This is a genomic window from Pseudomonas aegrilactucae (genome assembly GCF_019168305.1).
In the GTDB taxonomy this organism is placed as follows: domain Bacteria; phylum Pseudomonadota; class Gammaproteobacteria; order Pseudomonadales; family Pseudomonadaceae; genus Aquipseudomonas; species Aquipseudomonas aegrilactucae.
Genome location: NZ_JAHTBI010000030.1, coordinates 1 through 56,343 on the forward strand (window position 1 = coordinate 1; position 56,343 = coordinate 56,343).

Genomic DNA, 56,343 nt, shown 5'->3' on the forward strand with positions numbered 1-56,343 from the left:
TGGCTTGCCAGCGAAAGGCTGCATGGCAGCCCCGCTTTTTACAGTTCGGTATGCCGCGTCTCTTTCAGGCACAGCACTGCAATCACGCTCAGCACCGCCGCCGCCGACACATACCCGCCAACCCAGCTCAGGCCGCCCATGGCCACCAGCTTCTGGGCAAAGAACGGCGCCGCCGACGCCCCCACGATCCCGCCCAGGTTATACGCCGCCGACGCCCCGGTATAACGCACATGCGTGGGGAACAGCTCTGGCAGCAACGCGCCCATCGGCGCAAACGTCACCCCCATCAGAAACAGCTCGATGGCCAGGAACAGCGCCACCCCCGTGGTCGACCCCGAGGTCAGCAGCGGCTCCATCAGAAAGCCCGAACCGATCGCCAGCACGCCACCGACGAGCAGTACCGGCTTGCGCCCGTACTTGTCGCTGAGCCAGGCCGACAGCGGTGTGGCCAGGGCCATGAAGACCACCGCAAAGCACAGCAGCGCCAGGAAGGTTTCACGGCTGTAGCCCAGGGTCGATACGCCGTAGCTCAGCGAGAACACCGTCGAGATGTAGAACAGCGCATAGCACACCACCATCGCGGCCGCGCCCAGCAAGGTCGGCAGCCAGTACTGCGAGAACAGCTCGACCACCGGCATCTTCACCCGCTCGTGGCGCGCCACGGCCTTGGCAAACACCGGCGACTCTTCGAGCTTGAGGCGTACATACAGGCCCACGATCACCAGTGCGGCGCTGAGCAGGAACGGAATGCGCCAGCCCCAGTTGCGGAACTGTTCGTCGGTCAGGGTCATGGCCAGCGTCAGGAACAGCCCGTTGGCCGCCAGAAAGCCGATCGAAGGGCCCAGTTGCGGGAACATACCGAACCAGGCACGTTTGCCCTTGGGCGCGTTTTCGGTGGCCAGCAATGCCGCGCCACCCCATTCGCCGCCCAGCCCCAGGCCCTGGCCGAAGCGCAACAGGCACAGCAGTATCGGCGCCCAGGCACCAATGCTGTCATAACCGGGCAGTACGCCAATCAGCGTGGTACACACGCCCATCAGCAGCAACGAGGCCACCAGCGTCGACTTGCGCCCGATGCGGTCGCCAAAGTGGCCGAACAGCGCCGAGCCCAATGGCCGTGCAAGGAAGGCGATACCGAAGGTGAGGAAGGCCGAGAGCATCTGCGCGGTGCCCGAGGTCTGCGGGAAGAACACCGGGCCGATCACCAGGGCGGCTGCCGTGGCGTAGACGTAGAAGTCGTAGAACTCGATAGCGGTGCCGATGAAGCTGGCGGTGGCTACCTTGGCGGGTGAGTTGATGGGGGGCGCTGCAGTTTCATCATTGTTGTTATAGGTGCTGCTGGTCGTCATGAGCGTTTCCCTGTCGAGTGCTCCGAAGGCTCTGGCACCTGCCTCAGGCGGGTGCCAGCGGGCTCGAGTATAGCTAGCGGGCGACGGTCCAGACCAGTATGCGACTGGCACAATTGTCCTCGGTTTCGAGGATTTCCATGCGATATCGACCCATTTTCAGGCACACCGCGCTGGCCGGGATGCTTTCCAGCGCTTCGGTCACCAGGCCGTTCAGGGTCTTGGGCCCGTCGCTGGGCAGGTGCCAGCCCAGGCTGCGGTTCAGTTCACGGATCGAGGCGTTGCCTTCGATCACGTAGCGCCCGTCGGCCTGCGGGTGGATATGCGGGTTGTCGAGGCTGTGTTCGTCTTCGAATTCGCCGACGATCTCCTCGAGAATGTCCTCAAGGGTGACGATGCCCTGCACCTCGCCATATTCGTCGACTACCACGCCCAGGCGTCGCTGCTGCTTGTGGAAGTTGAGCAGTTGCAGTTGCAGCGGGGTGCTCTCGGGCACGAAATAAGGCTCGTAGCAGGCCGCCAGCAGGCTGGCCAGGGTCAGTTCGGCCTTGGGCAGCAGGTGGCTGATCTGGCGTGTGTTGAGGATCGCCTCGACCTGGTTTATGTCGCTGTGGAACACCGGCAGGCGCGTATGCCGGCTGATGATCAGTTGCTCGATGATGTGCTCGATCGGCTCGTCGAGGTTGATCCCGTCGACGTCGTTGCGCGGCACCAGGATGTCGTTGACCGTCACCTTGTCCAGGGCCTGCAGGCTGCCGAGCAGTTGGGTCTTGTGCTGGTTGTGCTCTTCTTCGAGCGGGTCCTGTGCGGCGCTGCCTTCGTGGCGGCTGTCGTGCTGGCTGACCGCGCTGGCCTTGCTGGCGAAGGGGCGCAGCAACAGGCGGGCGACGCCATCGAGCAGCCAGGCCAAGGGCTGCAGCAGGGTCAGTGGCACCTTGAGCAGGCTGCTGCCCAGCCCCACCAGGGCGTCTGGGTAGCGGCGTGCCAGGCGGCGCGGGATGAAGTCGGTCAGCACCAGCACGGCCACCGCCGCAGCGGCGCAGGCCAGCCAGAAGCCGCGTTCGCCGTCGTAGGCAAAACCCAGCAGCGAGGCCAGGGCGAATACCAGCAGCTTGCCCAGGGTGGCGCCCAGCACCAGCGCGCGCGGTGAAACCTGCGCAGTCGGGTGCTCGCCATTGTGGCCGTTGCGCCGCGCACCGGTCTGTTGCTGTTGAGCGGCATCCACTGCGCTGAACAGCGCCGACCACACCAGGGTCAACGCCAGTACCGCGACCTGTGGGCCTAACGGCAGAGTGTCCATAAACCGCCTGTCAGATATGCAGAATGAATTCGCGCACCAGCTTGCTGCCGAAGTACGCCAGCATCAGCAGGCAGAAACCGGCCAGGGTCCAGCGGATCGCCTTGTGTCCGCGCCACCCCAGGCGGGTGCGGCCCCACAACAGCACGCTGAACACCACCCAGGCCACGCAGGCGAGCAGGGTCTTGTGCACCAGGTGCTGGGCAAACAGGTTGTCCAGGAACAGCCAGCCGGAAATCAGCGACAGCGACAGCAGCACCCAGCCGGCCCAGAGAAAGCCGAACAGCAGGCTTTCCATGGTTTGCAGCGGCGGAAAGTTGCGGATCATGCCCGACGGGTGCTTGTGCTTGAGCTGGTGATCCTGCACCAGCAGCAGCAAGGACTGGAACACCGCGATGGTGAACAGCCCATAGGCCAGGATCGACAGCAGGATATGCGCCAGGATGCCCGGCTCTTCGTTGATCAGCGGCACCGTGCCCGAGGGCGCGAACTGCGCGATCAGCGCTGTCAGCAGGCCCAGCGGGAACAGCAGCAGCAACAGGTTCTCCACCGGAATGCGCAAGGTGGCAAGCAGGGTCAGGGCTATCACTGCCGTGGCGATCAGGCTGGCGGCGCTGAAGAAGTCCAGGCTCAGGCCCAGAGGCGTGAGCAACTGCCAGAACAGTGCGGTGCCCTGGGCAATCACGGCGAATGCACCGAGTACGCCGAGCAGCCGTTTGTCGGCCTTGGTGCCTCGGGCCAGGCGTGTGCCTTGATAGAAAATCGCGGCGGCGTACAGGCAGGCGGCGATCAGATTGGGTAGCAAGCTGGGTGACAAGGGGAGCATAAGTCCTGTTAGGCAAGCCCGAAAGGTCCTGAGTTTGGCATAGAACGCGCCTGCCAAGGAAGACTGCCGGCCGACGCCATGGTGTGCGCGTGCGCGAGTCTTCGCTATAATCGCCGGCCTGCCCTTGCCCAAGGCTGGCCGAATGCGCCAGGGGCAGCTGATAAACCTCGGTTCTACAGAGCCTGAAAGGATCCCCATGTTTGAAAACCTGACCGACCGTCTGTCACAGACGCTGCGCCATGTCACCGGTAAAGCCAAGCTCACCGAGGACAATATTAAAGACACCCTGCGCGAAGTGCGCATGGCGTTGCTCGAGGCCGACGTCGCCCTGCCGGTGGTCAAGGATTTCGTCAACAAGGTCAAGGACCGCGCGGTCGGCACCGAGGTGTCGCGCAGCCTGACGCCGGGCCAGGCGTTCGTGAAGATCGTCCAGGCCGAGCTCGAAGAGCTGATGGGCGCAGCCAACGAAGACCTCGCGCTCACTACCACGCCGCCTGCGGTGGTGCTGATGGCTGGCCTGCAGGGTGCGGGCAAGACCACCACGGTCGGCAAGCTGGCGCGCTTCCTCAAGGAGCGCAAGAAGAAGAGCGTGATGGTGGTGTCGGCCGACGTGTACCGTCCGGCGGCGATCAAGCAGCTCGAAACCCTGGCCAATGACATCGGCGTGACCTTCTTCCCGTCGGACATCAGCCAGAAGCCGGTGGCCATCGCCGAAGCGGCGATCCGCGAGGCCAGGCTCAAGTTCATCGATGTGGTCATCGTCGACACCGCCGGTCGCTTGCACATCGACGCCGAGATGATGGGCGAGATCAAGCAGCTGCACGCTGCGGTCAAGCCGATCGAAACCCTGTTCGTGGTCGATGCCATGACCGGCCAGGACGCGGCCAACACCGCCAAGGCGTTCGGTGAAGCGCTGCCGCTGACCGGCGTGATCCTGACCAAGGTCGACGGCGACGCCCGCGGCGGTGCCGCGCTGTCGGTGCGCGCCATCACCGGCAAGCCGATCAAGTTCATCGGCATGGGCGAGAAGAGCGAAGCGCTCGAGCCGTTCCACCCCGACCGTATCGCCTCGCGGATCCTGGGCATGGGTGACGTGCTCAGCCTGATCGAGCAGGCCGAGCAGACCCTGGACAAGGAAAAGGCCGACAAACTGGCCAAGAAGCTGAAGAAGGGCAAGGGTTTCGACCTGGAAGACTTCCGCGATCAGCTGCAACAGATGAAGAACATGGGCGGCCTGAGCGGCCTGATGGACAAGATGCCGAGCATCGGCGGCGTCAACCTGTCGCAGATGGGCAGCGCCCAGGGCGCGGCAGAGAAGCAGTTCAAGCAGATGGAGGCGATCATCAATTCGATGACCCCGGCCGAGCGCCGCGACCCCGAGCTGATCAGCGGTTCGCGCAAGCGCCGCATCGCCATGGGGTCGGGCACCCAGGTGCAGGACATCGGCCGCTTGATTAAGCAGCACAAGCAGATGCAGAAGATGATGAAGAAGTTTTCCACCAAGGGCGGCATGTCGAAAATGATGCGCGGCCTTGGCGGCATGATGCCTGGCGGCGGCATGCCGAAGCTGTAACGCTATTCAGGTGGGCGCCCCCGTGGGGCGTCGGCCGGAACCCCGCCACTGGCGGGACCCGTGCTGCTCGCTATACAGGCAGGCAGCTCATTCGCAAATCAGCAGGGCGGCTTGTCGCTCGCCGTGAAAAGGCATTTGCAAAAGTCCGTGTATTCCTTGAGAATATGCGGCCTTTCGGGCACCCGTGTGCCCGCTGTGCATTATGATTTGCAGCACCGACTACAGGAACGATGTTCTATGCTAACCATCCGTCTTGCCCGTGGCGGCTCCAAAAAGCGCCCATTTTACACCCTGACCGTGACCGACTCGCGTAACCCGGTTACCGGTTCGCACATCGAGCAGGTTGGTTTCTTCAACCCTATCGCTCGTGGCCAGGAAGTTCGCCTGTCCGTCAAGGAAGATCGCGTTGCTCACTGGCTGAGCGTTGGCGCACAGCCGTCTGAGCGCGTTGCTCAGCTGCTGAAGGAAGCTGCCAAGGCTGCCGCCTGAACAGTATGAACGCGACGCCAGAAAATGCAGATGACCTGATCGTCATCGGCAAGATTTTTTCGGTTCACGGCGTTCGCGGCGAGGTGAAGGTGTACTCCTTTACCGATCCGATTGAAAACCTGTTGGATTACCGCAACTGGACGCTCAAGCGCGAAGGTGTGGTCAAGCAGGTCGAGCTGGTCAGCGGCCGTTCCAACAAAAAGGAACTGGTTGCCAAGCTCAAAGGCCTCGACGATCGCGATGAAGCCCGTCTTCTGAGCGGTTACGAGATTTGCATCTCGCGAAGCCTTTTGCCCGACCTGACCGAAGACGAGTACTACTGGTACCAGTTGGTAGGTCTGAACGTCATCAACCAGGACGAACAGCTGTTCGGCACGGTTGATCACCTGTTGGAGACCGGCGCGAACGATGTAATGGTGGTCAAGCCCTGCGCGGGCAGTCTGGATGATCGTGAACGCCTGTTGCCCTATACCGGGCAATGCGTGTTGAAGGTCGACCTGGCTGCAGGCGAGATGCGGGTCGAATGGGACGCGGACTTCTAAGCGATGGCGAGCCTTCGTGTCGAAGTCATCACGCTGTTCCCCGAGATGTTCTCGGCCATCAGTGAGTACGGCATTACCAGCCGCGCGGTAAAGCAGGGGTTGTTGCAACTGACCTGCCATAACCCGCGGGACTACACCACAGATCGCCACCATACCGTGGATGATCGGCCGTTTGGCGGTGGTCCGGGCATGGTGATGAAGATCAAGCCCCTCGAGGATGCTCTGGTTCAGGCCAGGCAGGCAGCAGGGGAAGCGGCGAAGGTGATCTACCTGTCGCCACAAGGCCGTCAGCTGAATCAGTCGGCGGTACGCGAGCTGGCGAATGCAGAGTCGTTGATTCTCATCGCAGGTCGTTATGAAGGCATTGACGAGCGGTTCATTCAGGCTCATGTCGATGAAGAGTGGTCGATTGGCGACTATGTATTGTCTGGCGGTGAGCTGCCGGCAATGGTGCTGATCGATGCGGTTACACGGCTGCTGCCCGGAGCTTTAGGGCATGCAGACTCGGCGCAGGAAGATTCCTTCACCGATGGTCTGCTTGATTGCCCGCACTACACCCGACCGGAGGTGTATGCGGATCAGCGTGTTCCCGACGTGTTGCTCAGTGGCAACCATGCACACATCCGGCGCTGGCGTTTACAGCAGTCCCTTGGGCGGACCTATGAACGACGCGTCGATCTTCTGGAAAGTCGCTCACTTTCTGGAGAAGAGAAGAAGCTGCTCGAGGAGTATCTCCGAGAGCGGGACGATAGTTAACGTATCGATGGTAGGTCCGACGATCTACCTTAGGAGCACAGCATGACCAACAAAATCATTCTGCAACTCGAAGCCGAGCAGATGACCAAAGAGATCCCGACCTTTGCCCCAGGCGACACCGTTGTCGTTCAGGTGAAAGTGAAGGAAGGCGACCGTTCGCGTCTGCAGGCGTTCGAAGGTGTTGTTATCGCCAAGCGTAACCGTGGTGTGAACAGTGCTTTCACTGTTCGTAAAATCTCCAACGGTGTTGGCGTAGAGCGTACTTTCCAGACCTACAGCCCGCAGATCGACAGCCTGGCCGTGAAACGTCGTGGTGACGTGCGCAAAGCCAAGCTGTACTACCTGCGCGACCTGTCCGGCAAAGCCGCTCGCATCAAGGAAAAACTGGCCTGAGGCTGGTTTGACCGGCGGGCACGGGACCGCCATGCGAAATGAAAGCAGCCTTCGGGCTGCTTTTTTGTTGTCCGCTATTTGTGTTGCAGAGATCTCATGAGCCCTAGAGAGCAAGAAATCCAGCGCCGCACCGAGCTGTCGGTGACCCGCGTGACCAAGGCGGTGTTTCCGTCGACCACCAACCACCACAACACCCTGTTCGGCGGCACGGCGCTGGCATGGATGGATGAAGTGTCGTTCATTGCCGCCACACGGTTCTGCCGCTTGCCGCTGGTGACGGTGTCGACCGACCGTATCGACTTCAAGCACCCGATCGCGGCGGGCTCGATCGTCGAGCTGGTGGGCACCGTGGTGAAGGTGGGCACTACCAGCCTCAAGGTCGAGGTGGAGGTGTTTGTCGAAAGCATGAGCTGTGACAGCCGCGAGAAGGCTATTCACGGGTTGTTCAGCTTCGTTGCGATCGACGAGGACAAGCGGCCGGTGCCGGTGTTGCCCGGCTTCTGAGCGGTGTCGCAGCGTTCGCCGGCAAGGCCGGCTTCTACAGGATCTGGGAGCACCACAGATGCTTGTGGGAGCTGGCTTGCCAGCGAAGGGGGCGACGCGGTTAACTCGGATGCGGCTCAATCAACGCCACCAGCGTCCACCCTGGGCCAGGCTTCAACGTCGAATCCGGCCCCATCACATACACCCAGCCACCGGCATCGCGGGCAAACAGCAAGCTCGCCCGCTCACCATGCAGTGCCTGGTAGTCCGCCCAGCCAAAGCCCTCGGTCAAGTGCGTGGTGTACAGCTCGGCCCCTTGGTTGAACAGGTTGGCCAGTTGCCCGTACGTCAGCGCCTGGCTGCCCAGCATGTGCCCTCGGTGCCGGTCACTGGCGCGGTGCTTGTCACTGCGCTCGACCTCCAGTCCGCTGGCCAGCACGAACAGCCGCTTATGCCCGAAGTCGTGCAGAAACCGCCCGCAGGCCAGGGTGTTCAGTTCACCCGAGGGCGACAGCCCCAGCAGATGCCCCAGCCCGACCAGGTCCAGGTGCGCATCGGCATGTTGCGAGGCCGGGTGCCCGAAGTAGGTGGGCAGCCCCTCCATGCGCGCCGCGCGGATGTTCTCCCAGCTTGAGTCGGCCAGCAGCACGCGACAATCCAGTTGCTGCAAGGCCTTGCCCAAGGCCCTGGCCGGCCCGTTGGCGCCCACGATCAGAAACCCGCTGGGCGCAGGCTCGGCTACCTTGAGCAGGCGCGCCAGAGGGCGTGCGGTGGCGCTTTGCAGCACTACGGTGCCGATGATCACGGCGAACGTCAGCGGCACCAGCAGCAAGGCGCCGGCGTGCCCGGCTGCATCCAGGCGAATGGCGAAGATCGCCGACACCGCCGCCGCCACGATGCCGCGCGGCGCGATCCAGGCCAGCAGTGCACGCTCGCGCCAGTTCAGTTGCGAGCCCCAGGTCGACAGCGCCACGTTCAGGGGCCGTGCGATCAACTGGATCACCAGCAGCAAGGCCAGTACCGCCGGGCCCAGGCCGAGCAGGGCGTTGAGGTCCAGGCGTGCCGCCAGCAGGATGAACAGCCCGGAGATCAGCAGCACGCTGAGGTTCTCCTTGAAGTGCAGGATCTGCCGTACATCCACGCCTTTCATGTTGGCCAGCCACATGCCCATCAGGGTCACCGCCAGCAGCCCGGACTCGTGCATCACCTGGTTGGCGGCGATGAAGATACCGAGTACCGCTGCCAGTGAGGCCAGGTTATGCAGGTACTCGGGCAGCCACTGATGGCGAATCACCTGGCCCAGCAGCCAGCCGCCGGCCACGCCGAAGGCGCTGCCGCACAGGATCACCCCGGCAAAGGTCAGCAGGCTCTGGCTCAGGCCGTCGCCGGCCGCGCCGGCAATGATGAAGCTGTACACCACCACCGCCAGCAGCGCGCCGATCGGATCGATGACGATGCCCTCCCAGCGCAGGATGTTGGCGATGGTCGCCTTGGGCCGCACGACGCGCAGCATCGGCACGATCACTGTGGGCCCTGTCACCAGTGTCAGGGTGCCGAACAGGATCGCCAGCAGCCAGTCGAAGCCCAGCAGCCAGTGGGTGGCGACGCTGATCACTATCCAGGTCGAGAGTGCGCCCAGGGTCACCATGCGCCGTACCACCGTGCCGATCTCGCGCCACTGCGACAGGTGCAGGGTCAGGCTGCCCTCGAACAGGATCAGGGCCACGGCCAGCGATACCAGCGGCATCAGCAGCGGGCCGAACATTTCCTGCGGGTCGAGCCAGCCCAGCAGCGGGCCTGCGAGTATGCCGCTGAGCAGCAGAAACAGGATTGCTGGCAGTTTCAGCCGCCACGCCAGCCATTGGCAGCCGAGCGCGGCGGCGCCAATCCCTCCGAACGCCAGTAGGATCTGTTGTTCGTTCACTCGGTATCTCCCTATGCCGGCGCAGTTATGGAAGACTAGCGGTATTTCCCTGCCTCACCACCGAGCCTTCATGCCAGCCATCGAACACCCGCTGATCGACCAGTTCCTCGACGCCCTGTGGCTGGAAAAGGGCTTGTCCGATAACACCCGTGCCTCTTATCGCAGTGACCTGGCGCTGTTCAACGGCTGGCTGCAGGAGCAGGGCGTCGAACTGCCGTCTGCCGGTCGAGAGCTGATCCTGGATCACCTGGCCTGGCGCCTCGATCAGGGCTACAAGCCGCGCTCCACGGCGCGCTTCCTGTCCGGGGTGCGGGGCTTCTACCGCTACCTGCTGCGCGAGAAACTCATCGCTGTCGACCCGACCCTGCAGGTGGACATGCCGCAACTGGGCCGGCCGTTGCCCAAGTCGCTGTCCGAAGCCGATGTGGAGGCGCTGTTGCAGGCGCCGGACCTGAGCGAGGCGATCGGCCAGCGCGACCGCGCCATGCTCGAGGTGCTGTACGCCTGCGGGCTGCGGGTGACCGAGCTGGTAAGCCTGACGCTCGACCAGGTCAACCTGCGTCAGGGCGTGCTGCGGGTGATGGGCAAGGGCAGCAAGGAACGCCTGGTGCCGATGGGCGAGGAGGCGGTGGTGTGGATCGAGCGCTACCTGCGTGACGGGCGCAACGACCTGCTCAATGGGCGCCCCAGCGACGTGCTGTTCCCCAGCCAGCGCGGCGAGCAGATGACCCGACAGACCTTCTGGCACCGTATCAAGCACCAGGCCCAGGTGGCCGGTATCAGCAAGGCACTGTCCCCGCACACCTTGCGCCATGCGTTTGCCACCCACTTGCTCAACCATGGCGCGGACCTGCGCGTGGTGCAGATGCTGCTGGGCCACAGTGACCTGTCGACCACCCAGATCTATACCCACGTCGCCCGCGCACGCTTGCAGGAGCTGCATGCACGGCATCACCCGCGCGGTTGAGTGAAGATGCGCGCTGCATGCGTCGCTGGCAGTCAAAGCAGGGCGGTGAATGTGGTACGCTTCTGCGGTTTACACCCGGGCCCTGGATGACGACCGTTTTTCGGTACGCCTGTTCCGTTTTCGGCCCCCTGTCCGCCTTCAGGAGTTTTCATGCGCGTGACCCAGATTTTAGCCGCCGCCGCCTTGGCGCTGGTCAGCACCGTTGCCGCCGCCGCGGCCACCGACGCCGAGCAGGCGATCCGCAAGTCGTTGCAGTCGCTGGAGTCCGAGGTGCCGGTGGACAGCATCGCTGCCAGCCCGGTCAACGGCCTGTACGAGGTCAAGCTCAAGGGTGGTCGCGTGCTGTATGCAAGCGCCGACGGCCAGTTCCTGGTGCAGGGCTACCTGTTCCAGATCCAGGACGGCAAGCCGGTCAACCTGACCGAGAAAGCCGAGCGCGTGGCCATCGCCAAGACCATCAATGGCATCCCGGCCGGCGAAATGGTGGTTTACCCTGCCAAGGGCGAAACCAAGTCGCACATCACCGTGTTCACCGACACCACCTGCCCGTACTGCCACAAGCTGCACGCCGAAGTGCCCGAGCTGAACAAGCGCGGTATCGAAGTGCGCTATGTCGCCTTCCCGCGCCAGGGCCTGGGTTCGCCGGGTGACGAGCAGTTGCAGGCGGTATGGTGTTCGAGCGACCGCAAGGCGGCCATGGACAAGATGGTCGATGGCAAGGAAATCAAGGCCGCCAAGTGCCAGAACCCGGTCGGCAAGCAGTTCCAGATCGGCCAGTCGATCGGCGTCAACGGCACGCCAGCCATCGTACTGGAAGACGGCCAGGTGATTCCGGGCTACCAGCCGGCCCCGCAAGTGGCCAAGCTGGCACTGACCGCCGCTAAATAATTCAATCAGTGAGCCGTACCCCTGGGTACGGCTGTTTTTTCGACCGGCGCCAGGCCGGTCGTACAATGGGGAGTTCACAGTGAAACCGGTCAAAGTAGGCATCTGTGGGTTGGGGACCGTCGGTGGCGGTACCTTCAATGTACTTCAGCGTAACGCCGAGGAGATTGCCCGCCGCGCCGGGCGTGGAATCGAAGTGGCGCAAATCGCCATGCGTACGCCAAACCCGAACTGCCAGATTACCGGTACCCCCATTACCGCTGATGTGTTCGAGGTGGCGAGCAATCCCGAGATCGATATCGTCATCGAGTTGATCGGCGGCTACACGATTGCCCGCGAGCTGGTGCTCAAGGCCATCGACAACGGCAAGCACGTGGTCACCGCCAACAAGGCGCTGATCGCCGTGCACGGCAACGAAATCTTCGCCAAGGCGCGCGAGAAGGGCGTGATCGTGGCGTTCGAAGCTGCCGTGGCCGGGGGTATCCCGGTGATCAAGGCCATCCGCGAAGGCCTGTCGGCCAACCGCATCAACTGGGTGGCCGGGATCATCAATGGCACCGGCAACTTCATCCTCACCGAGATGCGCGAGAAGGGCCGCACCTTCCCTGACGTGCTGGCCGAAGCGCAGGCGCTGGGCTACGCCGAAGCCGACCCGACCTTCGACGTCGAGGGTATCGACGCCGCGCACAAGCTGACCATTCTGGCCTCCATCGCCTTTGGTATTCCGCTGCAGTTCGACAAGGCCTACACCGAAGGCATCACCCAGCTGACCACCGCCGATGTGAACTACGCCGAAGCACTGGGCTACCGCATCAAGCACCTGGGCGTGGCCCGCAGCACGGCCAACGGCATCGAGCTGCGCGTGCACCCGACGCTGATCCCGGCCGACCGCCTGATCGCCAACGTCAACGGTGTGATGAACGCGGTGATGGTCAATGGCGATGCCGCCGGCTCAACCCTGTTCTACGGCGCCGGTGCCGGCATGGAGCCGACCGCCTCCTCGGTGATCGCCGACCTGGTGGATGTGGTGCGTGCCATGACCAGCGACCCTGAGAACCGCGTGCCGCACCTGGCGTTCCAGCCGGACTCGCTGTCGGCCCACCCGATCCTGCCGATCGAAGCCTGCGAAAGCGCCTACTACCTGCGCATCCAGGCCAAGGACCGCCCGGGCGTACTGGCCCAGGTGGCCAGCATCCTGTCGGAGCGCGGCATCAACATCGAATCGATCATGCAGAAGGAAGTCGAGGAACACGACGGCCTGGTGCCGATGATCCTGCTCACCCACAGCGTGCTCGAGCAGCGCATGGATGATGCGATCACCGCCCTTGAAGCCCTGCAGGATGTGGTAGGCAGCGTCGTGCGCATCCGCGTCGAACAACTGAATTGAGCCGTCTTTGAGTTAGAGGAATAGGTCATGCGTTACATCAGTACCCGCGGCAAGGCACCGGCCCTGAATTTTGAAGACGTGCTGCTGGCTGGTCTTGCCAGCGACGGCGGCCTGTACGTGCCGGAAAACCTGCCGCGCTTCACCCAGGAAGAAATTGCCTCGTGGGCCGGCCTGCCGTACCACGAGCTGGCCTTCCGGGTGATGCGTCCGTTCGTCACCGGCTCGATTGCCGATGCCGACTTCAAGAAGATCCTCGAAGAAACCTACGGCGAGTTCGCCCACGCCGCGGTCGCCCCGCTGCGCCAGCTGGGCAGCAACGAATGGGTGCTGGAGCTGTTCCACGGCCCGACCCTGGCGTTCAAGGACTTTGCCTTGCAACTGCTCGGTCGCCTGCTCGACCACGTACTGGTCAAGCGCGGCGAGCGTGTGGTGATCATCGGTGCCACCAGTGGCGACACCGGTTCTGCGGCCATCGAAGGCTGTCGCCGTTGCGACAACGTCGACATCTTCATCCTGCACCCGCACCAGCGCGTATCGGAAGTTCAGCGCCGCCAGATGACCACCATCTTCGGCGAGAACATCCACAACATCGCAATCGAAGGCAACTTCGACGACTGCCAGGAAATGGTCAAGGCCAGCTTCGCCGACCAGGGGTTCCTGAAAGGCACGCGCCTGGTGGCGGTGAACTCGATCAACTGGGCGCGGATCATGGCCCAGATCGTCTACTACTTCCATGCAGCCCTGCAGTTGGGCGGGCCGGCGCGTTCGGTGGCGTTCTCGGTGCCTACCGGCAACTTCGGCGACATCTTCGCCGGTTACCTGGCCCGCAACATGGGCCTGCCGATCAGCCAACTGATCGTGGCCACCAACCGCAACGACATCCTGCACCGCTTCATGAGCGGCAACGGTTATGTCAAGGACACCCTGCACGCGACCCTGTCGCCGTCGATGGACATCATGGTGTCGTCGAACTTCGAACGCCTGCTGTTCGACCTGCACGGTCGCAACGGCGCGGCGATCGCCGAGCTGATGGACACCTTCAGGCAGGGTGGCGGCTTCAGCGTCGAGCAAGACCGCTGGAGCGAGGCGCGCAAGCTGTTCGATTCGCTGGCGGTGGACGACGCGCAGACCTGCGAGACGATCGCCGAAGTGTTCGCACAGACCGGCGAAGTGCTTGACCCGCACACCGCGATTGGCGTCAAGGCCGCCCGCGAGTGCCGTCGCAGCCTGGACACGCCGATGGTGGTGCTGGGCACGGCGCACCCGGTCAAGTTCCCCGAGGCGGTGGAGAAGGCCGGCGTTGGCAAGGCACTGGAGCTGCCGGCGCACCTGACCGACCTGTTCTCGCGCGAAGAGAAGTGCACGGTGCTGGCCAATGACCTGAAGGCGGTGCAGGCGTTTGTCAGCCAGCACGGCAATCGCGGCAAGCCGCTCTGAGGGCAAGCCGCTTCAGCGTCAGCCAAAAGCCCCGGTGCGCAAGCACCGGGGCTTTTGCCATTTATGGGCGTTGTCACCGGTGCTTTCGGATTTTTCCTATGGGGCGAACGAGCAGGCTTTTCTAGAGTGGGCACCGTGCCATCGGGCACCCTGGCCACTGCGGAGAAGCCCCATGCACTCACTCAAGGTTCTGCTCCTGGAACCCCATCCCTATCGACTCATGGCCCTGCACCAGACACTCAACGCCCACGGTGTATTCGATGTGCGCATCGCCGAGAGCGACGAGCAGGCACATGGCGTGCTGGCACGCCGCGGCCCGGTGGACATCGCCATCTGCGATGTGCTGGCCGGCGAATACGATGGCGTGGCGCTGGTGCGCCACCTGGCCCGGCACGCATTGGCGGCCAGCCTGATCATCCTCAGCGGCGCCCGGCGCAGCGTGCTGGACGGCGCCAGCGACCTGGTCGAGCAGTCCGGCCTGCGGGTGCTGGGCGCGCTGCCTACGCCCGCCTGCCCGCTTGCCCTGCGCCAGCTTCTGCTCGCCTATCGCAGCGCGCCGGATGCGTGATTCTGTCATCTTCGCCGGGCATGCTGGTGGTGCGTGCAGCGAGCAGCGCCCGAACTTTTGATGATCGGCAAGGGTCAGTGAAAGACCCCTTCTATGACAAATGTGAATGGTGAACGGATGGACACTATCAGCTTGTTGCTAAGCCAGGCACTGACGCCCTATCAGGTCACGCTGACCTCCCGGCCTGCCAGCGCCGATTGCGATCTGCTATTGACCGACCCGGCCGGCGGCAGCGTGTTGCGGCGCCGGGTCAAGGCCAGCCAGTTGCACGACCAGCGCCTGCTGGTCGACCTGGTCGATGGCCTTCAACGTGACCTCGGTATCTATGAGGGACGCCTGCAGCCTTGTGTGATCGCGGCCTTGCAGCATGCTCGCCAGTCACGCGCACAAATCGTCGCGCTGTGATGGGAACCTTTCTCGGGAAAGCCACTCTGACAGCGTAAGGACAAGTGAACGGCGTTTTGCTCCGATGCCGCGAAGTTGTCCGTGCGAGGCGCCAAGTCGTCCTCGTTTAACCCCGTCGGCCTCCCCACCGTTCGGGGTTTCTTTTTGCCTGCACAACCGTGCACGGCGGCCTCAATGGGAACGCATCAGCGCGCGTATGTCGTTCAGGTAGGCCTCGCGCTCTTCCGGTTCCAGCCATTGTGCGTACAGCGGCGCCAGGGTCTGGATGCGCAGGGTGCGCAGCAACTGATTGATGTGGGTGATGGCGGCCCGGCCCTGTGGGGTGTCGGAGCAGCCCACATACGTCAGTTGATAGCGCGACAGCCCTTTGATCGGGAAGTGGCTCAGGGCGTGTTGCTGCGTCAGCTTCTCGCGTATGTAGCGCACCTCCGGCCAGTAGGCCAGCAGCAGGTCCAGGCGCCCCAGTTGCTGCATCTGCAGCAGGCTGCCCACCGCGTCATTGCCGAAATGGCGGCTGATGGCCTCGGGCGGCGCAGCCCTGATGATCTCGTCGGCACGTGTGCTGTAGCTGCGCTGCCCGACAATGCCCAGCTTGAGTGTCTTGCTGGACAGCAGTGCCTCGAGGTCGACCTCGCCATTGCTGATGAAGGGCGCCAGGCTGGCCTGGTCTTGGGTGCGCGCCACCACCACGTTGCTATGGGCGGCCAGTGCCGGGATGGAGAAGCGCACGAAGCGGTCACGCTCCGGTGTCCAGAGCAGGGTCGGATCACAGGTGAAACTTGGCTCCTGCAGCATCTGCGTGCCGCGTGCGCGGTTCACGCGCACGATGCTGTGGTCATACTCGGGCATGTGCTCGATCAGCATCGGCAGCAACTGATCGACCGCACCCTGGCCTTTCTTCGGGCCTTCGAAAATGGTCAGCGGCGGCAGGTCGCGCAGCAGCCAGATGAGCGTTTCCTTGGCCCATGCCGACGCCGGCAACAGGCCCAGCAGCACGCCCAGCAGGGCGCAGCGTACCCGGCTCAGACCGCACCCTGTTCGCGCAGGCGCGCAATGCCTGCGGCGTCGTAGCCAAGGCCGGCCAGCAACTGGGCGGTGTGCTCCCCAAGCTGCGGCCCGACCCACTCCGTGGAGCCCGGCGTTTCGGACAGCTTGGGCACGATGCCCGGCATCTTGAACGGTGTGCCATCGGGCAGCTTGGCCTGCAGGAACATTTCCCGCGCCAGGAACTGCGGGTCGCTGAACATGTCTTCGGCCGAATAGATGCGGCTGGCGGGCACCTGCGCATCGTTGAGCGTCTGCAGCAGAGCGTCCAGCGGCACGCTGCGAGCCCAGCGGTCGATCACCGCGTACAGCTCGTCACGGCGCAGGTCACGGCCGTCGTTGCTGGCCAGCGCCGGGTCATCGGCCAGGTCGTCGCGGCCGATCGCCTGCATGAAACGCTTGAAGATCGCATCGCCATTGGCGCCGATCTGCACGTGCCGGCCGTCGGCGCTGGTATGAATGGAGGAGGGCGTGATGCCGGGCATGATGTTGCCGGTGCGCTCGCGGATGAAACCGAACACGTCGAACTCCGGCACCATGCTTTCCATCATGGCGAAGATCGCTTCGTACAGCGCCACGTCCACCACCTGGCCCTGGCCGCCATTCACCTCACGGTGACGCAGCGCCATCAGCGCACCGATCACGCCCCACAGCGCAGCGATCGAATCGCCGATGGAGATGCCGGTGCGCACCGGTGGCCGGTCGTCGAAACCGGTGATGTAGCGCAGCCCGCCCATGGACTCGCCGACCGCACCGAAACCGGGCTGGTCTTTCATCGGGCCGGTCTGGCCGAAGCCGGACAGGCGTACCATCACCAGTTTGGGGTTCAGGGCGTGCAGCACGTCCCAGCCCAGGCCGAGCTTTTCCAGCACGCCGGGGCGGAAGTTTTCGATCAGGATGTCGGCATCGGCCAGCAACTGCTTGAGGATGGCCAGGCCCTCGGGGTGCTTGAGGTTGAGCGTCAGCGATTGCTTGTTGCGCGCCTGCACGAACCACCACAGCGAAGTGCCTTCGTACAGCTTGCGCCACTTGCGCAGCGGGTCGCCGCCATCGGGCGACTCGACCTTGATCACCTGGGCCCCGAATTCGGCGCAGATGCGCGACGCGAACGGGCCGGCGATCAGGGTGCCGAGTTCGATGACGTTGAGGCCGGCGAGCGGTTTACTGGGCAAGGGCATGGGGCATCCGTGGCAGCAGGGCAGAGCGCTAGTTTTTATCACAGGGCGGCAGCGGCAGATACTGCCTGGGCCCGGAGATTGTACGGTTCGGTTCGTTGATTGCCAGTGCATCGGTTAGACTGGGCGACTTTTCCTGTTACCAGAAGTCCGTCCATGGCCCAGCCGTCCACCACCTACAAGTTTGAACTGAACCTCACCGACCTTGACCGCGGCGTGTACGAAAGCGTCAAGCAGACCATCGCCCGTCACCCGTCGGAAACCGAGGAGCGCATGGCCGTGCGCCTGCTGGCGTACGCCTTCTGGTACAACGAGCAGCTGGCATTCGGTCGCGGCCTGTCGGATGTCGATGAGCCGGCGCTGTGGGAAAAGAGCCTGGACGACCGTGTACTGCACTGGATCGAGGTCGGCCAGCCCGACGCCGATCGCCTGACCTGGTGTTCGCGCCGCACCGAGCGCACCAGCCTGCTGGCCTACGGCAGCCTGCGGGTGTGGGAGACCAAGGTGGTGCCGGCGGTCAAGGGCCTGAAAAACGTCAACATCGCCGCCGTGCCGCAAGAGGTGCTGGAAACCCTGGCCAAGGACATGCCGCGTGCGATCAAGTGGGACGTGATGATCAGCGAAGGCACGATCTTCGTCACCGACGACCGTGGCCAGCACGAAGTCCAGCTGCAGTGGCTGCTGGGCGAGCGCGGCTGAGCCGTGCCTCGATCCTTTTGATTCCAGAGAAGCCTTGACTGCCCCATGCGTATCGAACCGCGTTCACTGCCGTCCACCCTGCCGTTCCTTGGCGACCTGCCGCCCCTGCTGACCCGCCTGTACGCCGCCCGCGGCGTGCAGTCCGAGGCCGAGCTGGACAAAAGCCTGGCGCGCCTGCTGCCGTATCAGCAGCTCAAGGGCATCGACGCGGCGGTCGACCTGCTGGTGACGGCGCTCGAGCAGCGCCAGCGCATCCTGATCGTGGGTGACTTCGACGCCGATGGCGCCACCGCCAGTACGGTGGGCGTGCTGGGGCTGCGTCTGCTGGGCGCGGCGCACGTCGACTACCTGGTGCCCAACCGCTTCGAATACGGCTACGGCCTGACCCCGGAGATCGTCGAGGTGGCGTTGCAGCGCACGCCGCAGTTGCTGGTGACGGTGGACAACGGCATTTCCAGTGTCGAGGGTGTGGCGGCGGCCAAGGCGGCCGGCTTGCAGGTGCTGGTCACCGACCACCACTTGCCGGGGCACGCGTTGCCGGCGGCCGACGCGATCGTCAACCCCAACCAGCCGGGCTGTGAGTTCCCCAGCAAGGCCCTGGCCGGGGTTGGGGTGATCTTCTATGTGCTGATGGCGCTGCGCGCACGCTTGCGCAGCCTGGGCCATTACGACAGCCGCCCGCAGCCGAACATCGGCGAACTGCTCGACCTGGTGGCGCTGGGCAGTGTGGCCGACGTGGTACCGCTGGATGCCAACAACCGCATCCTGGTGCACCAGGGCCTGGAGCGTATTCGCGCCGGGCGCGCGCGGCCGGGGCTCAAGGCGATTCTGGAGGTGGCGCGGCGCGAACCGGCACGCATCACGTCCACCGACCTGGGCTTCATTCTGGGCCCGCGCCTGAATGCGGCCGGGCGTTTGGATGACATGAGCCTGGGCATCGAATGCCTGCTCAGCGACGACCCGGCATTGGCGCGGGAAATGGCGGCGCAGCTGGACGAATTGAACCAGGACCGCAAATCCATCGAGCAGGGCATGCAGCGCGAGGCGCTGGCCCAGCTCAAGGACCTGCCGCTGGAGTCGATGCCATTCGGCCTGTGCCTGTTCGAGGCTGACTGGCACCAGGGCGTGATCGGCATCCTCGCCTCGCGCCTCAAAGAGCGTTATCACCGGCCGACCATCGCCTTTGCCGATGCCGGCGAGGGCATGCTCAAGGGCTCGGCGCGTTCGGTGCCGGGCTTTCACATCCGCGATGCGCTGGACGCCGTGGCGGCCGCGCACCCCGACCTGATCAGCAAGTTCGGCGGGCACGCCATGGCGGCGGGGCTGTCGCTGCCAGCCGAGCATTTTGCGACATTTGCCCAGGCCTTCGATGCCCAGGTGCGGCGCCAGCTGGATGAAGAGGACTTGACCGGTCGTCTGCTGTCGGACGGCAGCCTGGCGGTGGAAGAGTTCCATCTGGAACTGGCCCGCGCGCTGCGCAACGCCGGGCCCTGGGGCCAGCACTTTCCCGAGCCGCTGTTCCACGGCGTGTTCCAGCTGGTGCAGCAGCGCATCGTCGGCGAGCGCCACCTGAAGGTAGTGCTAAAGAGCGAATGCGGTTCGGTGACCCTCGACGGGATTGCCTTCGGCATCGACCGCGAGGTGTGGCCCAACCCCACTGTGCGCTGGGTGGAACTGGCCTACAAACTCGACGTCAACGAGTTCCGCGGCAACGAGACGGTGCAACTGATGATCGCCCACATGGAGCCGCGCTGAACCCTCAAGGGTGCAAACTGGTCTAGGCTCAAGGGACCGGCACTGAGCCGCGGGGAAGATAATGCGCTCGGTTCGGCCCACCATTCGGAGTCTGGAGAGGTGCCCTCATGAGCCTGCTGCTTGAGCCATACACCCTGCGTCAACTGATCTTGCCCAACCGCATCGCGGTCTCGCCCATGTGCCAGTATTCGAGCGTCGACGGCCTGGCCAACGACTGGCACCTGGTGCACCTGGGCAGCCGTGCAGTCGGCGGTGCCGGGCTGATTTTCACCGAGGCCACGGCCGTCACTGCCGAGGGGCGGATCACCGCCCAGGACCTGGGCCTGTGGGACGACGCGCAGATTGCGCCGTTGCAGCGCATCACCCGTTTCATCACGGCCCAGGGCGGGGTCCCGGGCATTCAGCTGGCGCATGCCGGGCGCAAGGCCAGCACCCATCGGCCGTGGCTGGGCAAGCACGGCAGCGTCAAGCCCGAGGACGGCGGCTGGGTGCCGGTCGGCCCGTCAAAGATCGCCTTCGACCCGCAACACAGCGTCCCTGCCGAATTGAGCGAAGCGCAGATCCACGACGTCATCCAGGCCTTCGTCGATGCGGCAAGGCGTGCACTGGAGGCCGGTTTCAAGGTGGTCGAGGTGCATGCGGCACATGGCTACCTGTTGCACCAGTTTCTCTCGCCGTTGAGCAATCAGCGCCGCGACCAGTACGGTAGTTGTTTCGAGAACCGCATCCGGCTGACCTTGCAGGTGACCGAGGCAGTACGTGAGGTGTGGCCTGAAGCGTTGCCGCTGTTCGTGCGCGTATCGGCCACCGACTGGGTCGAGGATGGCTGGAACCCGGATGAAACCGTGGCGCTTGCCAAGCGGCTCAAGGCCCTTGGCGCCGACCTGATCGATGTGTCGTCGGGGGGCACCTCGATGAATGCCGAGATTCCCACGGGGCCTGGGTATCAGACGCGCTTCGCCGAGCGGGTGCGCAAGGAGTCGGGTATCGCCACCGGCACGGTGGGCATGATTACCGAGCCGGCGCAGGCCGAACACATCCTGCGTACCGGCCAGGCCGACATCATCCTGCTGGCCCGTGAACTGTTGCGTGACCCGTACTGGCCGCTGCATGCCGACGATGACCTGGGTGGCCAGAAGGCGACCTGGCCGGCGCAATATCAGCGTGCCACCCACCGCGACCAGCCGATACATGAGTCCGACCTGCGCGATTGATGCGCCTGCGCGGTACTTCGCCGCGCCGGGCCGCGCAAGCTCAGGCTTGCGCGGCCCGGCTCAACACCTCGTTCACCCACTGATTGATGCTCTTGTCGGCGAGCTCCGCCTTGGCCGCAACACTGGCATGCAGCGCCGGCTCCAGGCGCAGGCTCAGCTTGCCGGAGTATGCTTTTTGCGGCTCGCGCCCCAATCGGGCGCAAGTCTCCAGGTAATCTTCCACCGCTTCTTCGAATGCTGCTCGCAGTTCGGGCACCGATTCGCCGTGAAAGCCGATGACATCGCGGATGCCCGCCACGTGGCCGACCAACAGTTGGTCTTCGTCGCTGTACTCGATGCGGGCGGCATAGCCCTTGTACGTCATGACATTCATGGGGTCACTCCTGCCTGCTCCAGAAAATAGCGTGCATCGTGGATCTGATAGGGTTTGGCGTCTTTGTCGGGGTGGGGGCGGTGAAACGTCGTCACCACGCCATTCAGTTCAAAGCGCACCCGCGAACCACGACCTTCCACAAGGCGCGCGCCAGCGGCGAGCAACATCGACTCGATGCGGGCCCACTCCATGTTCCTGGGCAGCGGTTTGCTGAATATGGACTTCAAGGTGCTGCGTTGATGATTATTCATGGTATCAGATTATGATACCAATTGATGGGCATCAATCGCGGTGCTGTAGGAAAGGCCATCGTCTTTTGAGGGATGAGTCCCTTTAATTCGGCCCACCCTGACGATGGGCCGGGGCATGCCAGGTTTTACTCAATGCTTGAACATCACATGCCGCACGCAGGTGTAATCCTCCAGCCCGTACATCGACATGTCCTTGCCATAGCCCGACAGCTTTTGCCCGCCATGGGGCATTTCGCTTACCAGCATGAAGTGCGTGTTGACCCAGGTGCAGCCGTACTGCAAGCGCGCCGATACGCGGTGAGCGCGGCCAACGTCAGCCGTCCATAGCGACGAAGCCAGCCCGTAATCGGAGTCATTGGCCCAGGCCAGCGCCTGGTCCTCGTCTTCGAAACGGGTGACCGACACCACCGGGCCAAACACTTCGCAGCGCACGATCTCATCGTCCTGCTGGGCATCGGCCAGTACGGTCGGCTCGAAGAAGAACCCGTCACCCGCCACCGCCTTGCCACCGGTGATCAGGCGGATATGCGGCTGGGCGATCGCACGCTCCACCAGGCCGGCCACGCGGTCGCGGTGTGCGGCGCTGATCAGGGGGCCAAGCTCGGTGTCCGCATCGTCCTGCAGCCCGTGCCTGAGTGTGCCGACCGCTTCGCCCAGTTTTTTCACGAACGCCTCGTAGATCCCGCCCTGGGCATAGAGGCGACAGGCCGCCGTGCAGTCCTGTCCGGCGTTGTAGAAGCCGAAGGTACGAATGCCCTCGATCGCTGCGTCGATATCGGCGTCATCGAAGATGATCACCGGCGCCTTGCCGCCCAGTTCCATGTGCAGGCGTTTCACGCTGTCGGCAGTGCCGGCGATGATGTGGCTGCCGGTGGCGATCGAGCCGGTCAGCGAAACCATGCGCACCTTGGGGTGGGTGACCAGCGGCGTGCCCACGCTCGGGCCGTTGCCGAACAGGATGTTGAGCACCCCGGCCGGAAACAGCTCGGCGGCCAGCTGCGCCAGGTGCAGGGCGGTCAGCGGGGTTTGCTCGGACGGCTTGAGCACCACGGTGTTGCCCGCCGCCAGCGCCGGGGCGATCTTCCACGCCAGCATCATCAGCGGGTAGTTCCACGGCGCGATCGACGCCACGACGCCCAGTGGGTCGCGACGCACCATCGAGGTGTGCCCGGGCAGGTACTCGCCCGCCGCCGAACCGCCCAGACAACGGCTGGCCCCCGCGAAGTAGCGGAACACGTCGGCAATCGCCGGCAGTTCGTCGTTCAGGGCGGCCTGGTAGGGCTTGCCGCAATTGTCCGATTCCAGCCTTGCCAGCGCCTGGGCATGGGCGTCTATCAGGTCCGCCAGTTTGAGCAGCAGCGCGGCGCGGTCTTTGGGGGTGGTCTGCGACCAGCCGTCGAAGGCACGGTCGGCGGCGCGCACCGCCGCGTCCACCTGCGCCTCGCTGGCTTCGTTGATGTCCACCAGCACGGTGCCCAGCGCCGGGTTGAGCACACTCAGGGCGGGGCCTTCGCCGGTCACCAGTTGGCCATTGATCAGCAATCGGGTCTGCATGGTGTTCAGTGCTCCTGGTCGGGGTTATTTGCCGCCACTGCCGGCCACGCCTTCGCCGCCGCGGGTCAGGTAGTAGGCGCCAAGGATCGGCAGCATGGTCACCAGCATCACCAGCAGGGCGACCACGTTGGTGACCGGTACGTCGCGTGGCCGGCTGAGCTGGTTGAGCAGCCAGATCGGCAGCGTGCGTTCGTGGCCGGCGGTGAAGGTGGTGACGATGATCTCGTCGAATGACAGGGCAAACGCCAGCATGCCGCCGGCCAGCAGTGCCGAGCCGAGGTTGGGCAGCACGATGTAGCGAAAGGTCTGCCAGCCATCGGCGCCCAGGTCCATCGACGCCTCGATCAGGTTGTGCGAGGTCCGCCGCAGGCGGGCGATGACGTTGTTGTAGACAATCACCACGCAGAAGGTGGCGTGCCCCACCACGATGGTGAAGATGCCAGGTTCGATGCCCAGGGTCTTGAAGGCCGAGAGCAGGGCAAGGCCGGTGATGATGCCAGGCAGGGCGATGGGCAGTATCAGCATCAGCGACAGGCTTTGCTTGCCGAAAAAACTGCGCCGGTACAGCGCTGCCGAGGTCAGCGTGCCGAGCACCAGGGCAATCAGCGTGGCCAGGCAGGCGATCTGCAGCGACAGGCTGATCGAATCGAGCACGTCGGGCCGCGAGAACGCCACGCTGAACCACTTCAGGGTGAACCCGCGCGGCGGAAAGCTGAACGCGGCGTCTTCGGTGTTGAAGGCATAGAGCACGATGATCAGGATCGGGAAGTGCAGGAACACCAGCCCGCCCCAGGCCGCCAGGCGCAGGCCCGTCGAGGCGCGTTCAGAGTGCATCGAAGGCCCCCAGGCGTTTGACGATGGACAGGTACACCGCGATCAGCACGATCGGCACCAGGGTGAAGGCGGCCGCCATCGGCATGTTGCCGATCGCGCCTTGCTGGGCGTAGACCATGCTGCCGATGAAGTAGCCGGGCGGGCCGACCAGTTGCGGCACGATGAAATCGCCCAGGGTCAGCGAGAAGGTGAAGATGGAACCGGCGGCAATGCCGGGTACCGCCAGCGGCAGGGTCACCTGCATGAACGTCTGGCGAGGCCTGGCGCCAAGGTCGGCGGAGGCTTGCAGCAGCGACGGCGGCAGGCGCTCCAGCGCGGCCTGGATCGGCAGGATCATGAACGGCAGCCAGATGTACACGAACACCAGAAAGCGCCCCAGGTGCGAGGTCGAGAGGGTGCTGCCGCCAACCCCGGGAATGCCCAGGATCCATTGCAGCAGCGGCTCCAGGCTCAACTGCTGGACGAACCACTGTGCGACCCCGCCCTTGGCCAGCAGCAGGGTCCAGGCATAGGCCTTGACGATGTAGCTGGCCCACATCGGCATCATCACCGCGATATAGAAAAAGGCCTTGGTCTTGCCGCGGGTGTAGCACGCCATGTAGTAGGCAATGGGAAAGGCCAGCACCGCGCTGGCGAGCGATACTGCCAGCGCCATGCCCAGGGTGCGCAGGATGATGTCGAAGTTGGAGGGTTGCAACAGTGCGGCGAAGTTGGCCAGGGTCAGGTCTGACGTCACCGCCATGGTGAAGTCGTCGAAGGTGTAGAAGCCTTGCCACAGCAAGGCCAGCAGCGAGCCGAGGTAGATTGCGCCGAACCAGATCAGTGGCGCGATCAGCAGCATCGCCAGGTACAGGTTGGGCCGTCGGTACAGCACGGTGGCGACGCGCCGCATCATCTCAACGGCCCTCGCCGGGCAGGGGTTCACGCAGGGCCGTCATGGCCTCGCGCGCCCAGCCGGCGTGCAGGCGCTGCCCGGTGCGCCACGGCGCGCCGGCGGTCTGCCATTGGCTGTTGGCCTGGCTCACGGCAAGCAACTGGCCATTGTCGAGCTTGAGCTCGTAGCGGGTGGTACTGCCCTGGTACTGGATGTCGTGCAGGACGCCGCTCAGTTGCAGGCCGGCGTCGGCAAGGGCGCTGTCGCTCAGGCGGATATGCTCCGGGCGGATCGAGAACGGCTGCGCACTGGCCGTGAGCTGCAGCGCCAGTTCGCCGCGCAGCACATTGGAGGTACCGACGAATTCGGCGACGAAGGCGGTGGCCGGTCGCATGTAGAGGTTGCGCGGGGTGTCGACCTGTTCGATGCGCCCGCGATTGAACACTGCCACACGATCGGACATCGACAGCGCTTCGCTCTGGTCGTGGGTGACGAAGATGAAGGTGATGCCCAGTTGGCGTTGCAGCTTCTTCAGTTCGCCCTGCATCTGCTCGCGCAGCTTGAGGTCCAGGGCGCCTAGGGGCTCGTCGAGCAGCAGCACACGGGGCCGGTTGACCAGTGCCCGGGCCAGGGCCACACGCTGGCGTTGGCCGCCGGACAGTTGCACCGGCTTGCGTTCGTCATAGCCGGCCAGGGCGACCATGGCCAGTGCTTCCTCGGTGCGGGCATGGCGTTCGGCCTTGGCCACGCCCTTGACCTTGAGGCCGTAGGCGACGTTGTCGCGCACATTCATGTGCGGGAACAGCGCGTAGTCCTGGAACACGGTGTTGACGTCGCGCTGGTAAGGCGCCAGGCCGGCCGCCTCGGCGCCATGGATGCGGATCGAGCCGTGGCTGGGTTGTTCGAAGCCTGCGATCAGGCGCAGGCAGGTGGTCTTGCCCGAGCCCGAGGGGCCGAGCATGGAGAAGAATTCGCCGTCCTCGATGGCGATGGACACCTGGTCGACGGCCTTGATATCGCCGAACAGGCGGGAGACGTCGGTGAATTGCACGGCCAGTGTCATGCAGTGTGCTCCGAAGGGGCCCTAACGGCCGCCCATGATCGCGATATAGTCCTGGGTCCAGCGGCTATAGGGCACAAACTTGCCGCCCTCGGCCTGTGGCGTGCGCCAGAACGCGATCTTGTCGAACAGGTCGAAACCATTGGTCTTGCAGCCCTCGGCCCCCAGCAGCTCGCTGCCCGAGCACGCCGCCGGCACCACTGGCAACGAGCCGAACCACGCCGCCACATCACCCTGGACCTTGGGCTGCAGCGACCAGTCCATCCACTTGTAGGCGCAGTTCGGGTGCTTGGCCTCGGCATGCAGCATGGTGGTGTCGGCCCATCCGGTGGCGCCTTCCCTGGGAATGGTCGAGGCCACCGGCTGGTTGTCGGCCTTGAGCCCGTTGACCATGTAGCCCCAGGAGCTTGCGGCGACGACGCCTTCGTTCTTCACGTCGCTCATCTGCACGGTTGCGTCATGCCAGTAGCGGTGAATCAGCGGCCGTTGCTGGCGCAGCAGGTCGAGCACCGCCTTGTACTGGGTCTCGTTGAGTTCATAGGGGTTCTGGATGCCCAGTTCCGGCTGGGTCGATTTCAGGTACAGCGCGGCATCGGCCATGTAGATCGGCCCGTCGTAGGCCTGCACCCGGCCCTTGTTCGGTTTGCCATCGGGCAGGTCCTGCGGCTCGAACACCACGCCCCAGCTGGTGGGGGGCTGCTTGAACACGTTGGTGTTGTACAGCAGCACATTCGGGCCCCACTGATAAGGCGTGCCGTACACGTTGCCGTCGACCACGTACCACGCCCCGTCCTTGAGCCGCGGGTCGAGCTGTTTCCAGTTCGGGATCAGCGCGGTGTTGATCGGCTGTACACGCTTGCCGGCAATCAGGCGCAGCGAGGCATCGCCCGACGCGGTCACCAGGTCATAGCCGCCCTTGGCCATCAGGCTGACCATCTCGTCGGAGGTGGCGGCGGTCTTGACGCTGACCTTGCAGCCGGTGTCCTTCTCGAACCCGGTTACCCAGTCGTAGGCCTTGTCGCTTTCGCCGCGCTCGATATAGCCCGGCCAGGCGACGATATCCAGTTGCCCTTCGCCGGCGCCCACGGCCTTGAGCGGTTCGGCGGCCTGCAGGCTGGCGCTGGTCAGCAGGGCAGTGGCCAGGGCACTGAGCAATGCGGGGGTGTGCACACGCATGATGTTCCCTCTTTATATTCGCGTTTTGACGGGGGCAATGACAAAGGGTTACCGCCTGAGTTGCTCCTACTAGCGTAGTGCGTTCCCGCCAATGCAACATTCGGAAGCAAATGCGCCACGCTCACGTGGGGAGCAGGCTTTACTCTGGGGCCTTCATTTCCTTTTTGAGGATGCTCAGATGAACACCCGAGGTTTACTCGACCAGTTGCTCAAATCCGGCCAGGACCTGCTGCACAAGCAGTCAGGCCAAGGCTCCGGCAGCAAGTCCGGCAGCGGTGGGCTCGGCGGGTTGCTGGGCGGCGGGGGCTCGGGCGGGTTGGGCAGCCTGCTCTCCGGTGCCGGCGGTGGCGCCCTGGCTGCAGGCGCCATGGGCCTGCTGCTGGGCAACAAGAAAACCCGCGGCCTGGGCGGCAAGGCACTGACCTACGGTGGCCTGGCCGCGCTTGGCGTGCTGGCCTACAAGGCCTATGGCAACTGGCAGGCCCAGCAGGGCAGCGCGCCGCAGCGCGAGCCGCAAACCCTCGACCGCCTGCCCGCCGCGCAGGCCGAGCAGCACAGCCAGGCGATTCTCAAGGCGCTGGTGGCGGCCGCCAAGGCAGACGGGCATGTGGACGAGCGCGAAAAGGCGCTGATCGAGGGTGAATTCGTCAAGCTCGACAACGATCGCGAGCTGCAGCAATGGCTGCACGCCGAACTGCACAAGCCGCTCGACCCCGCCGACGTCGCCCGCGCAGCCAGCACCCCCGAGATGGCTGCCGAAATGTACATCGCCAGCGTCATGCTGGTGGACGAGGAGCACTTCATGGAGCGTGCCTACCTCGATGAACTGGCCAAGCAGCTCAGGCTCGACCCGGCGCTCAAGCTGGAACTTGAGAAGCAGGTGCGTCAGGCCTGAATCGAAAAAAACGGGCAAATGGCCATTTATCGGGCCATTTTGCCCCAGCCGTCTTGATCTAAGCCGCATGCGCAAAGGGTGTGTGGGCTATAATCTGCGCATTTTTATGCTCGCGTAGAACTCTTGAGGGCTGACTGTGAAGAACTGGACCTTGCGCCAACGTATCCTGGCGAGCTTCGCCATGATCATTGCCATCATGCTGTTGATGGTGGTCGCTGCCTACTCGCGCCTGATGGCGATCGAGGCCAGCGAGGAGACGGTACGTTCGGACAGCATCCCCGGGGTCTACTACAGCTCGATGATCCGCAGTGCCTGGGTCGACAGCTATGTCACCACCCAGCAGTTGGTCGGCTTGAGCGAACACCGCGAACTGACCAGCGCCGATACCGAGTTGTACAAGGGCTTCAACGACCGCCTCAAGCAGCACATGGCCAGTTACCAGTCGACGGTCAACACGGTCGAGGATCAGCGCAGTTTCGATGAGTTCGCGCGCCTGGAAGAGGCCTACCTGAAGATCGTCGACACTGTGCTGGACGCTTACCGCAACAAGCACTACACCGAAGCCCAGCGCCTGCTGGAGCAGAGCATGACGCCCGCCTGGGCCGAAGGCCGCAAGCACCTGAACGACGTGATCGAGGTCAACCGGGAGTCCGCCCAGCAGGCCACCGACGCCATCGTCAGCGCGGTGACCACCGCCAAGGTCAGCATGATGCTCTCGCTGGTGCTGGCCATCGTGGCGGCAGGTATCTGCGGCCTGATGCTGATGCGCGCCATCACCGCCCCCATGCACCTGATCGTGCGGGCCCTGGACAAGCTGCGTGGCGGTGACCTCAGCGTGCGCCTGAACCTTGACCGCAACGACGAGTTTGGTGCGGTGCAGACCGGCTTCAACGACATGATGGGCGAACTGACCACGCTGGTGTCCCAGGCCCAGCGCTCGTCGGTGCAGGTCACCACCTCGGTGACCGAGATTGCCGCCACCTCCAAGCAGCAGCAGGCCACCGCCACCGAAACGGCCGCCACCACCACCGAGATCGGCGCCACCTCGCGGGAGATCGCTGCCACCTCCCGCGACCTGGTGCGTACCATGACCGAAGTGACCAGCGCCGCCGACCAGGCCTCGGTACTGGCAGGCTCCGGCCAGCAGGGCCTGGCACGCATGGAAGAGACCATGCACCAGGTGATGGGCGCGGCGGACCTGGTGAACAACAAGCTGGCGATCCTCAACGAAAAGGCCGGCAACATCAACCAGGTGGTGGTGACCATCGTCAAGGTCGCCGACCAGACCAACCTGCTGTCGCTCAACGCCGCCATCGAGGCCGAAAAGGCCGGTGAGTACGGCCGCGGCTTTGCCGTGGTCGCCACCGAGGTGCGCCGCCTGGCCGACCAGACGGCCGTGGCCACCTATGACATCGAGCAGATGGTGCGCGAGATCCAGTCGGCGGTGTCGGCCGGGGTGATGGGCATGGACAAGTTCTCCGAAGAAGTGCGCCGCGGCATGTTCGAGGTGCAGCAGGTGGGTGAGCAACTGACCCAGATCATTCACCAGGTGCAGGCGCTGGCGCCGCGCGTGCTGATGGTCAACGAAGGCATGCAGGCCCAGGCCACGGGTGCCGAGCAGATAAACCATGCGCTGGCGCAATTGGGCGATGCCAGCAGCCAGACGGTCGAGTCGTTGCGCCAGGCCAGCTTTGCCATCGACGAGTTGAGCCAGGTCGCCGTCGGCCTGCGCGGTGGCGTGTCGCGGTTCAAAGTCTGACACGCCGATGAACGACCTTCAGCCACGCCGCAGCACGGAGGCGGCCAGCCAGGGGCGCTTGTTCCTGGTGTTTCGCATCGGCGGCGAGCGCTTTGCCCTGGACACCCACGAGGTGGTCGAGGTATTGCCGCGCCTGCCGCTCAAACCCATTGCCCATACGCCGGAGTGGGTGGCGGGCGTGCTGGCACACCGCGGTGCGCTGGTGCCGGTGATCGATGTTGGCGCCTTGAGCTTTGGCAAGCCTGCGCCGCTGCGCACCAGCACACGCCTGGTGCTGGTGCATTATCGCGTGGCCCACAAGGACGCGCCGCAGTTGCTGGGGTTGATCCTTGAACAGGCCAGCGACACGCTGCGCTGCAACCCCGCCGATTTTCGCCCTTATGGGGTCGATAACCGCCAGGCCCCGTACCTGGGCCCGGTTCGTGAAGACGAACAGGGCCTCATGCAGTGGCTCAGCGTGCCCCACCTGCTGTCCGACGAGGTGCGCGCGTTGCTGTTCCCTTCGGCCGGGGAGCAGCCATGAGCAGCGGGCAGCGATTCTTCCGGTTCCTGCAGGAGCGTATCGGGCTGGACGTGGCGTCGGTCGGCACCCCCATGGTTGAGCGCGCCCTGCGCCAGCGCAGCGCTGCCTTGCAGGCCCGCGACCTGGATGACTACTGGCTGCATCTGCAGCAGTCGACCCAGGAGCAGCAGGCGCTGATCGAAGCGGTAATCGTGCCGGAAACCTGGTTTTTCCGTTACCCCGAATCGTTCGCTGCGTTGAGCACGCTGGCCCTCAAGTGCCTGGCGGAACTGGGCGGCGCACGCCCGTTGCGCATCCTCAGCCTGCCGTGTTCGACTGGCGAAGAGCCCTATTCGATCGCCATGGCGCTGCTGGACGCCGGCATCGCCGGGCATGCCTTTCGCGTCGATGGTATCGACATCAGCCCCAACTCGATCGCCCGCGCCGACCAGGCTGTGTATGGGCGCAATTCGTTTCGCGGTGCCCAGAACGACTTCCGCACGCGTCATTTCACCGCGGTGGACGATGGCCAGCGCCTGAATGAGCGGGTGCGCCAGCAGGTCAACCTGCAGGTGGGCAATGTGCTGGACCCGGCGCTGCGCGCCCGCGAGGGCAGCTACGATTTCGTGTTCTGCCGCAACCTGCTGATCTATTTCGATGTCCCGACCCAACAGCGCGTGTTCGAAGTGCTCAAAAGCCTGACCCATGAAGACGGCGTGCTGTTCATCGGCCCTGCCGAAGGCAGCCTGCTGGCGCGGCTGGGCATGCGCCCGCTGGGGATCGCGCAGTCGTTCGCCTATGTGCGCCACACCCCGGTACAGGCACCCATCCCCCCGGTGGCGCCGCCGGTGCGTAGGGCGCCGCCTGTGCGGCCCCTGCCCGAGCCCGCGCGCCGTGTGCTGCCTGCTTCGTCGCAGCGGCCGCAGCCTGTGGGGCGCGACGAGGAGGCGCCAGCCTTGCTGGCGCAGATCGCCACATTGGCCAATGCCGGCAGCAGCGAAGCAGCCCGTGCGGCCTGCGAGCGCTACCTGCAGCAGTTCGAACCCCATGCGCAGGTGTTCTACTGGCTGGGTTTGCTGAGCGATACCGCCGGTCAAAGCGCGCAGGCGCTCAACCATTACCGCAAGGCCCTGTACCTGCAGCCGCAGCATCCCGAAGCCCTGGCCCACCTGGCGGCATTGCTGGCCTCCCAGGGCGATGTGGTCGGTGCGCGGCGCCTGCAGGAGCGCGCGGCGCGACGTGAACGCAGTGATCGGGAGCCTGAACAATGAGCGGCCAGGGAGAGTTGGGCGTGATGGCCAGCGAGGTCGAGTCCATCGACGATTGCTGGAACCGCATCGGCGTGCACGGCGACAAAAGTTGCCCGCTGCTGGCCGGGCATATCCATTGCCGCAATTGCCAGGTGTATGCCGCTGCCGCCACGCGCCTGCTCGATCGTTATGCGCTGGCCCAGGATGCGCACGATCAGGCCCAGGCGCAGGCGCCTGTGTGCGCCGGGCGTTCGCTGCTGCTGTTCCGTCTGGGCGAGGAGTGGCTGGCACTGGCCACCCGCTGCCTGGTCGAGGTGGCGCCACTGCAGCCGGTGCATTCGCTGCCGCATCAGCGCTCACGGGTGCTGCAGGGTGTGGCCAACGTGCGCGGTGCGCTGGTGCCGTGCCTGTCGCTGCCCGACTTGCTGGGGCTTGAGGCCGGCAGCCCGGTGGTAGCCTCGGCGCGGGTGATGCCGCGCATGCTGATTCTGGCGGCCAGCGGTGGCGCGGTGGTGCTGCCGGTGGATGAGGTGGATGGCATCCATGCACTCGATCCGCAACAGTTGAACAATGAGTCGACGACCGACACGCGCTTTACCGAAACCGTCCTGCAGTGGCGTGGGCGCAGCGTGCGCGTGCTCGATGAAGAACAAGTGGTGTCTGCCGTGAACCGGAGCCTGTCATGACCCCAGAGCAAATGCGCGACGCTTCGTTGCTCGAGCTGTTCAGCCTGGAGGCCGAGGCGCAGACCCAGGTGCTGAGTGCCGGGCTCTTGGCGCTGGAACGCAACCCGACCCAGGCCGACCAGCTTGAGGCCTGCATGCGCGCGGCCCACTCGCTGAAGGGGGCCGCGCGTATCGTTGGTGTCGATGCCGGCGTCAGCGTTGCCCACGTGATGGAGGACTGCCTGGTGGGGGCCCAGGAAGGGCGGCTGCGCCTGCGTGCGGAGCATATCGATGCGCTGCTGCAAGGCACCGACCTGCTGATGCGCATCGCGACGCCGGGGGACGCTTCGACCGAGGCCGCCGTGCAGGCGTTCCTGGTGCAGATGGCAGCCTTGCTCGACCCTGCCACCGCCGTCACGCGCACTGTTGCGCCGCCCCCGAGCGCACCGGCCCACGCCGTGGCTGCGCCGCTGCTGGAGACGGAACCTGAAGCCGAACCGCTTGCCGAAGCTGCGCCCGCTCGTCGCGGCAAGCGCACCGAAGGCGGTGAGCGGGTGCTGCGGGTCACCGCCGAGCGGCTTAACAGCCTGCTCGACCTGTCCAGCAAGTCGCTGGTGGAAACCCAGCGCCTGAAGCCTTACCTGGCCACGTTGCAGCGCCTCAAACGCATGCACGGGCAGAGCATTCGCGCCCTCGACACGCTCAAGGCCGAACTCGATGGCGGCGACCAGCGCCCCGAGGTGCGGGACGCATTGGCGCAAGCTCAGCGCCTGCTGGTTGAAACCCGCGAGATGCTGCAGCAGCAGGCCGCCGACCTCGACGAGTTCGGTTGGCAGGCCAGCCAGCGTGCGCAGTTGCTGTACGACACCGCGCTGGCCTGTCGCATGCGGCCGTTTGCCGATGTGCTGACCGGGCAGAGCCGCATGGTTCGCGATCTGGGTCGTTCGCTGGGCAAGCAGGTGCGCCTGGAGATCGAGGGCGACAAGACTCAGGTGGACCGCGATGTGCTGGAAAAGCTCGAGGCGCCGTTGACGCACCTGCTGCGCAACGCCGTCGACCATGGTATCGAACTGCCCGAACAGCGCCTGTTGGCGGGCAAGCCGGCCGAGGGCCTGATTCGCCTGCGTGCCTCGCACCAGGCCGGTCTGCTGGTGCTGGAGCTGAGCGATGACGGCGCCGGTGTGGACCTTGAGCGCGTGCGCCGCAGCATCGTCGAGCGCCAGTTGTCGCCGGCCGAAACCGTGGCGCAGATGAGCGAAGACGAACTGCTGACGTTCCTGTTCCTGCCCGGCTTCAGCCTGCGCGACACGGTCACCGAGGTGTCCGGGCGTGGTGTGGGGCTCGATGCGGTGCAGCACAGCGTGCGTCAGTTGCGTGGCTTCATCGAGATGCGCCAGGGCGGCGGGCAGGGCAGTGGTTTCTACCTGGAAGTACCGCTGACCCTGTCGGTGGTGCGCAGCCTGGTGGTCGAGGTGGGCGCCGAGGCCTACGCCTTTCCGCTCGCGCATATCGAGCGCACCCTGGAACTGCCGGCAGACGCCATTGTGCAGATCGAGGGGCGTCAGCATTTCTGGCACGAAGGCCGGCATATCGGCCTGGTGGCAGCCACCCAGTTGCTCAATCGCCCGGCCAGCCATGCCGACGCGTCGAGCATCAAGGTGGTGGTCATCCGTGAGCGCGATACCCTGTATGGCGTGGCGGTGGAGCGCCTGATCGGCGAGCGCGTACTGGTGGTGATGCCGCTCGATGCTAGGCTGGGCAAGGTCCAGGACATCTCTGCCGGGGCGCTGCTCGACGATGGTTCGGTGGTCTTGATCGTGGACGTCGAAGACCTGCTGCGCTCGGTCGAGAAGCTGCTCAGCACCGGGCGCCTGGAACGTATCGAGCGTGGCCAGCGCGCTGCGCGCGAGGCCGTGCGCAAGCGCGTGCTGGTGGTGGACGACTCGTTGACCGTGCGCGAGCTGCAGCGCAAGCTGCTGAGCAATCGCGGCTACGAGGTGGCGGTGGCCGTCGACGGCATGGACGGCTGGAACGCCTTGCGCAGCGAAGACTTCGACCTGCTGATCACCGATATCGACATGCCGCGCATGGACGGTATCGAGCTGGTCACCCTGCTGCGTCGCGACAACCGTCTACAGTCTCTACCGGTCATGGTGGTGTCGTACAAGGACCGGGAAGAAGACCGTCGACGTGGACTGGACGCCGGAGCCGACTACTATTTGGCCAAGGCCAGTTTTCATGATGATGCCTTGCTGGATGCAGTGGTCGAGCTGATCGGGGGAGCCCAGGGATGAAAATCGCCATCGTCAACGACATGCCCATGGCCGTTGAGGCGCTGCGTCGGGCCTTGGCCTTCGAACCGGCGCACGAGGTGGTGTGGGTCGCCGGCAACGGTGCCGAGGCGGTGCAGTGTTGCGCTGCGCACACCCCCGACCTGATTCTCATGGACCTGATCATGCCGGTGATGGATGGCGTCGAGGCCACGCGCCGGATCATGGCCGAAACCCCGTGCGCGATTGTGATTGTCACGGTCGATCGCCAGCAGAACGTGCACCGCGTGTTCGAGGCCATGGGCCACGGTGCCCTGGATGTGGTCGACACCCCCGCGCTTGGTGCTGGCGACCCGCGCGAGGCGGCCGCGCCGCTGCTGCGCAAGATCCTCAATATCAGCTGGCTGATCGGCCAGCAGAGCAGCAGCCGCGTGCGCCCGGTGGTTGCACCGCCGCGCCAGGCCGCGCAGTGCCAGGGCCTGGTGGCGATCGGTTCCTCCGCCGGTGGCCCGGCGGCGCTGGAGGTGTTGCTCAAGGGCCTGCCCCGTGACTTTACCGCCGCCATCGTGTTGGTGCAGCACGTCGATCAGGTGTTCGCCGCCGGCATGGCCGAGTGGCTCGCCGGTGCGTGCGGGCTCCCCGTGCGCCTGGCCCGCGAAGGCGAGCGGCCCCAGGCCGGGCAAGTGCTGCTGGCCGGCACCAACCACCATATCCGCTTGTTGAAGGAGGGCACCCTGGCCTACACCGCCGAGCCGGTCAACGAGATCTACCGGCCGTCCATCGATGTGTTTTTCGAGAGTGTGGCGCGCTTCTGGGGGGGCGACGCCGTGGGCGTGCTGCTCACCGGCATGGGCCGCGATGGTGCCCAGGGCCTCAAACTGATGCGTGAGCATGGGTTTCTGACCCTCGCCCAGGATCAGCACAGCAGCGCGGTGTACGGCATGCCCAAGGCAGCCGCGGCAATCGATGCCGCCGTCGAGATACTGGCGCTGGAGCGCATTGCGCCGCGCCTGAAGGAGATTTGTTCGAAATGATGATGTGTACCGGGCCAAGCCGATTGGCCGCCAGCGACCAGGTGAACGCGCATGGATGATTTACCCCTCGACGGTTTTGCGACCGCCCATGAAAACTCGGCGATGGTGCTGTTGGTCGACGATCAGGCAATGATCGGCGAGGCGGTACGTCGTGGCCTGGCCAGTGAGTCCAATATCGACTTTCATTTCTGCGCCGACCCGCACCAGGCGGTGGCGCAGGCGATGCGCATCAAGCCGACGGTGATCCTGCAGGACCTGATCATGCCGGGGCTCGATGGCCTGAGCCTGGTGCGCGAGTACCGCAGCCACCCCGAGACCCAGGATATCCCCATCATCGTGCTGTCGACCAAGGAAGATCCGCTGGTCAAGAGTGCGGCATTCGCCGCCGGGGCCAACGATTACCTGGTCAAGCTGCCGGACACCATCGAGTTGGTGGCGCGCATCCTGTATCACTCGCGTTCCTACCTGACCCTGCTACAGCGTGACGAGGCGTATCGGGCGCTGCGGGTCAGCCAGCAGCAGTTGCTCGACACCAACCTGGTGCTGCAGCGCCTGATGAACTCGGACGGCCTGACCGGCTTGTCCAACCGTCGACACTTCGACGAATACCTGGAACTGGAGTGGCGCCGGGCGATGCGCGACCAGTCGCAGTTGTCGTTGCTGATGATCGATGTGGACTACTTCAAGGCGTTCAACGACTCGTTCGGCCACCTGGCCGGGGACGAGGCGCTGCGCCAGGTGGCCGAGGCCATTCGCAGCTCGTGCAGCCGGCCCAGCGATTTGCCGGCGCGTTACGGTGGCGAGGAGTTCGCGCTGGTGTTGCCCAACACCTCGCCGGGCGGGGCGCGGCTGGTGGCCGAGAAGCTGCGCCAGACCGTGGCGAGCCTGCAGATTGGCCACAACATGCCGCAGGAGGGCAGTGTGCTGACCATCAGTATCGGTCTGGCGACCCACACCCCGGTGCTCGGCAGCCCTTGCCGGCAACTGATCTTGGCCGCGGACAAGGGGCTGTACCAGGCCAAGAACGGCGGGCGCAACCAGGTCGGCGTAGCCTGACCTGACCGGCCCCCTTCGCCGGCCTTGCCGGCGAAGGGGCGCCACTGGCCAAAGCCGCCCGACGGGCTGCCGCCCAACCCCAGACTCGTTTATACTCTCCGGCTTTTCACAGAATACGCACGAGAGCCGCCCGCCCATGGAAATCCAACCGATCCTCAATACCATCAAGGACCTCACCGAGCGTTCTGAATCTATTCGGGGGTATCTTTGACTACGATCAAAAGCATGAGCGCCTGATCGAAGTCAACCGCGAACTCGAAGACCCCGCCGTCTGGAACAAGCCTGAATACGCCCAGGAACTGGGCCGCGAGCGCGCAGCGCTGGCGCAGATCGTCGAGACCCTGGACGAGCTGTCCGGCGGCCTGGGCGACTGCCGCGACCTGCTCGACATGGCGGTCGAGGAAAACGACGAAGGCGCGGTAGGTGACGTGGTCGCCGAACTGCAACGCCTCGACGAGAACCTGGCCAAGCTGGAGTTCCGTCGCATGTTCAGCGGCGAGATGGACATGAACAACGCCTACCTGGACATCCAGGCCGGCTCCGGTGGTACCGAGGCCCAGGACTGGGCCAACATCCTGCTGCGCATGTACCTGCGTTGGGCCTCCAAGCGTGGCTTTGACGCCACCATCATGGAGCTGTCCGAAGGCGACGTGGCCGGCATCAAGGGCGCTACCGTGCACATCAAGGGCGAGTACGCGTTTGGCTGGCTGCGCACCGAGATCGGCGTGCACCGCCTGGTGCGCAAGAGCCCGTTCGACTCCGGCGCCCGCCGCCACACCTCGTTCTCGGCCGTGTTCGTCTCGCCCGAGATCGACGACAAGGTGGAAATCGAGATCAACCCGTCGGACCTGCGCATCGACACCTACCGCTCTTCCGGCGCCGGTGGTCAGCACGTCAACACCACCGACTCGGCGGTACGGATCACCCACGTGCCGACCAACACCGTGGTCAGTTGCCAGAACGAGCGTTCCCAGCACGCCAACAAGGACACCGCCATGAAAATGCTGCGGGCCAAGTTGTACGAGCTGGAGATGCAGAAGCGCAGCGCTGCGTCCCAGGCCCTGGAAGACAGCAAGTCGGATATCGGCTGGGGTCACCAGATCCGTTCGTACGTGCTCGACGCCTCGCGGATCAAGGACCTGCGCACCAACATTGAACGCAGCGACTGCGACAAGGTGCTCGACGGCGACATCGACGAATACCTGGAAGCCAGCCTCAAGCAGGGGCTGTAAGTTTCCCGACCCGCTACAAGACCCTCGCCTGCGGGCGGGGGCAATGAACCCGTGATGGAAGATGTGACGACATGAGCGACCTCAAACTCGACCCGCAAGACCTGCAACAGGAAGAAAACACCCTGATCGCCCTGCGCAAGGAAAAGCTTGCTGCAGAGCGTGCCAAGGGTCAGGCCTTCCCCAACGACTTCCGCCGTGACAGCTACTGCAGCGACCTGCAGAAACAGTATGTCGACAAGACCAAGGAAGAGCTGGAAGCTGCAGCGATCCCGGTCAAGGTTGCCGGTCGCATCATGCTCAACCGTGGCTCGTTCATGGTGATCCAGGACATGACCGGGCGCATCCAGGTCTATGTCAACCGCAAGACCCTGCCCGAAGAGACCCTGGCCGCGGTCAAGACCTGGGACCTGGGCGACATCATCGCCGCCGAAGGTACCCTGGCGCGTTCCGGCAAGGGTGACCTGTACGTCGAGATGACCAGCGTACGCCTGCTGACCAAGTCGCTGCGCCCGCTGCCGGACAAGCACCACGGCCTGACCGACACCGAGCAGCGCTATCGCCAGCGCTATGTCGACCTGATGGTCAACGAAGAGGTGCGCGACACCTTCCGCGTGCGCTCGCAGGTGATCAACCACATCCGCAACTTCCTGATCCAGCGCGACTTCCTCGAAGTCGAGACGCCGATGCTGCAGACCATCCCGGGCGGCGCGGCGGCCAAGCCCTTCGAAACCCACCACAACGCGCTGGACATGGCCATGTTCCTGCGCATCGCGCCGGAGCTGTACCTCAAGCGCCTGGTGGTCGGTGGTTTCGAGAAAGTCTTCGAGATCAACCGCAACTTCCGTAACGAAGGTGTTTCGACCCGGCACAACCCCGAGTTCACCATGCTCGAGTTCTACCAGGCCTACGCCGACTACGAAGACAACATGGACCTCACCGAAGAGCTGTTCCGCGAGCTCGCGCAGCTGGTGCTGGGCAGCACCGACGTGCCGTACGGCGACAAGGTGTTCCACTTCGGCGAACCCTTCGTGCGCCTGTCGGTATTCGACTCGATCCTCAAGTACAACCCCGAGCTGACCGCCGACGACCTCAACGACCTCGACAAGGCCCGCGCGATCGCCAAGAAGGCCGGTGCCAAGGTGCTGGGCTTCGAAGGCCTGGGCAAGCTGCAGGTGATGATTTTCGAAGAGCTGGTCGAGCACAAGCTGGAGCAGCCGCACTTCATCACCCAGTACCCGTTCGAAGTGTCGCCGCTGGCGCGCCGCAACGACCAGAACCCGAACGTCACCGACCGCTTCGAGCTGTTCATCGGCGGGCGCGAAATCGCCAACGCCTATTCCGAGCTCAACGATGCCGAAGACCAGGCCGAGCGCTTCATGGCGCAGGTGGCCGACAAGGACGCCGGTGACGACGAGGCCATGCACTACGACGCCGACTTCGTGCGTGCGCTGGAGTACGGCATGCCGCCCACCGCCGGTGAAGGCATCGGTATCGACCGCCTGGTGATGCTGCTGACCAACTCGCCGTCGATCCGTGATGTGATCCTGTTCCCGCACATGCGCCCGCAGGCCTGAGTGATGTGAACAAGCCGCCTCTAGGGGCGGCTTTTTCATGCCCGTAATAAGCTGATCGATCAGACAGTAATCAGAGAGGTAATCGCCTAGTGACTCCCGCAATGGCTCAACAAGGTGCTGCTGGCGTTGCCACAGCGGTGGCAGAAAGCGTCCAGTACCAGGGACGCAAGGCCAGCCGCCAGGGCAGTGAACAGCGACGCCAGCAGATCCTCGATGCGGCCATGCGCATCATCGTGCGTGACGGCGTGCGGGGCGTGCGCCACCGCGCCGTGGCGGCCGAGGCCCAGGTGCCGCTGTCGGCCACCACCTACTACTTCAAGGACATCGAAGACCTGCTCACCGACACCTTTGCCCAGTATGTCGAGCGCAGCGCCGCGTACATGGCCAAGCTGTGGGAGAACACCGAGGGGGTCTTGCGCGAGCTGGTGGCCCGTGGCGATGGCAGCCCGGCGGCGCGTGCGCAACTGGCCGACGAAGTGGCGAAGATGGGCAGCGAGTACGTGCAGCGTCAATTGAACAACCGCCGCGACTTCCTGATGGCCGAGCAGGCCTTTCGCCAGGAGGCGCTGTTGTGCCCGCGCCTGGCGCAGCTGGTGCGTCTGCATGAGCAGATTCTGCTGCGTGGCACCTGCCAGTTGTTGCAGGTGGTGGGTTCGCGCCAGCCGCAGCAAGATGCCATAGTGTTGACGGCCATCATCGAGCAGATGGAATATCAGGGCCTGCTGGAGGCTGCACAGCCGCAGGCCGAAGCGCAGATGCTCGCTATCCTTACCCGATATTTGCATCTGGTGCTGGCATCGGCCTGAGGCTCTACCTAATTCAAGGAGTATCGGATGAAAGCCTGGCGTGTGCTGTTGGCCCTGTCGTTTGTGCTGTTGAGTGGTTGCCTGGTGACGTTCAACGAGCCGATACCGGCCAACCAGGCGGCGCCCAAGGCGCTGCTGGGCAAATGGACCAGCAAGGACGCCTGGGGCGAGCCGCTGAACCTGCAGATCAGCCGCGCCGGCGGCAACGCCTACAAGGCGGTGGCCACCGCCAAGGGCAAGCCTCGCCAGGAGTACGCGTTCACCGTGTCGCGCCATGGCAACCGCTGGTACCTGTCGGCCGGCGTGCCCAAGCGCCTGGGCGGCAACTTCCTGATCGGCGGCTTCGAAGTGCTCGATAACAAGGAGCTGGTGGTCTACAACCTGGACGTCGAGCAGGTCAACCAGGCGTTGGAGAAGAAGGAGCTGAGCGGGCGTACCGTCGAGGTGCCGGAAGAAAACGGCGAGGGGATCCTCATCGACAGCCCGGCGGCGCGGGTACTGGCCTACCTGGACGATCCGGCCAATTCCGACCTGTTCATCGAAGTTGCACGTTTTCAGCGGGCCGGCAAGTAAGCGGGTCAACACAAGGAGTTTCGGGTGGACGATTACCAGCAGACGATACGCACCCTGTCTGATCGCATTGTGCTGGCGCAAACGCCTATTCGCGTACTCGATGCGGTGAAGTGGGACGACAGTATTCGCCAGGGTTTCCTCAAGGCCAGGGGCAAGGAAATGCCGGCGGTGGACCGCGCCTATTACCAGGGCCGGCCATTGTCCTTCGACTCCAGCGCGGTGAAGCTGGAGTTCCAGAACATCGAGCGCGACATCACCCGCCAACTGGGCCAGTTCAACCCGGTCGGGCAGATCATGCGGCGCATGTGCAAGGAGTACCGCATGGTGGTGCGCATGCTTGAGGCGCGCGGCACCGAGGACTTCGGCCTGATCTCCCAGGAGTTGTATGGCGCGGCGTCCGACGCCTTCCATGCCGGTGACCCGACCCTGGCCGACCTGGGCCTGATGCTCTCCGATTACCTGAACAACATCGACGGGCGCGGCGACCTCAAGGACGAACCCAAGAACCTGACCGCCAAGCAGGCTGTTGAGCTGCTGCAGGGGCGGCTGAACAAGGTGTTCGGCGAGGCCGAGGAAACCATCCGGGTATTCGAGTCCGACGGCATCGTGGCCGATGCGGCGGCCGGCGCCGACTACATCAAGATCCGCGCCGACGCGATGTTCAACAGCCGCGACGTGCGTGCGCTGGAGGTGCACGAGGGGCTGGTGCACGTGGGCACCACGCTCAACGGCCTCAACCAGCCGATCTGCACCTTCCTGGCCAAGGGGCCGCCGTCCTCCACCGTGACCCAGGAGGGCCTGGCGATCCTGATGGAAGTGATCGCCTTCGCCTCCTACCCCAGCCGCCTGCGCAAGCTCACCAACCGCACCCGGGCCATTCACATGGTCGAGGAGGGCGCGGACTTCATGCAGGTCTACGAATTCTTCCGTGCCCAGGGCTTTGAAATGGCCGAGAGCTATGGCAATGCCAGCCGCGTGTTCCGCGGCTCTGTGCCCAATGGCCTGCCATTTACCAAAGACTTGTCCTACCTCAAGGGCTTCATCATGGTTTACAACTACATTCAGTTGGCCGTGCGCAAAGGCAAGCTCGAGCAGATACCGCTGCTGTTCTGTGGCAAGACCACCCTGGAAGACATGCGTACCCTGCGCCAACTGGTCGATGAGGGCTTGGTGGAACCGCCCAAGTACCTGCCCGAGCAGTTCCGCGACCTGAATGCATTGTCGGCGTGGATGTGTTTCTCCAACTTCCTCAACCACCTGAGCCTGGACCGGATTGAAGCCGACTACTCGAACATTCTCTAGGCACTGGCGGCTGGGCCTGATGGCCCTGCTGCTGAGCCTGGGTGGCTGCAGCTCACTGCTGTTCTACCCCGAGCCCGGCCAGCCGTTCACTCCCGAGAAAGCCAGGCTGCAGTACCGCGACGTGAGCCTGACCGCTGCGGACGGCACGCGCCTGCACGGTTGGTGGCTGCCGGCCAAGGAGGGTGTGGCGGTCAAGGGCACGGTGCTGCACCTGCACGGCAATGGCGGCAACCTGGCCTGGCACCTGGGGGGCAGCTGGTGGCTGCCCGAGCAGGGCTACCAGGTGCTGTTGCTCGACTACCGCGGCTACGGGCTGTCGGCAGGCGAGCCCAGCTTGCCGGCGGTGTACCAGGACATCCAGGCGGCCCTGGACTGGTTGCAGCAGGCCCCCCAAGTGCAGGGCAGGCCGCTGGTGCTGCTGGGGCAGAGCCTGGGTGGCGCGATGGGCATCCACTACCTGGCGCAACACCCCGAACAGCGTGAGCGTTTTTCGGCGATGGTATTCGACGGAGTGCCAGCCAGTTACCGCAAGGTGGGGCAGTTCGCCTTGAGCACCTCGTGGCTGACCTGGCCGTTCCAGGTGCCACTGTCGTGGCTGGTGCCCGATGGCGACAGCGCGATCCGCTCGATCGGCCGGTTGAGTACACCACCGAAGCTGTTCTTTCACAGCATCGACGACCCGATCGTGCCGTTGACCAACGGCCTGGCCCTGTACCAGGCGGCGCCACCGCCGCGGGTGCTGCAACTGACGCGTGGCGGCCACGTGCAGACGTTCGCCGACAAGACCTGGCGTCAGGTGATGCTGCGTTTTCTGGATGATCCTTCCCATTTCAACGGGCTGCGGCGATTGGCCGAAGTCCCCAATTACCCTGACGAGAAGTCGCAATGAGTGAAGAACGCAACGCCATCCCGCTGATCCTTACCGGTATCGGCACCATCATCGGTACGGTGGGTGTGCTGTGGTACTACGGCTACCTGCATTTTGCCAAACCGCAGGATGCGTTGCTGCTGTCGGAGTTCACCATGCTCAAGACGGTACCGGGCGAGGACTACAAGATCTCGCTCAAGCCGGCGGCGCAGGTGGCGCAGTGCATCGATGGCGTGCTGGTGCTGTTCGATACCGAGCAAAAAGGCCTGACCGGGGTGCTGGTGGACAATCGCAAGCAGGCGGTGCGCTGCATGGGCCAGGAGACGCCGCAGCAGGTCCAGCAGTAATCGATTGGCGCTGCACGCCGGCCTGTCCTGAGGTACGGCGTGCAGCGGCGCTTATCAGCTACGTGACGACGGGCCTGGGCGCGGCTCGCGCAGTATGGTCCTGGTCAGTTCCATGCGGGCCTGCTCGACCCTGTTCATCAACGCCGCGTAAGCCGCACGGTACTCGCTGCTGTTGAGCGACAGCACCGCCGGCAACGCCTCGTGCAGGCCGAGCCGTCCACTCTGGTGCAGGATGTCGCGCAGGCGCGCCTGCTCGTCCTCGCTCAGTTGCGGCGCCAGTTCATCATTGCTGACGGCGTCCAGGTATTCGGCGATTCGGTCTCTCCAGCGATAGACCTGCACCAGCTGTGGCGACGCGGCGAAATCCAGGTAACGCTGCCAGTACGCCTGGGCGTAGAGATAGTCGGGCATCTGGCTGAGCTGGGAGCGCAGCACGGCCTCGCAGGCTTCATCCAGCATGGCCTGGGTGACCCAGTTGGTGTAGCTGGTGAAGGCCTGTTCGGTGGGCTGGTCGCGCAGCCCCAGGCGTTGGGTCAGGGCAATTCTGAAGTACAGCTCGATTTCGCTGTAGTCGATTGTATGCCCCAGCCTGCGCCAGCCGGGGATGCTGGCTGTCACCTGCTCGCGCAGGCGCAGCGCGCGCCAATGGCTGATCGCCATATCGATCAGTTCGCCCTCGGCTGCCGCATGGTCCACGCTGGCCAGCGCCAGGTCGGCGTGCAGCAGGTTTTCCAGTTGCGAGAACACGACCGCGTCACGGTCGATGCAGCTCACCGCTTCGCGTGCCAGTTCATACAGGGCCCTGCGCAGATCCTGGCCGAAAGCACCACGGACCAGCGCCTGGATTCGCTTGCGCATCGCCGCCTTCTGCGCCGCCTCGGGATACAGCTGGTCCCGCCTGAGCAGCAGGGCGAAGAACTCGACCACCGATTCGCCCTGGTCTTCAAGCAATTGCCGGGCTCGTGCCTGGTCCTCGTCGGACATGCCTTCGAACAGACCGGGAGCATCGCGCAATGCCGCAGCATGCCGTACCGACGCCGGCTCGAGGTCGGTCGAACCTTCGGAGTCGGAGTGCGAATTGCTCGACTCATCGGAATCTTCCAGGTAGTTGCCGACGGCGGTCATGTCGTCCTCGAAGCGTTCGCGCATCGGCTCGGGCAGGTAATCGGTGGCCATCCGTACCCCACGGGTACGCCCGGCCCCGTCGGGTACGCTGGCAATGGCCAGCCCGCGCAGATCGGCGCTTTGTATCCGTGGCAGCCGTTCCAGGCCCATCGGCCATTGGGTCACCGGCTCGCTCAGGTAGGACAGGTCGACCTCTTCGAGTGCGAGCATGCGGGTCAGGTCCGGCATGCGCGAGAGCGGATTGGCCGACAGGTCCAGGCTTACCAGCTGTCGCAGGCCACCCAGGTCGGCGACATCCTGCTCGGTCAGGTTGATGTGATTCTGTCCAAGGTTCAGAGCACGCAGTGGCTGCAGGTTTTGCAGCACGGCAAACACGCCCTGGCTGAAGGTGGCGCTCGAGCCTTGTATCGTCAGTGTGCGCAACGAGCCATTGGCGATGAGCCGGGTCATGTCGCGCACGCTCCAGTTGAACTCTGGCAGATCGATGTCATTGAGGATCAGGATCTGCAGGTTGCGCAGGTCGCCCAGGCCCGACAGGCGAGAGGGCGCCAACTGCGTGCGCGACAGGTTCAGGTGGGTGAGCTGGCGCAGGTTCTCCAGGCCCTGGGGAAGTTCCGTCAGGGGCACACTGACCAGCTCGAGACGGTGCAGGTTTGGAAAAAGTTGCAACCAGGCCGACAGGTTGGCGGTTTGCCTGATGTTCAGCACCCTCAGCGAGATGACCGCCGGCAGCGCCATCGGCAACACTGGCAGTTCGCTGTCGAAGGGGCTTTCGATGCACACGTCACCCTGGCCCAGGGTCAGGCGACATTCCCAGGCGTGCAGCAGCTGATTGGTTGCGTCCACGCGCTGAAGGCGCACGTCGGCATTGCTGCTCTGCCCGATCCAGCGGGTCAGGGTGGCGTCGAGCACCAGGCGTTCCTGCTCCAGCCGCGTCACATGTGCACCGAGCGGCTCGTTCTGGTGCAGCAGGTGAGTGATGTAACGGTTGACGGTGCGGCGGGGTATGGACAGTTGATGGTGCGTGATCAGTCGCTCCAGGCGCGTGTGCAATGGTTCGCGGTTGAACAGGCTCTGGTCCTGGCTCGGGGCGCGCAGCGTCGGGGTGATGGCTGTACGGCTCAGCCAGCTTCTGTTGACCGGCATGCCCAGCAGCAGGCGTGCTCGGGTGGGGCGTGCCAGTGCCATTTCCATCAGGCGCTGGTGCAACCGTTGCGGTTCGTTCAGGCCAAAGCCCAGCCGCGTGCTGAGCGCTTCACCCAGCGCGTACAGCAGCGCGCGATAGAAGCCGAACTCGGTGTTGTCCTGGGCCAGCAGTACCTGGTCTGAACTGACCGTGTGCCAGCCCTCGTCCTCATCCAGGTACACCGAGGTGGTGTCGACATCGGTCTGCCCCAGCTCGGCCAGCGGCGTGCCGAACCGCTCGCCGCCACGCAGCAACAGCGCGGTGCCGGCTGGCCAGCGGTCGAGGTACTCGAGCAGGCGCACCGCCAGTACCAAGGTGTCCTGGTTGATCGAGGTCGGCTGGGTAAAGCCCTCCAGCGCATGGCTCAGGCGCGCGTCGTAGTCGAGCTCGCGGGCCTGTTCGGCCAGGTCCAGGGGCAGTGGCAGGGGCGGCGATGCCTGCAGTGGTGCGTACACGCGTGCCTGATTATCGTCCAGCAGGCGCTGTGCGACGCTCAGCGGCAGATGCGGGTAACGCTGTTGAAGCTCCTGCACGGCCGCATCGGTCGACAATTGCGCCAGTTCGAAACGGTGGAATGCTATCGCCCGGTTTAGCCGTGCCGCCCACGCAGCGTACAGATCGGCCGGCGGCGGGGTGCAGTTGGCGTCGCACGTATTGGCGGTGTCCCCTGGCGCAGGGGTCTGCTCACCGTTGCGGCGCGTGCGTTGCGGTGCCGGGTCCTTGCCAAGATAGGTCGCCACGGCCCGGTAGAATGCCAGGAGCTGGGGGACTTCATCGATCTTGGGTACCGGCAGCCCCTTGGCAATCCGGGCCATGCTGCCAGCCACCGCCTCGCACAGCCGGGCACGTTGCAGCACATGCTGGAGCTGGGCGGGCACCGGCTTGTCGCGCAGGTAGACCTGGCGCAGTTGCGCGTTGCTCGTCCCGCTGACGCGGCCAAGGCGCATCAGGCTCTCATCGTCAAAGCCGGCCGCCAGCGGGCCCAGGCGGCGCAGCAGTGACAGGCGCTCCCAGCGCTGTGGCTGTTCCAGGTGGTGGTGCCAGGCGCCGCTACCGTTGTGGTGCAAGAGCGGGCAGTAGGCGGTCTTGTCGCTGGGGTGCAGGATGCGCCAGTCGCCCTGTGGCGTCTGTTGCACGGCGTAGAACGCCTGGTTGATGCAGATCGCCTTTTGCGTACCGAGGGTATGCAGCCCCTGGGTATCCGGCTGCCCGGCTGCGGCGCTGTCGACCTCCAGCTGGTAGGCGCTCAGGTCCGGCAGCCAGTGTCGATAGTTGGCAGACTCAGGCTTGATCACCCGCAACGGTGCGATCCAGTCCGAAGGGGCGCGGCCCTCGTCTTCCTCGCTGCAACCCAGGCCTGGGCCAAGGCCGATCAGCACATGCGATTCGATCGCGTCGACGAAGGCCGGGCCCAGCTTGCCCAGTTGCACGGCCTGTTGCGCAGTGGTGGGGATCAGGTAGCGCGCATCGTCGAGCAGGCGCGCGCTCATGCTGGTCTGCACGAACGTGCGCAGCCCCTGTTGCAAAGGCACGGCGGCCATCGGCAAATCCACCAGCGCGTCGCTGGCGAGCCAGCGTGGCAGTACCTGCGGTTGCTGGCGTAGCGCAATGAAACGCATGAAGTAGCGTTGGAACTCGATGCTGTTCAGTGCGCTGCGCAGTTCGGCAAAAAAACGGGTGCGGGCGCTGTACTGCTTGAGTGGATGCTCCGGGTGGCCCGGCATATAGACGACGCAGGGCGCATCGTCGGTGTCGGGGCCCAACAGCAGGACATCGGGCAGCGTCAGTTCATCGAACAGGCTGAGCGCAGCGCACAGGCTCACGTCCGGGCCGAAGTACGGGCCCAGCTGTGCGAACTCCGGCGAGCCGTCCGGGTAGGCGTCGATGGCCCAGTCGAGCAGACGCTTGCCGTCCTTGCCCAGGTCGCCCTTGATCGCGGCGATGGTGTATTCCTCGCGCAGCGTGGCCAGGTAGGCCTGTTGCTTGGCGGTGTGCAGCGTTTGCTGTTCGAGCCTGGCACTCAGATAGGCGGGGTAGTGCTGGTCCAGGCGCAAGCGTGCCTGCAACTGATGGAGCCGCTCGGGGGTGACGGTTGCCGAGTCGAGCGCAGCCAGGTCTGCGAGGTTGTAGGTATACAGGCTGTGGATCCCGGCGCAGGCCTGCATGGCCTGCCGGCGCGCTTGACGACCCAGCGTGCGCCGGGTGTGCAATTCGCGTCGCTGCTGTGCATCGGCGCGCTGCAGCCATCGCGGTTGCTCGGCGGTCTCGAGGGGGGAGAACAGCGTATCGAAGTGTCGAACCAGAGGGGGCGTGGGGGTGTCGGGCATGGTGCACATTCCTTGTTGAGGGGGGAACGTGCCATTGATTCAGGTGCTGATCGTGCGACGGTGGTAGTTATTGCGCGGACCCCGGGCAAAAAAAATCCCGCCCGGTCATGGGCGGGATTGTGCTTGCGGCTCAGCGGTTCAGTAGGCCTTGCTTAACGAGCGTGGTGCCACAGGCTGGTTGTCGTTGGAAATGGTCACTTCCACGCGACGGTTCTGCGCACGGCCCGAATTGCTGGTGTTGTCGGCTACCGGGAACTCCTTGCCGTAGCCCTGTGCGACGATGCGGGCCGGGTCCACGCCGGCACGTACCAGAGCGGTGCGCACAGCGCCTGCACGGCGTTCGGACAACGACTGGTTATAGTTGGCGGTGCCCTTGCTGTCGGTGTAGCCCTCGACGATCACCTTGCGGTCAGGGTTTTCCTGAAGGAAGCGTGCCAGGGTGGTGATATTCGGCAGCGCGCTGCTTTTGAGGGTGGCCTTGTCGAAGTCGAACAGCACGTCACCGAAGGTCACCAGGGTGCCGCGTTCGGTCTGCTTGGCGTTGAGGCTGTCCTGCAGTTGCTTGATCTGTGCGTCACGGGCATCCAGGCGGGCCTGGGCGCGTTTGGCTGCAGCGTTCTTCAGGTTGCCTTCGGCGTCACGCAGCGCGATGGTCTGCTTGGCCACTTCGACGCGCTGGTTGGTCAGGTAGGCGAGTTGGTCGACTTTCTTCTCGTCTTCCTTGTTCATGTAGGCCTGGTCGGCCTTGTTCAGCCAGTCTTGTGCGTCCTTGGTTTCAAGGGCGGCGACCTTGCTGGCCTGCGGGTTGCTCTGCAGCGCAGAGAAGTTGGTCCGAGCGGATTCCAGGTTGGCGTTAGGCGGGGTGGAGCAGGCGGCCAGGCCAACGCTGAGTGCCAGGAGGGCGGGGATCATCACGTGTTTACGCATAATGGTTCATCCTTTGATCGATTACGAATGCACGGGTCGGCAATGCGAGCGGCTTACTGCGCGCTGCGCATGCCTTCCTCACGCAGGTCCTGCACGCCCTGGTTGGCGTCTTGCACGGCTTTTTCAGCCTTGGCCGCCTGGGCTTTGCGTTCGGCAACGCGAGCGTCCCATTCGGCCTGCTCGGCCAGGCGCTTGGCGTCGTCGTACTTCTTGTCGTGCATGGCGATTTCGGCTTGTTTGAGCTTGTCCTGGGCCGACTTCATTTCGACGGCGGCGAACTCGGTGCCGCCGGCGCTGACGGCGGAGTTCACGGCAGACTGGGTCACGGCGTACTGCTCGGTGGGCGGGTTGCCGGCGCAGCCGGCCAGGACCAGGCTGCTGCCCACTGCCAGCGCAGCCAGCTTGAGCCCGCGCAGGTGGTTGGAGGGGGTGTTTTCGGTGCGGGTCTTCATGGTGGTCAACTCCATTGGATCACTCCTGATGAACAACGAATTCCGTAACAGTCCATCGGCGTAGCCCGTCAGGCTGGGGAACACGATAAGCCCGGTGCTGAAGGGTTTTGCCGTAATGGCTATTGGCTGTGACCGAAGCGTTTTTTTGAATAGTTCAGAAAAAAATCGGTGGTTTTCAGATTTTTTACCTGACTGATCGGTCAGTGGGTTTTTGTGGAACTTTGGGGTGTTGGCGGGGTACGTGGGCGTGCGTAGATGGGGTGATGCGTGGTGTTGTTGCGGTGTCGGGAAGAGTGCTGAAGCGAACGCACAAGGCTGACAACTCCGACCTGTCAGGCCATGGTGCGTTGCAGCAAATGTGCCATAGCCTGTGATATTGGCGTTGTCAGCCTTGATGGCTTGGCATCAAATTGAGGGGCGCCATGAGGCTCCTGTCTCAATGCGTCGACCCATCCTTGCGCTCGCTCATGTCCCGCAAATACCGCCGCGATAACGCCAGAAACCGAGGCGTTGGCCCAATATCCTCATACAAGGGATTGTCCTCTTCATCGGTCGCAATCACCTTCTGACCCCGCACATACGGAAAACTCGCCTCCAACTCCTCCAGCGCCGCCCCCAGCAACTCGCCCAGCAGCTCTTCCGGCCGCCGCTTGGGATACATCTCGGCCAACGCCGACAACCGCGCCGCCGCTTCCACATCCAGGTGCAGGGCATAACCCATCGCAGTCAAACGTCCCTTGGCACTCTGTTCCCAATGCTCGGCAAGATCACGGATCTTCATGGTGGCCTCTTCAATTGCAGATGTATCTGATTAGAGCGTAGCCACTGCAGATAGTTTGGTCGCCACCACATGTCCCGGCTTGAAAGCACGCCCTCTACTGGGGCACTCTGGCCCCAGAGCTGTTTTCCCAGGGTCTGGAGACAAGGCTGATGACCGATATCGATGTGCGCTTGCGTGAAGATGTTCATCTGTTGGGCGAATTGTTGGGCGACACCGTACGCGAACAGTACGGCGAAGCCTTCCTGCAAAAGATCGAAGACATCCGCCGCAGCGCCAAGGCCGACCGCAGCGGCAGCGCCGAACAGTTGAGTTCGACCCTCAATGACCTCGCCGAAGACGAACTGCTGCCCGTGGCCCGGGCCTTCAACCAGTTTCTCAACCTGGCCAACATCGCCGAGCAGTATCAACTGATCCGCCGCCGCGATGCCGACCAGCCCGCGCCCTTCGAAGCCCGCGTGCTGCCCGAGCTGCTGGCGCGCCTGCAAGCTGCCGGGCACAGCAACGACGCGCTGGCGCGCCAGCTCGGCAAACTGAGCATCGAGCTGGTGCTCACCGCCCACCCCACCGAAGTCGCGCGCCGTACCCTGATCCAGAAGTACGATGCAATCGCCGCGCAACTGGCCACCCAGGATCACCGCGACCTGACCCCCGCCGAACGCGAACAGGTCCGCGAGCGCCTGCAACGCCTGATCGCCGAGGCCTGGCACACCGAGGAAATCCGGCGTACCCGGCCTACGCCGGTAGACGAAGCCAAGTGGGGCTTCGCGGTCATCGAACACTCGCTGTGGCACGCCATCCCGCACCACCTGCGCAAGGTCGACAAGGCGCTGCATGACGCCACCGGCCTGCGCCTGCCGCTGGAGGCCGCGCCGATTCGCTTCGCTTCGTGGATGGGCGGCGACCGTGATGGCAACCCCAACGTCACCGCCAAGGTCACCCGTGAAGTGCTGCTGCTGGCGCGCTGGATGGCCGCCGACCTGTTCCTGCGCGACATCGATTCGCTGGCCGCCGAGCTTTCCATGCAGCAGGCCAGCGAGGCGCTGCGGGCCAAGGTCGGCGACTCTGCCGAGCCCTACCGCGCGCTGCTCAAGCAACTGCGCGAACGCCTGCGCGTTACCCGTGCCTGGGCCCAGAGCGCGCTGGCCAGCCCGCAACCGGCACCCGCCCAGGTACTGCACGACAACCACGAACTGTTTGCGCCGCTGCTGCTGTGCTTCGAGTCGCTGCACGCCTGCGGCATGGGCGTGATCGCCGATGGCCCGCTGCTCGATTGCCTGCGCCGGGCAGTGACGTTCGGGTTGTTCCTGGTGCGCCTGGATGTACGCCAGGACGCCAGCCGGCATGCCGACGCGCTCAGCGAGATTACCGAGTACCTGGGCCTGGGGCGCTACGCCGAGTGGAGCGAAGACACGCGCATTCAGTTCCTCCAGCAGGAACTGGGCAATCGCCGCCCACTGCTGCCCAGTGACTTCACGCCCCAGGCCGACACTGCCGAAGTGCTGGCTACCTGCCGTGAGGTGGCCGCGGCGCCCGCCGCGTCGCTGGGCTCCTATGTCATTTCCATGGCTGGCGCCGCCTCGGATGTACTGGCGGTGCAACTGCTGCTCAAGGAGGCCGGCGTGCGTCGGCCGATGCGCGTGGTGCCTTTGTTCGAAACCCTCGCCGACCTCGATAACGCCGGCCCGGTAATGGAGCGCCTGCTCGGCCTGCCGGGCTATCGCGCCGGCCTGCACGGGCCACAGGAGGTGATGATCGGTTACTCCGACTCGGCCAAGGACGCCGGCACCACCGCCGCCGCCTGGGCCCAGTACCGGGCCCAGGAAACCCTGGTGCGCATCTGCCGCGAGGAGCAGGTCGAACTGCTGCTGTTCCACGGCCGCGGCGGTACTGTGGGGCGTGGCGGCGGCCCGGCGCATGCGGCGATCCTCTCGCAACCACCAGGCTCGGTGGCCGGGCGCTTCCGTACCACCGAACAGGGCGAGATGATCCGCTTCAAGTTCGGCCTGCCGGACATCGCCGAGCAGAATCTCAACCTGTATCTGGCTGCGGTGCTGGAGGCGACCCTGTTGCCGCCCCCACCCCCGCAACCTGCCTGGCGCGAGCTGATGGACCAACTGGCGGCCGATGGCGTCAAGGCCTACCGCGCAGTGGTGCGCGACAACCCGCAGTTCGTCGAGTACTTCCGCCAGTCCACCCCCGAGCAGGAACTGGGGCGCCTGCCGCTGGGCAGCCGGCCGGCCAAGCGCCGTGCCGGCGGGATCGAGAGCCTGCGCGCCATCCCGTGGATCTTTGGCTGGACCCAGACGCGCCTGATGCTGCCGGCCTGGCTCGGCTGGGAAGCCGCACTGAACAACGCGCTGGCGCGCGGGCAGGGCGAACTGCTGGCCGAGATGCGCGAGCACTGGCCGTTCTTCCGTACGCGCATCGACATGCTCGAAATGGTATTGGCCAAGGCCGATGCAGAGATCGCACGCTCCTACGACGAACGTCTGGTGCAACCGCAACTGCGACCTTTGGGGGCACATTTGCGCGACCTATTGTCGCAGGCGTGCCAGGTGGTGCTGGGCCTGACGGGCCAGCCGGTGCTACTGGCGCACAGCCCCGAGACCCTCGAATTCATCCGCCTGCGCAATACCTACCTGGACCCGCTACATCTATTGCAGGCCGAGCTGCTGGCACGTTCGCGCGGGCGTGAAGCCGCTCTGGACAGCCCTTTGGAACAGGCCCTGCTGGTGACTGTGGCGGGTATTGCAGCCGGTTTGCGCAACACAGGTTAAGCGGGCGGACAGGGCAAGGTGTCCATACACGGCGCCTTGCCAACGGGGTTGTCGGTCAGCGATTGGCACCTGGTTGCGCCCGGCGCAACCCGAGCCTGACCGGGCCCCTCGCAGCAGTTTTTTCCGACTTTCGACCGCTTGTGTGGTCTGGGTGCGCTGTGTATCTTGAGCAGCCTTTTGACCGATTTGCGGTCATCACCCGATTCTTGGGATTGGCCCTGAGTGGCGAATCCATTGATTTGCTTATAAAAAATTGAGGAGCACAAGATGCGCGTAATTCTGCTGGGAGCTCCCGGGGCCGGTAAAGGTACTCAGGCAAAGTTCATCACCGAAAAATTCGGCATTCCACAGATCTCCACCGGCGACATGCTGCGTGCCGCGGTCAAGGCCGGCACCCCGCTGGGCCTGGAAGCCAAGGCGATCATGGACGCCGGCAAGCTGGTCTCCGACGAGCTGATCATCAACCTGGTCAAGGACCGCATTGCCCAGGCCGACTGCGCCAACGGTTTTCTGTTCGACGGTTTCCCACGCACCATTCCCCAGGCTGAAGCCCTGGTAACCGCTGGCGTCGAGCTGGACGCCGTGGTCGAGATCGCGGTTGCCGACGAAGAAATTGTCCAGCGTATCGCCGGTCGCCGTGTGCACGAGGGCTCGGGCCGCGTCTACCACGTGGTCTACAACCCGCCAAAAGTGGAAGGCAAGGACGACGAGACCGGCGAACCGCTGGTGCAGCGCAAGGACGACACCGAAGAAACCGTGCGTCATCGCCTCTCGGTCTACCATGACCAGACCAAGCCGCTGGTGGACTTCTACCAGAAGCTGTCGGCTGCCAATGGCGGCAAGCCGAAGTACAGCCACATCGAAGGTGTGGGCTCGGTTGTCGACATCACCGCCAAGGTGCTGGCCGCCCTGAGCTGATCACCCGGCCCGGATGTGCATACAACGGCCCGCTTGCGGGCCGTTGTTGTTTATAATGCCGCTCTTTTTTCTCGCGCCTGGAACCCCCGATGACCACCTTGCTGGCCCTGGATACCGCCACTGAAGCCTGCTCCGTTGCCTTGCTGCATGACGGCAAGGTGCTTAGCCACTATGAGGTGATCCCGCGGCTGCACGCGCAAAAGCTGCTACCGATGATCCAGGCCCTGCTGGCCGAGGCCGGTATCGCGCTGTCGGCGGTGGACGCCATCGCCTTCGGTCGCGGGCCGGGTGCCTTCACCGGGGTGCGGATCGCCATCGGTGTGGTACAGGGCCTGGCCTTCGCCCTTGAGCGCCCGGTACTGCCGGTGTCGAACCTGGCCTTGCTGGCCCAGCGCGCACTGCGTGAGCATGGCGCCGAGCAGGTGGCGGCCGCGATCGACGCGCGCATGGACGAGGTGTACTGGGGCTGCTACCAGCAGAGTGCCGGCGAGATGCGCTTGCTGGGCAACGAAGCCGTACTGGCCCCCGAGCAGGTCAGCCTGCCCGCCGGCGCGGGCGGCGACTGGTTCGGCGCCGGCACCGGCTGGGGCTACGCAGACCGCTTGCCGGTCGCGGTCACGGGCCAGGACGCTGGCATGCTGCCGCATGCGCTGGACCTGCTGACGCTGGCACAGTTCGCCTGGGCCCGCGACGAAGGCATTGCGGCCGATCTGGCACAGCCGGTGTACCTGCGCGACAAGGTGGCGACGCCCAAGGCGCGCTGAGCGCCGTTGGTCGTCTATCGCCATTGCACATAAACCTTTTGCTCGATATGTGGTCCAGTTATCAGTCGGGCATTTGCGAAGTCTCTCAGGTGCCGCTAAATTGCCATCATTGGTCCTGAGTAAGTGTTCATGCGCGTCGACGGCTTTTCTTCCCAGTCCTACCCGATCAAGCGCCCGCTGCGTAAGCCGCTGGTGCGCGATGAGGATGTGGACGAAGACCTGCCAGGCGAGTTCGAGGCGCAGCCGTCCCAGGCCGGCAATGCCGGTGCTGCCGGGCGCAGCAGCGGCGGCCTGCCGGTGCGCCAGCAGGACATGATCTTCCCGCGGGCGCGCAACAAGCGCACTGCCCAGGCCCTGACCAGCTACCTGACCACCGCAGGCTTCGTGGACTGGGAGATGGAAGTGCTGGGGCTGGACCTGTACATTTGAGGCATGACGCCTCTCCCTTACTTTCTCGGTTGCCCGTCCTGGAGTGAAAACGCCTGGCGCGAGTACCTGTACCCTGCCGACGCCAAAAGCAGCGAGTATCTGGGTCTCTACAGCCAGGTGTTCAACGCGGTGGAAGGCAACACCACCTTCTATGCGCGCCCCGCGCCCGCCACGATCGAGCGCTGGGCGCAGATCATGCCCGCGCATTTTCGCTTCACGGCCAAGTTCCCCGGTGACATCAGCCATGGCGGCGACCTGCGCCAGCAGTTGGTCGCCGCACAAACCTTCATCAACCTGCTTACGCCACTCGGTACGCGCGTGACGCCTTACTGGTTGCAGCTGCCGGCGAGCTTTGGCCCGGCGCGCCTGGGTGAGCTGATGGCGTTCATCGACGAGGTCGGTGTTCCCCTGGCGGTGGAGGTGCGCAGCCCAGCGTTCTTCGCCAAGGGCGACGACGAGCGTCTGCTCAATCGCCTGTTGCGCGAGCGCGGCGTCGAACGTATCTGCCTGGACCCGCGAGCGCTGTTCAGTTGCACCTCGCGCGAGCCTGGGGTGCTGCATGCGCAGTCCAAGAAGCCGCGTGTACCGCCACGGCCCACCGCGTTCAGCCAGAGTCCGCAGGTGCGCTTCATCGGCCACCCGGAGCTGGCGGCCAACGAGCCCTTTCTGCTGCCGTGGCTGGACAAGGTGGCGGGCTGGATCGAGGAAGGCCGTAGCCCCTATGTTTTCCTGCATACTGCTGACAATCGCCTGGCCGCCGCGCTGGCGCAGCGTTTTCATCGAGGCCTGATGGAGCGTCTGCCCGGCTTGCCGGCCTTGCCTGAACTGCACAGGGCGCCACAGGCCGAACAGCTCGGCCTGCTGTGAGCGGCCCTGGCGCCTCTGCCTGGGAGTTGTGACCATGGATGTACAAACCCTGCGTGCCGAAGCCTTCAAGGCTTTGCATGAGCGTGATGGCGCGTTCGTCATACCCAATCCCTGGGATGCAGGGTCTGCCAAACTGTTGGCCAGCCTGGGTTTCGAGGCACTGGCCACCACCAGCGCCGGCCTGGCGTTTTCACTGGGGCGTCCCGACGCCGAAGGCGCCATGACCCTCGATGAAACCCTGGGCAATGCGCGCAGCATCGTCGATGCCACCGCGCTGCCGGTGGCAGCGGATCTGGAGAACGGTTTCAGCGATGATCCCAAAGGCTGCGCCGATGCCATCCTGCAAGCCGCTGCAGCGGGCCTTGTAGGC

Annotated in this window: 53 protein-coding genes (1 of these 53 only partly in view); 36 read left to right on the forward strand and 17 right to left on the reverse strand. The window is 64.6% G+C overall.

Annotated elements, in window-relative coordinates:
• Positions 1-38: 38 nt before the first annotated feature.
• From KUO17_RS09030 to KUO17_RS09040, 3 genes are all read right to left on the reverse strand, one after another.
• Positions 39-1,349: an MFS transporter gene (locus KUO17_RS09030; RefSeq protein ID WP_255263491.1), complete on the reverse strand. Its 1,311-nt coding sequence runs from the start codon at positions 1,347-1,349 to the stop codon at positions 39-41.
• A gap of 73 nt (positions 1,350-1,422) precedes the next feature.
• On the reverse strand, positions 1,423-2,646 hold the full coding sequence (locus KUO17_RS09035; RefSeq protein ID WP_217975117.1) for a transporter associated domain-containing protein: 1,224 nt from the start codon (positions 2,644-2,646) through the stop codon (positions 1,423-1,425).
• Between the two features lie 10 nt (positions 2,647-2,656).
• On the reverse strand, positions 2,657-3,469 hold the full coding sequence (locus tag KUO17_RS09040; RefSeq protein WP_425274842.1) for a cytochrome C assembly family protein: 813 nt from the start codon (positions 3,467-3,469) through the stop codon (positions 2,657-2,659).
• A 196-nt stretch (positions 3,470-3,665) separates the two neighbouring features.
• Here KUO17_RS09040 and ffh point away from each other — a divergent pair, with 196 nt between their 5' ends.
• From ffh to KUO17_RS09070, 6 genes are all read left to right on the forward strand, one after another.
• A complete protein-coding gene (gene ffh / locus KUO17_RS09045) occupies positions 3,666-5,042 on the forward strand; it encodes a signal recognition particle protein (RefSeq protein WP_217975121.1) in 1,377 nt (458 codons plus the stop codon).
• Between the two features lie 237 nt (positions 5,043-5,279).
• The gene (gene rpsP, locus KUO17_RS09050) at positions 5,280-5,531 is read left to right on the forward strand and encodes a 30S ribosomal protein S16 (protein ID WP_010220247.1); all 252 of its coding nucleotides are present in this window, start codon (positions 5,280-5,282) and stop codon (positions 5,529-5,531) included.
• Between the two features lie 5 nt (positions 5,532-5,536).
• Positions 5,537-6,073, forward strand: coding sequence for a ribosome maturation factor RimM (rimM, locus tag KUO17_RS09055; protein WP_217975123.1), 537 nt, complete (start codon positions 5,537-5,539; stop codon positions 6,071-6,073).
• Between the two features lie 3 nt (positions 6,074-6,076).
• A complete protein-coding gene (gene trmD / locus KUO17_RS09060) occupies positions 6,077-6,829 on the forward strand; it encodes a tRNA (guanosine(37)-N1)-methyltransferase TrmD (RefSeq protein ID WP_163972934.1) in 753 nt (250 codons plus the stop codon).
• 42 nt (positions 6,830-6,871) lie between these two features.
• On the forward strand, positions 6,872-7,222 hold the full coding sequence (rplS, locus tag KUO17_RS09065; protein ID WP_043863186.1) for a 50S ribosomal protein L19: 351 nt from the start codon (positions 6,872-6,874) through the stop codon (positions 7,220-7,222).
• Between the two features lie 96 nt (positions 7,223-7,318).
• The gene (locus KUO17_RS09070) at positions 7,319-7,726 is read left to right on the forward strand and encodes an acyl-CoA thioesterase (RefSeq protein ID WP_217975126.1); all 408 of its coding nucleotides are present in this window, start codon (positions 7,319-7,321) and stop codon (positions 7,724-7,726) included.
• A gap of 100 nt (positions 7,727-7,826) precedes the next feature.
• On the opposite strand, the gene KUO17_RS09075 is transcribed toward KUO17_RS09070, so the two are convergent.
• The gene (locus tag KUO17_RS09075) at positions 7,827-9,629 is read right to left on the reverse strand and encodes a cation:proton antiporter (RefSeq protein WP_217975128.1); all 1,803 of its coding nucleotides are present in this window, start codon (positions 9,627-9,629) and stop codon (positions 7,827-7,829) included.
• A gap of 70 nt (positions 9,630-9,699) precedes the next feature.
• Here KUO17_RS09075 and xerD point away from each other — a divergent pair, with 70 nt between their 5' ends.
• The 6 genes from xerD (at position 9,700) to KUO17_RS09105 (ending at position 15,278) form a co-directional block, all read left to right on the forward strand.
• Complete coding sequence (gene xerD, locus KUO17_RS09080; RefSeq protein ID WP_217975129.1) at positions 9,700-10,596, forward strand: site-specific tyrosine recombinase XerD; 897 nt, start codon at positions 9,700-9,702, stop codon at positions 10,594-10,596.
• Between the two features lie 150 nt (positions 10,597-10,746).
• The gene (locus KUO17_RS09085; protein WP_217975130.1) at positions 10,747-11,484 is read left to right on the forward strand and encodes a DsbC family protein; all 738 of its coding nucleotides are present in this window, start codon (positions 10,747-10,749) and stop codon (positions 11,482-11,484) included.
• Positions 11,485-11,563: 79 nt separating this feature from the next.
• Entirely contained in the window at positions 11,564-12,868 is a 1,305-nt protein-coding gene (locus KUO17_RS09090; protein ID WP_217975131.1) for a homoserine dehydrogenase, read from the forward strand.
• Positions 12,869-12,895: 27 nt separating this feature from the next.
• Positions 12,896-14,305, forward strand: coding sequence for a threonine synthase (thrC, locus tag KUO17_RS09095; protein WP_217975132.1), 1,410 nt, complete (start codon positions 12,896-12,898; stop codon positions 14,303-14,305).
• A 172-nt stretch (positions 14,306-14,477) separates the two neighbouring features.
• Positions 14,478-14,873 (forward strand): response regulator, encoded by a 396-nt coding sequence (locus tag KUO17_RS09100; protein WP_217975133.1) that lies wholly within the window; start codon positions 14,478-14,480, stop codon positions 14,871-14,873.
• 117 nt (positions 14,874-14,990) lie between these two features.
• On the forward strand, positions 14,991-15,278 hold the full coding sequence (locus tag KUO17_RS09105) for a DUF3509 domain-containing protein (protein ID WP_217975134.1): 288 nt from the start codon (positions 14,991-14,993) through the stop codon (positions 15,276-15,278).
• A gap of 171 nt (positions 15,279-15,449) precedes the next feature.
• Here KUO17_RS09105 and KUO17_RS09110 read toward each other — a convergent pair whose 3' ends face one another.
• Positions 15,450-16,274: a TIGR02285 family protein gene (locus tag KUO17_RS09110; protein WP_341869603.1), complete on the reverse strand. Its 825-nt coding sequence runs from the start codon at positions 16,272-16,274 to the stop codon at positions 15,450-15,452.
• 26 nt (positions 16,275-16,300) lie between these two features.
• Complete coding sequence (locus KUO17_RS09115; protein ID WP_217975136.1) at positions 16,301-17,500, reverse strand: CaiB/BaiF CoA transferase family protein; 1,200 nt, start codon at positions 17,498-17,500, stop codon at positions 16,301-16,303.
• Positions 17,501-17,653: 153 nt separating this feature from the next.
• Here KUO17_RS09115 and KUO17_RS09120 point away from each other — a divergent pair, with 153 nt between their 5' ends.
• The 3 genes from KUO17_RS09120 (at position 17,654) to KUO17_RS09130 (ending at position 21,165) form a co-directional block, all read left to right on the forward strand.
• Positions 17,654-18,196 carry a YaeQ family protein gene (locus tag KUO17_RS09120; RefSeq protein ID WP_217975138.1) on the forward strand — a complete coding sequence of 181 codons (543 nt, stop codon included), beginning with the start codon at positions 17,654-17,656 and terminating at the stop codon, positions 18,194-18,196.
• Positions 18,197-18,241: 45 nt separating this feature from the next.
• Positions 18,242-19,951 (forward strand): single-stranded-DNA-specific exonuclease RecJ, encoded by a 1,710-nt coding sequence (recJ, locus tag KUO17_RS09125; RefSeq protein ID WP_217975140.1) that lies wholly within the window; start codon positions 18,242-18,244, stop codon positions 19,949-19,951.
• 107 nt (positions 19,952-20,058) lie between these two features.
• Complete coding sequence (locus KUO17_RS09130) at positions 20,059-21,165, forward strand: NADH:flavin oxidoreductase/NADH oxidase (RefSeq protein ID WP_217975142.1); 1,107 nt, start codon at positions 20,059-20,061, stop codon at positions 21,163-21,165.
• Between the two features lie 40 nt (positions 21,166-21,205).
• On the opposite strand, the gene KUO17_RS09135 is transcribed toward KUO17_RS09130, so the two are convergent.
• The 7 genes from KUO17_RS09135 to ydcS all read right to left on the reverse strand — a co-directional run bounded on the left by KUO17_RS09135 (position 21,206) and on the right by ydcS (position 27,287).
• Positions 21,206-21,538 carry a type II toxin-antitoxin system HicB family antitoxin gene (locus KUO17_RS09135; RefSeq protein ID WP_217975144.1) on the reverse strand — a complete coding sequence of 111 codons (333 nt, stop codon included), beginning with the start codon at positions 21,536-21,538 and terminating at the stop codon, positions 21,206-21,208.
• Entirely contained in the window at positions 21,535-21,789 is a 255-nt protein-coding gene (locus KUO17_RS09140) for a type II toxin-antitoxin system HicA family toxin (RefSeq protein ID WP_217975146.1), read from the reverse strand. The genes KUO17_RS09135 and KUO17_RS09140 overlap by 4 nt, the downstream gene beginning before the upstream one ends.
• A 129-nt stretch (positions 21,790-21,918) precedes the next feature.
• Complete coding sequence (locus tag KUO17_RS09145; RefSeq protein WP_217975148.1) at positions 21,919-23,343, reverse strand: gamma-aminobutyraldehyde dehydrogenase; 1,425 nt, start codon at positions 23,341-23,343, stop codon at positions 21,919-21,921.
• Between the two features lie 24 nt (positions 23,344-23,367).
• Positions 23,368-24,177 carry an ABC transporter permease gene (locus KUO17_RS09150; protein ID WP_217975149.1) on the reverse strand — a complete coding sequence of 270 codons (810 nt, stop codon included), beginning with the start codon at positions 24,175-24,177 and terminating at the stop codon, positions 23,368-23,370.
• Positions 24,167-25,072: an ABC transporter permease gene (locus tag KUO17_RS09155; protein WP_217975150.1), complete on the reverse strand. Its 906-nt coding sequence runs from the start codon at positions 25,070-25,072 to the stop codon at positions 24,167-24,169. Before KUO17_RS09155 ends, KUO17_RS09150 begins: the two co-directional genes overlap by 11 nt.
• Before the next feature lies 1 nt (position 25,073).
• A complete protein-coding gene (locus tag KUO17_RS09160) occupies positions 25,074-26,114 on the reverse strand; it encodes an ABC transporter ATP-binding protein (protein WP_217975151.1) in 1,041 nt (346 codons plus the stop codon).
• 21 nt (positions 26,115-26,135) lie between these two features.
• Positions 26,136-27,287 (reverse strand): putative ABC transporter substrate-binding protein YdcS, encoded by a 1,152-nt coding sequence (gene ydcS / locus KUO17_RS09165; RefSeq protein ID WP_217975152.1) that lies wholly within the window; start codon positions 27,285-27,287, stop codon positions 26,136-26,138.
• 178 nt (positions 27,288-27,465) lie between these two features.
• On the opposite strand from ydcS, the gene KUO17_RS09170 reads away from it, so the two are divergent.
• From KUO17_RS09170 to KUO17_RS09240, 15 genes are all read left to right on the forward strand, one after another.
• Complete coding sequence (locus tag KUO17_RS09170) at positions 27,466-28,182, forward strand: tellurite resistance TerB family protein (RefSeq protein WP_217975153.1); 717 nt, start codon at positions 27,466-27,468, stop codon at positions 28,180-28,182.
• Positions 28,183-28,318: 136 nt separating this feature from the next.
• On the forward strand, positions 28,319-29,941 hold the full coding sequence (locus tag KUO17_RS09175; RefSeq protein WP_217975155.1) for a methyl-accepting chemotaxis protein: 1,623 nt from the start codon (positions 28,319-28,321) through the stop codon (positions 29,939-29,941).
• Between the two features lie 7 nt (positions 29,942-29,948).
• Positions 29,949-30,464, forward strand: coding sequence for a chemotaxis protein CheW (locus KUO17_RS09180; protein ID WP_217975156.1), 516 nt, complete (start codon positions 29,949-29,951; stop codon positions 30,462-30,464).
• A complete protein-coding gene (locus tag KUO17_RS09185) occupies positions 30,461-31,714 on the forward strand; it encodes a CheR family methyltransferase (protein ID WP_217975157.1) in 1,254 nt (417 codons plus the stop codon). Before KUO17_RS09180 ends, KUO17_RS09185 begins: the two co-directional genes overlap by 4 nt.
• A complete protein-coding gene (locus tag KUO17_RS09190) occupies positions 31,711-32,379 on the forward strand; it encodes a chemotaxis protein CheW (protein WP_217975158.1) in 669 nt (222 codons plus the stop codon). The genes KUO17_RS09185 and KUO17_RS09190 overlap by 4 nt, the downstream gene beginning before the upstream one ends.
• Positions 32,376-34,652, forward strand: coding sequence for a hybrid sensor histidine kinase/response regulator (locus KUO17_RS09195; RefSeq protein ID WP_217975159.1), 2,277 nt, complete (start codon positions 32,376-32,378; stop codon positions 34,650-34,652). Before KUO17_RS09190 ends, KUO17_RS09195 begins: the two co-directional genes overlap by 4 nt.
• Positions 34,649-35,662 carry a chemotaxis response regulator protein-glutamate methylesterase gene (gene cheB, locus KUO17_RS09200; protein WP_217975160.1) on the forward strand — a complete coding sequence of 338 codons (1,014 nt, stop codon included), beginning with the start codon at positions 34,649-34,651 and terminating at the stop codon, positions 35,660-35,662. The genes KUO17_RS09195 and cheB overlap by 4 nt, the downstream gene beginning before the upstream one ends.
• A 51-nt stretch (positions 35,663-35,713) precedes the next feature.
• On the forward strand, positions 35,714-36,718 hold the full coding sequence (locus tag KUO17_RS09205; protein ID WP_217975161.1) for a response regulator: 1,005 nt from the start codon (positions 35,714-35,716) through the stop codon (positions 36,716-36,718).
• Between the two features lie 136 nt (positions 36,719-36,854).
• Positions 36,855-37,950 (forward strand): peptide chain release factor 2 gene (gene prfB / locus KUO17_RS09210; protein WP_217975163.1). Its coding sequence is split into 2 segments (ribosomal slippage): positions 36,855-36,926 and positions 36,928-37,950, totalling 1,095 coding nucleotides; the frame shifts between segments, so codons are not numbered across the junction.
• Positions 37,951-38,021: 71 nt separating this feature from the next.
• Positions 38,022-39,524, forward strand: coding sequence for a lysine--tRNA ligase (lysS, locus tag KUO17_RS09215; RefSeq protein WP_217975165.1), 1,503 nt, complete (start codon positions 38,022-38,024; stop codon positions 39,522-39,524).
• A 101-nt stretch (positions 39,525-39,625) separates the two neighbouring features.
• The gene (locus KUO17_RS09220) at positions 39,626-40,330 is read left to right on the forward strand and encodes a TetR/AcrR family transcriptional regulator (RefSeq protein ID WP_217975167.1); all 705 of its coding nucleotides are present in this window, start codon (positions 39,626-39,628) and stop codon (positions 40,328-40,330) included.
• A 27-nt stretch (positions 40,331-40,357) separates the two neighbouring features.
• Positions 40,358-40,903 carry a hypothetical protein gene (locus tag KUO17_RS09225; RefSeq protein WP_217975169.1) on the forward strand — a complete coding sequence of 182 codons (546 nt, stop codon included), beginning with the start codon at positions 40,358-40,360 and terminating at the stop codon, positions 40,901-40,903.
• A gap of 24 nt (positions 40,904-40,927) precedes the next feature.
• Positions 40,928-42,205 carry a flavohemoglobin expression-modulating QEGLA motif protein gene (locus KUO17_RS09230; protein ID WP_217975171.1) on the forward strand — a complete coding sequence of 426 codons (1,278 nt, stop codon included), beginning with the start codon at positions 40,928-40,930 and terminating at the stop codon, positions 42,203-42,205.
• Entirely contained in the window at positions 42,177-43,094 is a 918-nt protein-coding gene (locus tag KUO17_RS09235) for an alpha/beta hydrolase (RefSeq protein ID WP_217975173.1), read from the forward strand. The genes KUO17_RS09230 and KUO17_RS09235 overlap by 29 nt, the downstream gene beginning before the upstream one ends.
• On the forward strand, positions 43,091-43,420 hold the full coding sequence (locus KUO17_RS09240; protein WP_217975175.1) for a PA3694 family proteiin: 330 nt from the start codon (positions 43,091-43,093) through the stop codon (positions 43,418-43,420). The genes KUO17_RS09235 and KUO17_RS09240 overlap by 4 nt, the downstream gene beginning before the upstream one ends.
• Before the next feature lie 54 nt (positions 43,421-43,474).
• Here the strand turns inward: KUO17_RS09240 and KUO17_RS09245 are convergent, their stop codons facing one another.
• From KUO17_RS09245 to KUO17_RS09260, 4 genes are all read right to left on the reverse strand, one after another.
• Entirely contained in the window at positions 43,475-48,058 is a 4,584-nt protein-coding gene (locus tag KUO17_RS09245; protein WP_217975177.1) for an NEL-type E3 ubiquitin ligase domain-containing protein, read from the reverse strand.
• Between the two features lie 138 nt (positions 48,059-48,196).
• Complete coding sequence (gene lptF, locus KUO17_RS09250) at positions 48,197-48,985, reverse strand: lipotoxin F family OmpA-related lipoprotein LptF (RefSeq protein ID WP_217975179.1); 789 nt, start codon at positions 48,983-48,985, stop codon at positions 48,197-48,199.
• A 53-nt stretch (positions 48,986-49,038) separates the two neighbouring features.
• Positions 49,039-49,452 (reverse strand): DUF4398 domain-containing protein, encoded by a 414-nt coding sequence (locus tag KUO17_RS09255; protein ID WP_217975181.1) that lies wholly within the window; start codon positions 49,450-49,452, stop codon positions 49,039-49,041.
• A gap of 421 nt (positions 49,453-49,873) precedes the next feature.
• Positions 49,874-50,218: a pilin assembly protein gene (locus KUO17_RS09260; protein WP_217975183.1), complete on the reverse strand. Its 345-nt coding sequence runs from the start codon at positions 50,216-50,218 to the stop codon at positions 49,874-49,876.
• Between the two features lie 149 nt (positions 50,219-50,367).
• On the opposite strand from KUO17_RS09260, the gene ppc reads away from it, so the two are divergent.
• From ppc to KUO17_RS09290, 6 genes are all read left to right on the forward strand, one after another.
• Positions 50,368-52,995, forward strand: a complete 2,628-nt coding sequence (ppc, locus tag KUO17_RS09265; RefSeq protein ID WP_217975185.1) for a phosphoenolpyruvate carboxylase — start codon at positions 50,368-50,370, stop codon at positions 52,993-52,995.
• Between the two features lie 267 nt (positions 52,996-53,262).
• Positions 53,263-53,913 carry an adenylate kinase gene (gene adk / locus KUO17_RS09270; protein ID WP_217975187.1) on the forward strand — a complete coding sequence of 217 codons (651 nt, stop codon included), beginning with the start codon at positions 53,263-53,265 and terminating at the stop codon, positions 53,911-53,913.
• Positions 53,914-54,002: 89 nt separating this feature from the next.
• The gene (gene tsaB / locus KUO17_RS09275) at positions 54,003-54,677 is read left to right on the forward strand and encodes a tRNA (adenosine(37)-N6)-threonylcarbamoyltransferase complex dimerization subunit type 1 TsaB (RefSeq protein ID WP_217975190.1); all 675 of its coding nucleotides are present in this window, start codon (positions 54,003-54,005) and stop codon (positions 54,675-54,677) included.
• 129 nt (positions 54,678-54,806) lie between these two features.
• The gene (locus KUO17_RS09280; RefSeq protein ID WP_217975192.1) at positions 54,807-55,106 is read left to right on the forward strand and encodes a hypothetical protein; all 300 of its coding nucleotides are present in this window, start codon (positions 54,807-54,809) and stop codon (positions 55,104-55,106) included.
• A gap of 3 nt (positions 55,107-55,109) precedes the next feature.
• On the forward strand, positions 55,110-55,973 hold the full coding sequence (locus KUO17_RS09285; RefSeq protein ID WP_217975194.1) for a DUF72 domain-containing protein: 864 nt from the start codon (positions 55,110-55,112) through the stop codon (positions 55,971-55,973).
• Positions 55,974-56,007: 34 nt separating this feature from the next.
• On the forward strand, positions 56,008-56,343 hold the beginning of the coding sequence (locus KUO17_RS09290; protein ID WP_217975196.1) for an isocitrate lyase/PEP mutase family protein. 495 nt of this gene lie beyond the right edge of the window; only the first 336 of its 831 coding nucleotides appear in the window; its start codon is at positions 56,008-56,010; its stop codon lies beyond the right edge, outside the window.

Excerpts from the sequence above, each read along its gene's own strand:
- KUO17_RS09260 (WP_217975183.1), bottom strand. The coding sequence starts at position 50,218 with ATGAAGATCCGTGATCTTGCCGAGCATTGGGAACAGAGTGCCAAGGGA.
- trmD (WP_163972934.1), top strand. The coding sequence starts at position 6,077 with ATGGCGAGCCTTCGTGTCGAAGTCATCACGCTGTTCCCCGAGATGTTC.
- rimM (WP_217975123.1), top strand. The coding sequence starts at position 5,537 with ATGAACGCGACGCCAGAAAATGCAGATGACCTGATCGTCATCGGCAAG.
- KUO17_RS09085 (WP_217975130.1), top strand. The coding sequence starts at position 10,747 with ATGCGCGTGACCCAGATTTTAGCCGCCGCCGCCTTGGCGCTGGTCAGC.
- KUO17_RS09120 (WP_217975138.1), top strand. The coding sequence starts at position 17,654 with ATGGCCCAGCCGTCCACCACCTACAAGTTTGAACTGAACCTCACCGAC.
- lysS (WP_217975165.1), top strand. The coding sequence starts at position 38,022 with ATGAGCGACCTCAAACTCGACCCGCAAGACCTGCAACAGGAAGAAAAC.
- KUO17_RS09170 (WP_217975153.1), top strand. The coding sequence starts at position 27,466 with ATGAACACCCGAGGTTTACTCGACCAGTTGCTCAAATCCGGCCAGGAC.
- rplS (WP_043863186.1), top strand. The coding sequence starts at position 6,872 with ATGACCAACAAAATCATTCTGCAACTCGAAGCCGAGCAGATGACCAAA.
- ffh (WP_217975121.1), top strand. The coding sequence starts at position 3,666 with ATGTTTGAAAACCTGACCGACCGTCTGTCACAGACGCTGCGCCATGTC.
- KUO17_RS09240 (WP_217975175.1), top strand. The coding sequence starts at position 43,091 with ATGAGTGAAGAACGCAACGCCATCCCGCTGATCCTTACCGGTATCGGC.
- KUO17_RS09040 (WP_425274842.1), bottom strand. The coding sequence starts at position 3,469 with ATGCTCCCCTTGTCACCCAGCTTGCTACCCAATCTGATCGCCGCCTGC.
- KUO17_RS09035 (WP_217975117.1), bottom strand. The coding sequence starts at position 2,646 with ATGGACACTCTGCCGTTAGGCCCACAGGTCGCGGTACTGGCGTTGACC.
- KUO17_RS09280 (WP_217975192.1), top strand. The coding sequence starts at position 54,807 with ATGCGCGTCGACGGCTTTTCTTCCCAGTCCTACCCGATCAAGCGCCCG.
- lptF (WP_217975179.1), bottom strand. The coding sequence starts at position 48,985 with ATGCGTAAACACGTGATGATCCCCGCCCTCCTGGCACTCAGCGTTGGC.
- KUO17_RS09225 (WP_217975169.1), top strand. The coding sequence starts at position 40,358 with ATGAAAGCCTGGCGTGTGCTGTTGGCCCTGTCGTTTGTGCTGTTGAGT.
- ppc (WP_217975185.1), top strand. The coding sequence starts at position 50,368 with ATGACCGATATCGATGTGCGCTTGCGTGAAGATGTTCATCTGTTGGGC.
- KUO17_RS09255 (WP_217975181.1), bottom strand. The coding sequence starts at position 49,452 with ATGGAGTTGACCACCATGAAGACCCGCACCGAAAACACCCCCTCCAAC.
- KUO17_RS09150 (WP_217975149.1), bottom strand. The coding sequence starts at position 24,177 with ATGCACTCTGAACGCGCCTCGACGGGCCTGCGCCTGGCGGCCTGGGGC.
- KUO17_RS09070 (WP_217975126.1), top strand. The coding sequence starts at position 7,319 with ATGAGCCCTAGAGAGCAAGAAATCCAGCGCCGCACCGAGCTGTCGGTG.
- adk (WP_217975187.1), top strand. The coding sequence starts at position 53,263 with ATGCGCGTAATTCTGCTGGGAGCTCCCGGGGCCGGTAAAGGTACTCAG.
- cheB (WP_217975160.1), top strand. The coding sequence starts at position 34,649 with ATGAAAATCGCCATCGTCAACGACATGCCCATGGCCGTTGAGGCGCTG.
- tsaB (WP_217975190.1), top strand. The coding sequence starts at position 54,003 with ATGACCACCTTGCTGGCCCTGGATACCGCCACTGAAGCCTGCTCCGTT.
- recJ (WP_217975140.1), top strand. The coding sequence starts at position 18,242 with ATGCGTATCGAACCGCGTTCACTGCCGTCCACCCTGCCGTTCCTTGGC.
- KUO17_RS09160 (WP_217975151.1), bottom strand. The coding sequence starts at position 26,114 with ATGACACTGGCCGTGCAATTCACCGACGTCTCCCGCCTGTTCGGCGAT.
- KUO17_RS09145 (WP_217975148.1), bottom strand. The coding sequence starts at position 23,343 with ATGCAGACCCGATTGCTGATCAATGGCCAACTGGTGACCGGCGAAGGC.
- KUO17_RS09135 (WP_217975144.1), bottom strand. The coding sequence starts at position 21,538 with ATGAATGTCATGACGTACAAGGGCTATGCCGCCCGCATCGAGTACAGC.
- KUO17_RS09140 (WP_217975146.1), bottom strand. The coding sequence starts at position 21,789 with ATGAATAATCATCAACGCAGCACCTTGAAGTCCATATTCAGCAAACCG.
- thrC (WP_217975132.1), top strand. The coding sequence starts at position 12,896 with ATGCGTTACATCAGTACCCGCGGCAAGGCACCGGCCCTGAATTTTGAA.
- KUO17_RS09180 (WP_217975156.1), top strand. The coding sequence starts at position 29,949 with ATGAACGACCTTCAGCCACGCCGCAGCACGGAGGCGGCCAGCCAGGGG.
- KUO17_RS09185 (WP_217975157.1), top strand. The coding sequence starts at position 30,461 with ATGAGCAGCGGGCAGCGATTCTTCCGGTTCCTGCAGGAGCGTATCGGG.
- KUO17_RS09130 (WP_217975142.1), top strand. The coding sequence starts at position 20,059 with ATGAGCCTGCTGCTTGAGCCATACACCCTGCGTCAACTGATCTTGCCC.
- KUO17_RS09195 (WP_217975159.1), top strand. The coding sequence starts at position 32,376 with ATGACCCCAGAGCAAATGCGCGACGCTTCGTTGCTCGAGCTGTTCAGC.
- KUO17_RS09220 (WP_217975167.1), top strand. The coding sequence starts at position 39,626 with ATGGCTCAACAAGGTGCTGCTGGCGTTGCCACAGCGGTGGCAGAAAGC.
- KUO17_RS09190 (WP_217975158.1), top strand. The coding sequence starts at position 31,711 with ATGAGCGGCCAGGGAGAGTTGGGCGTGATGGCCAGCGAGGTCGAGTCC.
- KUO17_RS09030 (WP_255263491.1), bottom strand. The coding sequence starts at position 1,349 with ATGACGACCAGCAGCACCTATAACAACAATGATGAAACTGCAGCGCCC.
- KUO17_RS09100 (WP_217975133.1), top strand. The coding sequence starts at position 14,478 with ATGCACTCACTCAAGGTTCTGCTCCTGGAACCCCATCCCTATCGACTC.
- KUO17_RS09205 (WP_217975161.1), top strand. The coding sequence starts at position 35,714 with ATGGATGATTTACCCCTCGACGGTTTTGCGACCGCCCATGAAAACTCG.
- KUO17_RS09245 (WP_217975177.1), bottom strand. The coding sequence starts at position 48,058 with ATGCCCGACACCCCCACGCCCCCTCTGGTTCGACACTTCGATACGCTG.
- rpsP (WP_010220247.1), top strand. The coding sequence starts at position 5,280 with ATGCTAACCATCCGTCTTGCCCGTGGCGGCTCCAAAAAGCGCCCATTT.
- KUO17_RS09285 (WP_217975194.1), top strand. The coding sequence starts at position 55,110 with ATGACGCCTCTCCCTTACTTTCTCGGTTGCCCGTCCTGGAGTGAAAAC.
- ydcS (WP_217975152.1), bottom strand. The coding sequence starts at position 27,287 with ATGCGTGTGCACACCCCCGCATTGCTCAGTGCCCTGGCCACTGCCCTG.
- KUO17_RS09105 (WP_217975134.1), top strand. The coding sequence starts at position 14,991 with ATGGACACTATCAGCTTGTTGCTAAGCCAGGCACTGACGCCCTATCAG.
- xerD (WP_217975129.1), top strand. The coding sequence starts at position 9,700 with ATGCCAGCCATCGAACACCCGCTGATCGACCAGTTCCTCGACGCCCTG.
- KUO17_RS09155 (WP_217975150.1), bottom strand. The coding sequence starts at position 25,072 with ATGATGCGGCGCGTCGCCACCGTGCTGTACCGACGGCCCAACCTGTAC.
- KUO17_RS09115 (WP_217975136.1), bottom strand. The coding sequence starts at position 17,500 with ATGCCCTTGCCCAGTAAACCGCTCGCCGGCCTCAACGTCATCGAACTC.